Source organism: Arthrobacter sp. NicSoilB4 (genome assembly GCF_019977335.1).
GTDB lineage: Bacteria > Actinomycetota > Actinomycetes > Actinomycetales > Micrococcaceae > Arthrobacter.
In genome coordinates this window covers 1,030,784-1,087,639 of record NZ_AP024653.1, presented here as the reverse complement: position 1 = coordinate 1,087,639, position 56,856 = coordinate 1,030,784, and the positions used below count along the sequence as shown (strand labels likewise).

Below are 56,856 nucleotides of genomic sequence, written 5' to 3'. Positions count from 1 at the left end.
CATGCCGCTCCGGGCCTGGCTGAGGACGGTGACGTTGGCTTTGCCAAAGGCCTGTTCGAGGAGGGCCGCGGAATGGTCGCGGGAACCGGTATCAACCCCGATGCAGGTATCCGCGGGCCGGGTCTGGGCCGCCAGCGCCGCCAGGGTCCTGGGGAGAAAGTCACCGCCGTCGTGGGAAACCACGACGGCGGTGACTCGTACTTCCTGAAGAATTAGATCGCTCGCTTCCTAAGCCGGCGCCGCTCGCGCTCGGAGAGGCCACCCCAGATTCCGAAACGCTCATCGTTGGAGAGGGCGTATTCGAGGCACTGCGAGCGGACGTTGCACGCCCCGCAGACCTTCTTGGCGTCGCGGGTGGAGCCGCCCTTCTCGGGGAAGAACGCCTCCGGGTCGGTCTGTGCGCACAGCGCGTCCGTCTGCCAGCCCAGTTCGCCTTCATCGTCGAAGTCCTGCTGGAAGGGCAATCCGATCCACACCGGCTGCGCGGTGGTGCCGGAGTGAAGGGTCTGGAGCTCCATCGGCGGATCGGAAAGATCGTTGTCCTGGTCCGGACCGGCCACAAGTTCGTCGTGCGCCGCGAGGAAGGCAGTCGCCTGGTCCTGCAGCGAGTCGTTGGTGTGTTCGTTGTAGCGGTCTGCGGCGTCCGGATCGGCCGGGTCTACATACCAGTCACTCGGCACTCCGCGTGAACGGTATTTGGCCGTGGCCTGCCCAGCAACGACGGCCTCTTCATGGATACGCTCTGCTAGCCCCATTGGCGTTCCCTCTCTGATTTTGCAGCCTATGACTGACCCTTGGACACTCGGTTGTGTGCCGGTTCTGCGCATTGGCCTTCGATACCTAATTACACGCGTGTAAGTATCCGGGAGTCAAGCCGCGACGGAGATAATAATCAACTTGAGACCTAAATCCGGGGCACGCCACGCCCGCGTTTTTTCGGGCCAGTCCCCGAGAACCCGCGGAATAATCAGGGTACTGAGCACTTTCGAGGGATTTTGTTGAATTTACGGGAAACTTCCCGGGGCAGTTCAAGCGCGCCTGCCCGCGGCCTCCCGCACGGGTATGACAGAGATCACAGCCGCTTCCATCATGGCAAGATGAAGCCATGAGCATCCCGGCAATCGAACTGATGACAGCCCTGCGTTCCGGCCAGGCCACCTCACCCCGGCTCACCTGGTACGGCCCCGACGCTGAGCGCGTCGAGCTGTCCGGCCGGGTTCTGGACAACTGGGTGGCCAAGACGAGCAACCTGCTGCAGGACGAGCTCGACGCCGAGCCCGGAACGCGGTTGCGACTGGACCTGCCGGCCCACTGGAAGTCCGTCATCCTCGCCCTGGCCGCCTGGCAGCTCGGCATGGAGGTCGTCTTCGGCGATGCCGAGGCCGAACTGCTGGCGACCGCCGACCCGGCCCCCGGCGCCGCGCAGGGGGCATTCGACGCCGTCGTGGCAGTGGCGCTGCCGGCGCTGGCCATGCGGTGGCCCGGTGAGCTGCCCACCGGCGTCGTGGATTATGCCGCCGAGGTGCGCTCCCACGGGGACGTTTTTATGGCACACGTGGATCCGGAAGGAACGCGGCGTGCCGTGCTGGCCGCCGCCGGGATGGCCCACACCCACGCTGACCTGCTGGACGGCTTCGCGGCGGCGCACGACGACGGCGTGCGGCTGCTGGTGGCCGCCGGCGATGGCCTGGAATCCGCCCTCGCCCAGTCCCTGGGCGCGTGGCGCGGCGACGGCTCAGTGGTGCTGGTGCACCCCGACGTCGTAGTGACAGAAAAGCTGCTCGCGGACGAGCGCGTCAACGGCGGCTGAGCGGCCTGCCGCACACGCACCGTCCGCGCCCCGCCTAAATGTGCGGGTCCGGCAGCTCCGGATCTTTGACGGCAGCGCCTTCGACGCGCACTTCCGGTTTGGTGTGGGGGTGCCGTTCGATGATCTCGTGGTCGTGGGAAAACTCCGGCTCTTCGTCGAGTTCCTTGTTGAAGACCAGGAAGCGGTAAGCGAAGAAGCGCACCACGGTGGCCACGAGGATGCCAACGACCCCCGCGGCGAACAGCATGTTCTTGTCAGTAACGCCGAAGGTGTACTTGGCGAGGGCGGTGAATCCGGTGGAGATGCCGATGCCGATGCCGTTGATCAGGATGAACATGAGGAATTCGCGGACCACATTGTCCTGGCGGCGGTGCCGGAAGGTCCAGAAGCGGTTCGCGATCCAGGAGAAGACGGTTGCGATGCTGGCTCCGACGAACCGGGCCTTGGCTTCACTGTCCGTCATCGGGCCATGCATGAGGTAGTAGGTGAGTCCGTTGTCAATGACGAACGCAACACCGCCCACCGCACCGAACTTGGCCACTTCGCGCCAGAAAAGCGACGCGAGCCCATGCAAGCGCTCCGTAAGTGTAGTAATCATGACCCTCCGTGGCCTTCGTGAACTGTCGGCCAAAGGCCCAACGGCCTATTTTAGCGCCGAAAGCCGGGAACCGGCCCCCATGGCGCAGTCCGCGGGCCGGAACTGCCCCGGCGGGAAGCCGCCAGCTGACGGCCCGGAACGGCGGGCCGGCCATCGGCTGCACCGCCGGCACGGCCCTGACCTGTCCCCGCCTGAATGCGGCTGAATCCCCGTCGGCACCCGCACGGGAAATTCAAAAAGCCGGGATATGGCGAGGCTTTCGGTAGGCTGGGACTTGTGACTTTTCCTGTGATCGGTGTGGTTGGCGGCGGCCAGCTCGCCCGAATGATGGCCCCGGCGGCCACAGCCCTGGGCTTCGAGCTCCGCGTCCTTGCCGAAGGCGAGGACGTCTCGGCCGTCTCGGCCGTAGCCAACGCCCCGGTCGGTGATTACACCGACCTGGACCATCTCCTTGAGTTTTCCCGCGGCCTGGACGTCCTGACCTTCGACCATGAGCACGTTCCCACAGAGCACCTGCGTTCCCTGCAGCGCGCCGGCGTCAACGTGCACCCCGGACCGGACGCCCTGGTCAACGCCCAGGACAAGCTCGTGATGCGGGCGGCCATCGACAGGCTGGAGCTGCCCAACCCCACGTGGGCCTCCGTTGCCGACGTCGCCGGGCTGATCGCGTTCGGCGACGACACGGGCTGGCCGGTCGTCCTCAAAACCCCGCGCGGCGGCTACGACGGCAAAGGTGTGCGCATCGTGGACTCCGCGGCGGAAGCAGCCGACACCGCCGACTGGTTCGAGGCCATGTCACCGCTGCTCGCCGAGGCAAAAGTGGAATTCAGCCGCGAACTCTCTGCCCTGGTGGCCCGGACCCCGGACGGTGAGGCGCGGGCCTGGCCGGTTGTGCACACGATCCAGGTCAACGGCGTCTGTGACGAAGTCATCGCCCCGGCCCTGGACATCCCGCTGGAGGTCGCCGCAGCTGCGGAGAACGCCGCCCTCCGGATCGCCAGCGAACTCGGCGTCACCGGTGTTATGGCTGTGGAACTCTTCGAGACGCCCGGTGTGGGAGCGGGCTTCCTGATCAACGAGCTCGCCATGCGCCCGCACAACACCGGCCACTGGACCCAGGACGGCTCCGTGACGAGCCAGTTCGAACAGCACCTCCGGGCGATCCTCAATCTGCCGCTCGGCGCCACGGACCTCCTCGGCCCTGTCGTTGTGATGAAGAATTTCCTGGGCGGCGAGAACCAGAACCTGTTCTCCGCCTACCCCGCGGCCCTGGCCAGCGAACCCGCGGCGAAGGTCCACTGCTATGGCAAGGCCGTCCGGCCCGGCCGCAAGATCGGCCACGTCAACCTCGTCGGCGGCTCCGTGGCCGACGTCGACTCGGTGCGCGAACGCGCCACCACGGTCGCCAACATCATCCGGAACGGAAAGGCGCAGCCCCGCACCGTTGCGGGAGCCCACGAGGAGAACGTATGAGCGCCAGCAACAGCAGCAGCACGGCCCAGTCCCCGGCAACGGCGGACGCCGGGGCCGATGACCCCATCGTCGGGCTCGTCATGGGCTCGGACTCGGACTGGCCCGTGATGGAGGCCGCGGCCGAGGCCCTCGCCGAGTTCGGGATCCCGTTCGAGGCCGATGTGGTCTCCGCACACCGTATGCCGCTCGAAATGATCCGCTACGGCCGGACGGCCCATGAGCGCGGCCTCCGTGTCATCATTGCCGGCGCCGGCGGCGCCGCCCACCTGCCGGGCATGCTCGCCTCGGTCACGCCCTTGCCGGTCATCGGCGTCCCGGTGCCGCTCAAGACCCTCGACGGCATGGACTCCCTGCTATCCATCGTCCAGATGCCCGCCGGGGTTCCCGTCGCGACCGTTTCCATCGGCGGGGCCAGGAACGCCGGCCTGCTGGCGGTGCGCATGCTGGCCTCGGGCACGGATCCCCTGGCCGGACAGCTCCGCGCCGCCTTGGCCGACTTCGCCCAGGAGCTCAATGATGCCGCCACCCGGAAGGGCGCCAACCTGCGGCAGAAGGTGAGCGAAGTGTTCGCCGACGCAAACGTCGTCGCCCGGGGCAGCCGTTAAGGATCACCAGATGACCAACAGTTATGCCCCCTCCCGTCAGCCGGCGCCACGCAACCGTGCGTCTGCCCCGTCCTTTACGGATCCGGTCCGCTATCCCGCCGGAGCCTCCGCGTCGGTCCTGACCAAGCGTGCGTTCCTGCTGATCCTGATGACTCTTCTGGTGCCGGGAAGTGCCCAGACCGTGGCCGGGGACCGGCGGCTGGGACGGATCGCGCTGCGCGTCACCCTCACCGTCTGGGTGCTGGCCGGCCTGGCGGCAGTGCTCCTCGTGGCATCGCGGTCGACGCTGATCAACCTGTTCACGAACTCCATAGCCTCGCTGCTGCTCATCATCGGCCTGGTCGCACTGGCCGTGGGTTGGGCCGCGCTCTTTATCAACACCCTGCGGCTGATCCGTCCCGTGCTGCTGACCCCCAAGGCGCGCCCCGCCGTCGTGGTCGCCCTGGTGCTGGCGATGATCCTCAGCAGCGGATCGCTGGGCTACGCCGCGTACCTGCTCAACGTCAGCCGCGACGCAATCTCCAATATCTTCTCCGCCGGACCGGCCATGGAACCCTCCGAAGGCCGGTACAACTTCCTGATGATGGGCGGTGACGCCGGGTCCGACCGTACCGGCCGCCGGCCCGACAGCCTCTCGGTCATCAGCGTCGATGCCAAGACCGGCGCGACCGCCATCATTTCCGTGCCCCGCAATCTGCAGAATGCGCAGTTCAGCGAGGACTCGCCGATGCGCACGATCTATCCCGACGGCTACGACTGCGGCAACGAATGCCTCATCAACGCCATCAACACCGAGGTCACCAACGAACACAAGGACCTGTACCCCGGGGTGGAGGACCCCGGCGCGCAGGCCACGCTGGAAGCGGTGTCCGGGAGCCTCGGCATCAAGGTCCAGGCCTACGTTCTGGTCGACATGGACGGCTTCGCCCGGCTCATCGATGCCATGGGCGGCATCCGGATCAAGGCAGGCGGCTGGGTCCCGATCAGCGGCGAGACCATTGACGAGGCGAGCGGAATCCACGGCATGCCGCTGGGCTGGATCCCGGCCGGCGACAATACGCTGGATGGCTACCACGCCCTCTGGTACGGCCGGTCGCGCGAATTCGTGGACGACTACTCCCGCATCGCCCGCCAGCAGTGCGTCCAGCAGGCCATGCTCAAGCAGCTGGATCCGGCAACCCTGCTGTCCAAGTTCGAGGACATCGTGAAGGCGGGCACCAAGGTGGTGGACTCCAACATCTCCTCCGGACAGCTCGGGAGTTTCGTGGACCTCGCCATGAAGGCGAAGGGCCAGCAAATGAGCCGGCTGACCATCGGACCGCCCGACTTCGACGCTTCCTTCTCGACCGTCCCCGACTTCGACCAGATCCACCAGAAGGTCGATGCGCTCCTCGCGCCCACTCCGGCGGCGGGCGCCGCGGAAGACGGCATCCGCGGGCAGGACCAGGCGCCCGGGCCGCTGTCGGCAGCCGGGGCGTTGCCCGCTGCACAGCCCGGAACCCAGCCCGCGCCGCCGCCGTCGGACTTCACTCCGGTGACCACGACGCCGGATGGCGAGCCGATCACCGAAGAGATGCTGAACCAGTTCAAGCTCAACGGCGACGAACAGTCGATCCGCAACCTGGTCGCCACGAACGGCCAGTGCGCGCCGCTGTAGTTCCGCGGCCACACCTTCCTTAGCAGCCTTCCGCAACAGATTGGGACACCCAGGCAGTGTATGAACTCGAGAACGTCCTCCGGCCATATGCCTGGGGCTCCACGACGGCCATCGCCGGGCTGCTTGGCCGGCCTGCTTCCGGCGGCCCCGAGGCTGAGCTCTGGATCGGTGCCCACCCGGACTCACCGTCAGTGGCGCTGAGCCCGGCCGGATCCGCCGGAGCCCACGCGGCGGTCGAGGGCCACGGCGGCCGGGCACTGGACACGTTGATCGGGGAAGACCCGGAACACCATCTGGGCAGCGACAGCGTGGCCGAATTCGGCCCCCGGCTTCCGTTCCTGCTCAAGGTCCTGGCCGCCGACAGCCCCCTCTCGCTCCAGGTGCACCCCACTCTCGAGCAGGCCCGGGAGGGATTCGCCCGCGAGGAGGCTGCCGGAGTCGACCGCGCCGCGGCTGAACGCAATTACAAGGACGACAACCACAAGCCGGAGATGATCTTCGCGCTGACCCCGTTCGAGGCGCTGTGCGGCTTCCGGCCGGCCTCGGAAGCGCGTGCCGTCTTCGAATTGCTGGTGGCGGACTTTGAACTCGCCGGCCTCGATCTTCCTCCGCTCGTTCCGCTGCTGCTGGAGGATCTGGCACAGCCCGAGGAGCACACCGCCCTGCGCTCCGCCTTCGAGCGGCTGATCGCCGGCGGCGAGGACGTCGCCGCCGCAACGGCCGCCATCGTGGCGGCTCTGGTCTCCGGCGCCCCGACGGCGCCGCACCAGGCGGAGCTGTCCACCGTCGTCACGCTCAATGCGCAGTACCCGGGCGATCCGGGCGTCCTGATTTCGCTGCTGCTCAACCGGATCTCGCTGGCCCCGGGCGAGGCTGTCTACCTCCCGGCCGGCAACGTCCACGCCTACCTGCACGGCCTCGGCATCGAGGTCATGGCCTCCTCCGACAACGTCCTGCGTGGCGGACTGACGCCTAAGTTCGTGGACGTGCCGGAACTGCTCCGCACCATCGCCTTTGAAGCCGTCGGTGTCCCGATGCTCAGCGCCGAGACCACGATGCTGGGACAGGAGGTCTTCCGGCCGCCGTTCCGTGAATTCCAGCTGCAGCGCATCGAGCTGGCGCCCGGCGCGGAACCGGTCCCGCTGGCGCAGTCGGGGGCCGCGGTCATCATCGTTGTGTCCGGCTCCGTGCTCCTCGACTCCCCCAAGGGCGAGCTGCGGCTGGAACGCGGCGCGAGCGCATTCCTGCCCGCCGCCGAGGCGCCGGTCAATGCACACGCCATGTCCGGTGCCACCGGAACAGCCCTTGCGTTTGCCGTCACGACCGCCCTGAAAGCCTGAGACCGTGGACCACTTCCTGCAGAGCGCCCCGTGGGCCGAATTCCAGCGCGGCCTGGGACGGACCGTGCACCAGCACTCGGGTCCGGGCTGGAGCTTCCTGGCCATCGAGGAGAGCAACCCGGCCGGGAAACTCCTCTACGCACCCTACGGCCCGGTAGCCGCGTCCCTGGCCGCGTTCGACGCCGCCCTGGCGGCGCTGAAGGACCTGGCCCGCAGTTGCGGGGCCGTGTTTGTCCGGATTGAACCGGTGGATGCCGGCTTCACGGCCGCCGACGCCGACGCCGTCCTGCGCAAGCGCGGCCTCCGGCCCGCCCCTGCCAACCAGCAGCCCGAACTGAGCTGGGTTGTGGACCTGGACAGGGACTTCAAGGACGTCCTCGCGGACATGAAGCCGGTGAACCGCAACCTGTACCGGAACATCCACAAGAAGGGCGTGACGTTCCGTTCCAGCCAGGACCCCGACGAGATCTCGGTACTGCTGGCGTTCCTGCACCTGACGGCGGCGCGCAATGGATTCAAGCCGCAGAGCGATGAGTACCTGACCCGGGTCGCGCGCTCCCTGATGCCTGCCGGCGCCGCGACCCTCTTCGTCGCCGAGCTCGAGGGCGAGCCCATCGCCGCCGCCCTTGCCTACGACTCCGCGGATACCCGCACGTATGCCCACGCCGCCCTGGACGATACACACCGGAAGCTCAGCGCCGGGATTCCGCTGCTGGTCACGCTGATGGCAGATGCCAAGGACAAGGGCCTGAAGCATGTGGACCTCTGGGGCGTCGCCCCCGCAGACCAGCCCGACCACAAATGGGCCGGCTTCACGGCCTTCAAGAAGTCGTTCGGCGGGCGCGAGGTCGCGTACCCCGGAACCTGGGACCTGCCGGTGAAGAAAATGCGCTACAGCGGGTACCAGCTGGCCAGGAAGTGCGCGCAGGCCGCCCGCCGCGGCGCCCAGGCGGCCCGGACCGTGCCCGTCCGGCTGCGCGGCGCGCTCCGCCGCTAGCCCGCCGTCGGGCATGCGTCGCGCTGGACATGCCCCGCGGCAGCCGCAGCGGGTGGACATACACCCACTATGTCCATTCCTGAGCGTGAGCACTGGGCATGTCCCCGGGACTCGGGCGTCATCCGGGATGAACACTGGACATGTCCCACCTGAGACAGCACCAACCCGGGCTGCCGCAGGACATGCCCCGCGGCAGCCGCAGCGGGTGGACATACACCCACTATGTCCATTCCTGAGCGTGAGCACTCGGCATGTCCCCCGGACACGACGTCGTCCGGGCTGAAAACTGGACATGCCCCGCCTCGGGTAGGAACAACCCGGGCTGAACACCGGACATGCCCCACCTGAGCCAGCAACAATCTGGCTGCCGCTGGACATGTCCAGCGGCAGTCGCGGTGAGTGGACATGAACCCACTATGTCCACTCCTGAGCGTGACCACTGGGCATGTCCCGGGGACACGGCGTCGTCCGGGCTGAACACTGGACATGTCCCGTGGCCGCAGCACGAACCTGGACCGCGACTCTGGACATGTCCCGCGGCAGCCGCGGCGGGTGGACATAAACCCGCTATGTCCATTCCTGAGGGTGGGCACTGGGCATGTCCGCGCCCGGGCCCTAGTTTCCGGCGGAGGCTGCTTTCTTCTGCGCTTCGTAAGCGCTGGCGACCATGTCCTCGACGGAGTGCCGCATCTTCCAGTCCAGGTCACGTGCGGCCAGGGTGCCGTCGGCCACGATCCGGTCCGGGTCCCCGGCCCGGCGGGGGCCGATCTCCGGCTCGAAGTCGATGCCGGTGACCTTGGCCATCGCCGTCATGATCTGCCGGACGGAGAGTCCGTCGCCGGACCCGAGGTTGTAGACGCGTTCCAGGGGCCTGCCGGCGGCGAGGGCCTGGGCCGCCGCGACGTGCGAGGTGGCCAGGTCGGCGACATGCACGTAGTCCCGCACGCAGGTGCCGTCGTCGGTGTTGTAGTCGGTGCCGTTGATCCGCGGGGTCTTCCCCGCGGTCAGCGCGCGGAGCACGATCGGGAAGAGATTGTGCGGGCTCGTGTCGTACAGATCGGGCGAGCCGGAGCCGACCACGTTGAAGTACCGCAGAGAGGTGTGCTTCAGCCCGCGGGCACGGCCCTGGTCCCGGATCAGCCACTCCCCGATCAGTTTGCTCTCCCCGTAGGGCGACTCGGGGTTCGTCGGGGTGTCTTCAGTGACGATGTCCCCGGTGGGGGTGCCGTACGTTGCGGCGGAGGAGGAAAAGACCAGCTTGTCGACCTCGGCGAGCTCCATCGCTTTCAGGAGTTCAGCCGTGCCGGTGACGTTCTGCTCGTAAGTGAGCAGCGGCTCCTGGACGGAAACGCCGGCGTATTTGAAGCCGGCCAGATGGATCACTCCGGTGACGCCAAGGTCCAGCATGGTGCGCGCCACAAGCTCCGAGTCGAGGATGGTGCCGTGCACGAACGGCACGTCGTCCGGGACGAACTCGCGGTGCCCGCTGGAGAGCGAATCAATCACCGCCGCCTGGATCCCGGCCCCGCGCAAAGCGGAAACCACGTGCGAACCGATATATCCTGCGCCACCTGTTACAAGCCATGTCATGGTTCCACCCTACCTAATCCGGCCGCCCCGCCGGCGCTCCCGGAAACGGCGGATCCCGGGGCGCGAAACGCGCCCCGGGATCCGGGTGTTCTGGCTGTCGCGGCTGGTGCTAGCCCTTGCGCGCGTAGCCTTCCCACTTGCTGGCCTGGTGTTCGCCATCCACGAAGCGGATGGTGCCGGACTTGGAGCGCATCACGATGGACTGGGTAAGGACCTTGTCCTTGGAGTAGCGCACTCCCTTAAGCAGGTCGCCGTCGGTGATGCCCGTTGCGGCGAAGTAGCAGTTGTCGCTGGACACGAGATCGTTGGTGGACAGCACCCGGTCCAGGTCGTGGCCGGCGTCGATTGCCTTCTGCTTCTCGTCGTCGCTGGTGGGCCACAGCCGGCCCTGGATCACGCCGCCCAGGGACTTGATGGCGCAGGCCGCCACGATGCCTTCCGGCGTTCCGCCGATGCCCATCAGGGCGTCCACGCCGGTGCCCGAACGGGCTGCGGCGATGGCGCCGGCGACGTCGCCGTCCATGATGAACTTGGTCCGTGCACCGGCCTCGCGGATCTCCTCCACGAGCGGGCGGTGCCGGTCGCGGTCCAGGATCATCACGTTGAGCTGGTTGACCTTGACGCCCTTGGCCTTGGCGATCAGGTGCAGGTTCTGCTTGACCGGCAGGCGCAGGTCAACCATGTCGGCGGCTTCCGGACCGGTGACGAGCTTCTCCATGTAGAAGACCGCGGAGGGATCGAACATCGAGCCGCGCTCGGCGACGGCGAGGACGGCGAGGGCGTTGTTGATGCCCAGGGCGGTCAGCCGGGTTCCGTCGATCGGGTCGACGGCGACATCGCACTCGGGCCCGGTGCCGTCACCGACGCGCTCTCCGTTGAAGAGCATCGGGGCTTCGTCTTTTTCACCTTCGCCGATAACCACAACACCGTTGAAGTGGACGGTCTGCAGGAACGAGCGCATGGCGTCGACGGCGGCGCCGTCGGCCTTGTTCTTGTCCCCGAACCCGACCCAGTGGCCGCCGGCGATGGCAGCGGCTTCGGTGACGCGGACAAGTTCCAGAGCAAGGTTGCGGTCCGGCTCGTCGATGCCGACGGCGAGAGACGGGGAAAGCGTGGAGTACTTCTGGGTCATTGGCGCTGGTGTCACGTGAACCTCTTCTTCGAGTGGCGATCATTGAAGCCGCACGGACAGGTCGATCCGTCGCGGTGATTCGTTGGTTAGTGATCTCGTCTGTTATCGATCATAGTCGCGGCGAAAAGCTGCGTCTCGGAATGACCATTCCGTGAAACGGCCGGCCCAGCCCCGCCCGGCGCCACCGAATGTGAGATCGGCCCGGAATGGGCGACTATAGAGGGGTGAGTGAATTGCAGGAAACGCCCCCCGCAGCCCCAGCTTCCCCCGCCAGCACGGCCGGCCAGGAAGCGTCCGGCGCAGGCGGCCAGCCGCCCGTCAAGCCCGTCCTGACCGCGGGAGCGGCGAAGCGCGCGAACGCCTCCGTGATCGGCATGATCATCGCGCTGGTCCTGAGCATCGCCACGTTCCTGCCGATCGTCCTGATGAACCCGTCGCCAAAGTCCGACGGCTACCGCCCGGACATCAACGTCAGCGCCGTGGCGCGGAACGCTGCAGATGTGGCGGGATTCACACCCGCGGCCCCGGAAACCGGCGAAACATTCCGCGCAAATTACGCCCGGTGGGAGTCCGGGACGGGCAGCGGCGTCCCCACATGGGAGGTCGGCTACCTCACCCCCAAGGAATCCTTCATCGGCCTGGTGCAGACGCGGCAGTCCAATCCCACCTGGCTGCTCCAGCAGGTCAAGAGCGCCCCGGTCACCGGAACCCGCGCCGCGGGAGGCCGGGACTGGGAGCTGCGCGATACCGGCAAGGGCGAAAAGAGCATGGTGCTCCGCGACGCCGGCGGGACCACGGTCATTCTGGCCGGGTCCGCCCAGCTGGATGAATTCACGGTCCTGGCGGCCGCGGTGGTCAAGGCGCTCGAGGGCAATTCCGCTCCCGCTAGCAGTGCGTCACCCGGCAGCACTGCGACTGCAACAGTTTCGCCCTCCCCGGCCCCTTCGCCGTAAGGTAAGGCCGTGGCCACATATCTCACCCCCGCACTTGCCTGGCGTCGACTCCGCGAAGGCAACGAGCGCTTTGTTTCCGGCGAATCGTCCCATCCCAACCAGGACGCGTCGCGCCGTTCCTCCCTCGTGGAGAACCAGCACCCCTTCGCCGTGATCTTCGGCTGCTCGGATTCCCGCCTGGCCGCCGAAATCATCTTCGATCTCGGCCTCGGGGACGCCTTCGTCGTCCGCACCGCGGGCCAGGTGATCGATGACGCCGTGCTCGGATCCCTCGAGTACAGCGTCAGCGTCCTCGGCGTGCCGCTGATCGTGGTCCTGGGGCACGACAGCTGCGGAGCGGTCACGGCCACCAAGGCCGCGGTGGAAACCGGACAGATGCCCGTGGGCTTCATGCGCAGCCTCGTGGAGCGCATCACGCCGTCGGTGTTGACCTCCCTGCGCAACAACCAGCACGATGTCAACGACATGGTGGTCGAAAACGTGAAACAGACGTCGCAGCGCCTCGTGGACAGCTCGCGGGTGATCTCCGACGCCGTCGAGGGCGGCCGGGCGGCAGTGATCGGCCTCGCCTACAGCCTCGCCGACGGCCGGGCGGACATCGTTTCCGGAATCGGTGAGATCTAAGGTCCCACCGCTGCGGTCCTGCGGCAGCCCGGTAGCAAGCGGTTCATGGTTTTCGGTGGAACGCCTCCGCCCAATAAGCTAGCCCCATGACTTCCACAGCAGATTTGAACACTGAAGAGTTCCGCATTGAACACGACACGATGGGCGAAGTCCGCGTCCCCGTGAACGCGTTGTACCGCGCCCAGACGCAGCGTGCCGTCGAAAACTTCCCGATCTCCGGAAAGACCCTCGAGCGCGCCCACATCGAAGCCCTGGCCCGGGTGAAGAAGGCCGCAGCCCAGGCCAACGCAGAACTGGGAGTGCTCGACGGCGAGCTCGCCCAGGCAATTGCCGACGCCGCTGATGAGGTCGCCACGGGCAAGTACGACGGCGACTTCCCGATCGACGTCTTCCAGACCGGCTCGGGCACCTCGTCGAACATGAACACCAACGAGGTCCTTGCCGAACTGGCCACCCGCGCGCTCAAGGCCGGCGGCAGCGACAAGGTGGTCCACCCGAACGACCACGTCAACGCCTCGCAGTCCTCCAACGACGTCTTCCCCACCTCGGTCCACGTGGCAGCCACCTCCGCCCTGATCAACGACCTGATCCCGGCGCTGGGCTACCTCGCGGAGTCCCTGGAGCGCAAGGCTGTCGAGTTCAAGGACGTCGTGAAATCCGGCCGCACGCACCTCATGGATGCCACCCCGGTGACACTCGGCCAGGAGTTCGGCGGCTACGCCGCGCAGGTCCGCTACGGCATCGAACGCATCAATGCCTCCCTCCCCCGCGTCGCCGAAGTTCCGCTCGGCGGCACCGCCGTCGGCACCGGCATCAACACCCCGGCCGGCTTCCCGGAGCGTGTCATCGAACTGCTCTCCGCCGACACCGGCCTCCCGCTGACCGAGGCCCGCGACCACTTCGAGGCCCAGGCCAACCGGGACGGCCTGATCGAGGCCTCCAGCCAGCTGCGCAACATCGCGATCTCCTTCATGAAGATCAACAACGACCTGCGCTGGATGGGCTCCGGCCCCAACACAGGCCTCGGCGAAATCACGATCCCGGACCTGCAGCCGGGCTCGTCGATCATGCCGGGCAAGGTCAACCCGGTCATCTGCGAAGCCTCCATCATGGTCTGCGCCCAAGTCATCGGCAACGACACCGCCATCGCGTGGTCCGGCACCAACGGCGCGTTCGAGCTCAACGTCGGCATCCCCGTGATGGCCGCCAACCTGCTCGAGTCCGTGCGACTGCTGGCCAACACCAGCCGTGTCATGGCGGACAAGATGATCGACGGCATCACCGCCAACGTCGAGCGCGCCCGCTTCCTCGCCGAGGCGTCACCCTCGATCGTCACCCCGCTGAACAAGTTCATCGGCTACGAGAACGCCGCGAAGATCGCGAAGAAGTCCGTGGCCGAGGGCCTCACCATCCGCGAAACCGTGGTGGCCATGGGCTTCCTGGAGCGCGGCGAACTGACTGAGGAGCAGCTGGACACCGCCCTGGACGTCATGTCCATGACCCGTCCGCCGCACAAGGCCTAGCACCCGCGCGCCCCGCTGCCGCGCCCGTCCGGTGCGGCAGGGCGGGCACGGCAGTGCCAGACACGGCAGCATCCGACGGCGGCCGGCACCTTTCCTGCGAAAGGCGCCGGCCGCCTCCGTGCGTGCTACCGGCGCCCGCCTCCTACGGCAGCGGCGCTCCTCCCCCGGCCGCCTCCCGCTCGTCCGCGGTGTAGGCCGCCGCGGCAGCCGCGTCCGCCAGGCTCGCCCCGCCGATCCGCGCTTCCCTCAGCCGTCGCGTTTTCGCCGACTGGACCGAGAAGGCAGCATCCACGTTCCCCGCGGCGTACGTCAGGGCGTCCTCGGCCCGGATGCCGAGCCCGCGAGCCGTCAACACAGCGTCCTGGTTGGCGCCCAGATAGGTGAACTGCCAGCCCCACTGGGCCTGCTGCCGTTCGACCAGCTCCTTGACCATGGCGCCAGTGGCTTCCCGTGAGGAGTTCTCGTGGCCGTCGGTCAGGACCGCGACAAGCACCGTTCCGGGGCGCCGGTCCTCCGGCAGGGCTGCCAGCTCGGCGCCGGCCTCGCCGATCAGCCGGATCATGGCATCGTGCAGTGCCGTGCTGCCGCGCGGCTGCAGATCCAGCGGTGGCACGTCCCGGATGTCCACAGCGGCATAGACCCGCTCGTAGCTGTCGTCGAACTGGGCCAGCGAGAGCCGGCACCGGCCTGCCACGGACTGCTGGTCACGCACGAAGGCCGCGAACCCGCCCACTGTGTCGTCGGCAATGGCGCTCATGGACCCTGATCGGTCCAGGAGAACGTAAACGTGTGTCAGTGCAGCGTCGGTCATGCTTCCCCATTTCCGGTCCGGGCGAACCCGGGCCAACTCTCCCCAGCGCCTGGCTGGACAAGGGCAGGCTACTGCGGGGCACCGACAGGATGGGCAAACAGCGAATCCGTAAGCCGTCAGCGCCGGAAGTGGGCAGCACCGTCCGGCTGCGCCGCACGGTCGATGCTCTCCAGATGCCCGGGCATCATCGCCGGGAACTCCTCCGGGAAGAACCAGCCCACGGCGAGGGATTCGTCGTCGTTGACCCGCGCCTCCCCGGAGACGTAGCGGCACCGGAACACGAGGGTAAGGAAGTGGCAGACGTCCCCGTTCGGATACGTGGTGGGCCCGACGGCATCCACCGAAACGAGCCGTTCGGCGGCGGCCACAACGCCGGTCTCCTCCAGGACTTCCCGCAACATGCCCGCCGCCGGCTCTTCCCCGGGCTCAAGAATCCCGGTGATGAGCCCCCATTGGCCATTGTCGGCCCGTTGGCCGAGCAGGACCCTGCCGGCGTCGTCGAACACCACGGCCCGGGCGCCGGGAATCCACAGGGTCTCGTGGCCAATCTTGGCGCGCAGTCTGAGAATGAAGTCGGGGGTTGCCATCCCGCCAGCCTAGCCAAAGTCCGTGGGGCGCCGAACCCTGCCTCAGGCCGCCGGCAGCAGGGCCATGGCCGCCGCGGCACCGGCCAGCATAAACGGCCCAAAAGGAATGCTCGACTTCAGGCTGCCGCGCCGCGAGACCAGCAGGGCCAGGCTCCACAGTCCGCCGAAGAGGAACGCGGCGAACGTCCCGGCGAAGACGTGCGGCCACCCAAGGAACCCCAGATACATCCCGAGGACGCCTGCCAGCTTGACGTCGCCAAACCCCATCCCCGGCGGATAGACGGCGCGCAGCAGGAAATAGAACAGCCACAAGGTTGCTCCCCCGGCCACAATGCGGAGCCCGGGCACCCCGAAAAGCCCGGCGCCGCCGTCGGGAACTGCCGCCGAGGCAGCGGCACCCGACGCCGTGTGAACCGCAGCTGCGCCGAGCAAGAGCACCCCGGCGACGGCATAGGCCGGAAAGACGATCCGGTCCGGCAGCAGATGGTGGCGGACATCAATGACCGTGAGCCGGACGGCCGCGACCGCCAGATAGGCGCACGCCAGCAGCACCAGCCAGAAGGCCAGCGGGGTCGCTTCCCCCAGTCCGCCGAGTCGTTGGATCACCCTCGGATGCTACTGGAAATTCCGGCTGACAGGGCCGGGCCCGCGCGTAAACTGTGGATATGGCCGCATGGGACAACTCGAACCGGCGCGAGCCGCGCCCGCCCGGGGACGCCCTGGAGCAGGCGGCCGCCTTCCGGAACCTCTGCCGGTCGTCGCCGTGGAAGTGGCATTCCCTGCGCTTTGAGTACCTGGACCGGCCCCTTGCCCCCGGTGCCGGCACCCCCGAGGCGGCAACGGCTCCGGACCTGGTCCGCGCTTGGCTGCGCCGCCCCGGTGCGCTGCGGCTGGAGACCGCGGACGGGCTGGTCCTGCAAAGCAGCACCGGAATCAATGATTCCCGCGACGTGTTTTACGTCCGGTCCACCCGGAAGACCTGGCTGCTGCCGCCCCACCTCGTCACACCGGTCTACGACGACCGCGGCCTGGTCCGGCGCCGTCCCGAAGCAGCCTACGGCGAGCCCGGCTTCGGCAACGGACGCTTTTCCGCCGCGCTGGACCCCGTGGAATTGGCAGGCAATGCCCCCGTGCCGCTCGAATTCCCCAATTCGAACGCCGTGGAGCTGGGCACCATCACTGAAGTCCTCCACGAGGGCCGCCCCGCGCTGGAAGTCACTGTCACCCCGAACCCCGGGTACCGCCCCAGCGACCCGGCTGCGCCGCTGTGCCGGCCCGGCCGCACGCTGGTGAGGGTCGACGCCGGCACGGGCGTTTGCGTCGCGAGCCGCTGGCTGGAGGGCGGAAAGGGCGGGGACGAACCCGAAGAATACGGGCACTGGCTCCGGATCCTGGGGGTGGACGAATACATGCTCGATGACCTGTTCCTCGCCGAGTCCATGAACCTGACGGATGTCCGCCGGCACATCAGCTGGGAACTCCCGGCGGGCTGAGCGCGCGTGTGACTCGCTGGAAGTTCCGCCCTGGGCTACGCTTCCCGGATGACTGAGCTCGTCCCCTACTGGCCGCCCTTCGGCCTCACCCTGACCACGCCCCGCCTGGTGCTGCGGCCCATCCGCGACGAGGAGATCCCCGCAGCGGCGCAGGCGGCACTGAGCGGGATCCACGAACCCGGCCGCAGCCCCTTCAGCAGACCGTGGGCGGAGGCCCCTACCGGGGAGCTCGGCCCCAACATGGCACAGTGGTATTGGCGGTGCCGCGGGACCATGTCGCCGGAGGAGTGGACGCTGCTGCTGGGCATCTGGCACGACGGCGAGTTCATCGGCTGCCAGGACGTCGCGGCCAAGGACTTTGCCACCCTGAAAACGGTCAGCACGGGCTCCTGGCTCCGGCAGAGCGTGCACGGCCGGGGATTCGGCAAGGAGATGCGCGCCGCCGTCGCCCTCTATGCCTTCGATTGGCTCGGTGCTGAAGTCGCGGAATCCGAGGCGGCAGCCTGGAACCAGCAGTCCCTCGGTGTCTCCCGTTCCCTCGGCTACGAACTGAACGGCGTCACCCGCACGAACTGGGGCGGCAAGCGCCAGGAAGTCCAAAACGTCCGCCTCACCCCCGCGACTTTCAAGCGCCCCGACTGGAACCTGCAGGTCGAAGGCCACGAAGCAACGGCGAAATTCCTGGGCATCCAGGGCTAGCAACATCGCCCCCAAAGCGGGGCGACGGCGCCCCGCGCCGGTGAGTCGAGAACGAGCCGGGTCGCGGCACGTTCGCGTAGGAGCGCATCGCGGCCCATCGGCCCCCAAAGGTCGCCCAGCGACCGTCGGGGCCGCTGGGACGTGTCTAAGCGACGGCGAAGGGGCGGTGGCCCGGCGAACCCGACCACGTCAAAACGGCGAAGGGCCGCGGCCCGGCGAACCCGACCACGGCACAACGGCGAAGGGCCGTGACCCGGCGAACCCGACCAAGGCCCCTCGAAAAGCCGACCGAAATGCAACGCGGCCTTAGATCTCCGCCCCCTCCAGCAGATCCGTGACCAAAGCAGCAATCGGCGAGCGCTCCGACCGGGTGAGGGTCACGTGGCCGAAGAGCGGGTGGCCCTTGAGCGTCTCGACGACGGCGGCAACACCGTCGTGCCGGCCGACCCGGAGGTTGTCGCGCTGGGCGACGTCGTGGGTCAGGACGATCTTGGAGTTCTGCCCGATCCGGCTCATGACCGTGAGCAGGACGTTCTTCTCGAGCGACTGGGCCTCGTCCACGATCACGAAGGCATCATGCAGGGAACGTCCGCGGATGTGGGTCAGGGGCATCACCTCGAGCATGCCGCGGTCCATGACCTCCTCAACAACCTCCTGGCTGACCAGGGCGCCGAGGGTGTCGAAGACGGCCTGCGCCCAGGGGTTCATTTTCTCCGCCTCGGAACCCGGCAGGTAGCCGAGTTCCTGGCCGCCCACGGCGTAGAGCGGCCGGAACACGATCACCTTGCGGTGCTCCCGGCGCTCCAGGACGGCCTCCAGGCCCGCGCAGAGGGCCAGGGCGGACTTGCCCGTGCCCGCACGCCCGCCGAGGGACACGATGCCCACGGATGGGTCCATCAGCAGGTCGATCGCCAGCCGCTGTTCGGCCGAACGCCCGTGCAGCCCGAACACGTCCCGGTCACCCTTGACGAGGCGGACCTGCTTGTCGGCGCCCACCCGGCCCAGGGCGGATCCCCGCTGCGAGAGGATCACCAGTCCGGTGTTCGTCGGCAGCTCGGCAGCCTCGGGGATGAAGACCGGTTCGTGGCCGTAGAGCGTGGCGACTTCCTCCTCGCTCGCGTCGATTTCCGCGACGCCGGTCCAGCCCGAGTCCTTGACGAGTTCGTTGCGGTACTCGTCGGCCTGTAGCCCCATGGCCGAGGCCTTGACGCGCATCGGTAGGTCCTTGGATACCACCGTGACGTCGCGGCCCTCGTTGGCGAGGTTCTTGGCGACGGCGAGGATCCGGCTGTCGTTGTCCCCGCCGCGGAAGCCGGCCGGGAGCACCTCGGCGGAGATGTGGTTCAGCTCCACCCTGAGGGTGCCGCCGTCGTGGCCGAGCGGGATGGGCCGGTCGAGCCCATTGTGCTCGACCCGCAGGTCATCGAGGAGCCGGAGCGCCTTGCGGGCGAAATAGCCCAGCTCGGGGTCGTGCCGCTTGCCTTCGAGTTCGGTGATGACGACGATCGGCAGGATGACTTCATGCTCCGCGAACCGCAGCAGGGCCCGCGGGTCCGAGAGCAGCACCGAGGTGTCGATCACGAAGCTCCGGGCCGGTTCCTTGCTTGCTGTCCCTTCCCCGGAAACAGCAAGACCGGCCGCAGCGTCACTGGACGCTGCACCGGTCTTTGAGGTGGCTCGCTTGGCGCGAGAGGTAGCTTTCTGTCCCTGGTCGGTCACGACGTCGGGCAGTTGTTCAGAAATAGCCACATCGACTCCAGCCCCGGGACGCATGCCCGGAATTGTTATTGGTGAGGCGGCTCGGCCTGGAGGCCGGACGCGGCCTCCCATACACCCGGTGCGAACTTCCGCTCCATGTACTGGCCTCCCCGATCAGCCGGCGGTTTGCCTGCTGATGGGATTAACGTACGTCCGGTGCATGGTGTTTCCGTGCCAATTTTTCGGCGATTCTTGTTGCCATTGCGTGAACACCAAATAACGGTTCAGGAGCCGTAGCGGCGTTGCCTGCCGGCGTAGTCGCGGAGGGCCCGGAGGAAGTCCACTTTCCGGAACGCGGGCCAGAGGGCTTCGCAGAAATAGAACTCGCTGTAAGCGCTTTGCCACATCAGGAAGCCGGAGAGCCGCTGTTCCCCGGAAGTGCGGATCACGAGGTCCGGATCGGGCTGGCCGCGGGTGTAAAGGAAACGTGAGATGTCGTCGACGCTCAGCTCATCGGCCAGTTTCCCGATGTCCGAACCGCGGGCGACGGCGTCGTGCAGCAGTTCGCGGACGGCGTCGACGATCTCACGGCGGCCGCCGTAGCCGACGGCGACGTTGACGTGCAGTTTCTCACGCGCCGGCGTGCGGGCCGTGAGCCGGTTGAGCCGTGCTGCCAGATAGTCCGGCAGCAGTTCCGGGGCGCCCATGGCATGGACCGAGATTTCGGCGTCCTCGTCCAGCCGGTCCAGGGTGTTGGCGATGATGCCCATCAGCAGGTCGAGCTCTTCGCCCGAGCGGTTCATGTTGTCCGTGGACAGCATGTACAGGGTGACCACCTTGACGCCGAGTTCCTGGCACCAGCCAAGGAACTCGTGGATCTTGTCGGCCCCCGCCTGGTGGCCCTGGCTGGTAGGGGCGTTGAACTGCCGGGCCCAGCGGCGGTTGCCGTCCACCATGACACCGATGTGCCGGGGGATGCGCTCGGGGTCCAGGGACCGCTGGAGCTTGCGCTCGTAGAAGCCATAGAGGAACCCGGGCATTTCCATCCGGAGATTCACCTGGCTTCCTTGTACGACAGCAGTGCACATCCTAGGCTACCCGCCGGAGGACGCGGCACGACGCAAGGACGATACGTTTTTGCCCGCCAACCGTTGTTACCAGCGGGTAACTTACTGGACCGTAGGTTATTATTGCGGCATGGAAAGCAACACCCCCGAGCCCCGGCCGGAGCAGCCTGCGGACCGCGTAACCGGCCCGCTCGACGACGCTGCGGTCCGGCTGGCCGAGCTCCTGATGATCAAGCCGAAGTGGCGGGGCTGGATCCACACTGTGACTGCCCCGCTGGCCCTGGCCGCCGGCCTGGTGCTCGTGCTGCTGGCCCCGACGCCGGACCTGAAGATCGCGTGCGCCGTCTATGCTCTCACCGGCGTGCTGCTGTTCGGCATCAGCGCCATCTACCACCGCGGGAACTGGTCCCCGGGCGTCAAGATCGTACTGAAGCGGCTGGACCACACAAACATCATGCTGGTGATCGCGGGAAGCTACACTCCGCTGGCCTGGGCGCTCCTGGACCGGCCAAAGGCCGAGCTGCTGTTGTGGGTGATCTGGTCCGGGGCGATCCTCGGGGTGCTGTTCCGGCTGCTGTGGACCGACGCGCCGCGCTGGCTCTATGTGCCGATCTACATCGCCCTGGGCTGCGGCGCCTTGTTCTACCTGCCGGATTTCTTCGCCGCCAATGTGGCCTCGGCGGTGCTGATCTGCGTCGGCGGCGCCCTTTACATCACCGGCGCGGTCTTCTATGCCCTCAAGAAGCCGAACATCAGCTACTCACACTTCGGTTTCCATGAGCTGTTCCACGCCTTGACGGTCTTCGCGTTCGCCGCGCACTACATCGCGATCTGCATCGCCGTCCTGGGCTGACCCGGCCAAGACCCGGCAATGCGGCACGCCCGCGCGGGTTCTCCCCACTTTTGAGCCAGCTACTGCCGCGGCACACCGGCTCCTGCGCCGGACGCGCCGGGCGCCGACGCCAAAGGTGGGGAACGTCCGGCGTCGGGGCCGGCTTAAGGGAGCGAGGGCCGCCCGGTCCCGATGAGTGCCGGCAGCTGCCGCATGTCGGAGAACACCGTGGTCCCGGGTCCTTCCAGCCGCTCCGCCGGGGTCACCCCGCCGGCGTACGCGAAGACGTGCATCCCGGCCGACCGGGCAGCCTGGACGCCGTGGGCACTGTCCTCGACGACGGCGCACCGCTCCGGCGCGGTGCCGAGCGTCCCGGCGGCGTGCAGGAACAGATCCGGGGCCGGCTTGCCGTTGGCGACTTCCGTCGCACTGAAGATCCGGCCCTCGAAGCGGTGCCACAGCCCGGTCTGACCGAGGGTCCGCCGCATCTTGGCATGGGTCCCGCTGGAGGCCACGCAGTGCGGGAGCCGGAGTTCATCCAGTGCCTCCACAATGCCCTCGACCGCCACGAGCTCGCGCTCAAACGCCGTGCGGTACCAGGACTCGTATTTCCGGTCCCAGTCCTCTCCCAGTTCGAGGCCCAGCTGCTCTTCGACCGTGGCGACGAAGTGGGCCTCGCTCCTGCCGACAAAGCGCTCCACGATTTCGTCCAGCTCCAGTTCCCAGCCGAGGTCGGCGAGCACCAGCTGGTCCACGCGTACTGAGATGACCTCGGAATCGACAAGAACGCCGTCGCAGTCGAAGACCACGAGTTCGAAAGGGTGGGGAGTCATTCCGCCAGTGTAGCCAGCCGCAGTCGTTGACAAAGCTGCGACGCCCGCGGGGGTTGAGGCAGGCGGGCTCCGGGTGTTGAAATGGAGCCACGCCGCACAAAGGAGGCCCACCGTGCCAATGGCCCGGCAGATCCTGTTCATCCAGGGCGGTGGCGCGGGCACGCACGACCATTGGGACAACAAGCTGGTTGAAAGCCTGCTGCGGGCGCTTGGGGACGGGTACGAGCTCCGGTACCCGCGGATGCCCGGCGAAGACGACCCGATCCAGGTTGCGTGGAGCGCTGCCGTCCGGCGCGAACTGGCGGAGTTGCCGGACGGCGCCGTGGTGGTGGGCCATTCGGTGGGGGCGACAATCCTCATCCAGGCTCTAGCGGAGCAGCCCCCAGAGTGCTCGCTGGCGGCGATCGTGCTGATCGCCGCCCCATTCGTCGGCCCGGGCGGCTGGCCCAGCGCCGAGTTCGAGTTGCCACAGAACCTCGGAACGCGGCTTCCGCACGGTGTGGCGGTTCACGTGTTCCACGGCCTCCGGGACGAGACCGTCCCGCCGTCGCACGCGGACCTGTATGCAGAGGCGATCCCGCAGGCGCTGTTGCACCGGCTGCCCGGTCTCGATCACCAACTGAACAACGACCTGAGCGAGGTGGCCAGGGCGATCGGTAGCAGTCCCTGATCCGGGGCCGATGAGTTCGACAGACCGTTCATCCCGCCATGCTGTTGAGGCGCTCGCGCACTGCCCCGGCAGAACCCACAGGAAGGCCGCAGACCATGCCCCGGCACAGGAAGACCAGCGGCGAGCCGTCTTGGGCCGCCTGCCGTCCGCGCAGCAGGGGCGGACCCTGCTCGTCCGCGTCCGGCTGCACGGCGATCACCATCCCGGGGCTCGGGGAGCGCAGCAGCTCGAGGTGCAACGCGGCCCGTTCCGGCGTGTCCGGCCCGACGACGGCGGCCTCCACCGGTCCCGCGAGCGCGGCCTGCGCCGTCGCGAGCAGCCAGCCCGCCGCCCGCGGCACGCGGGTAGCCAAGGGCGGAAGCAGTGCGAGGATGCTGCCGGCGAGGGCGCGGTATTCGGTTGAGCCGGACAGGGCCGAGCAGGACAGCAGTGCTCCGGCGAAGGCGGCGGCTCCGCTCGGGGTGGCATCGTCGAACGGATTCAGCGGCGGCCGTCCGCCCAGGGCGTTGGCGACCTGTTCCGACTCCCCCGCGGTGTCCTGGAGCGTGCCGTCCGCGGCGAACCGCGCGCAGGCCGCCGCCAGGATGTCCTCTGCCAGCCGGTACCATCGGGTACGACCGGAGGCGGCGTAGAGCGCGATCAGGCCCTCGGCACAGAAGGCGTAATCCTCCAGGAGCCCGCCGATTCCCCGGGCCACGCCGTCATGGGAGACCCGCATCAGCGTGCCTGGGCCGTTGGCACCGGGCCTCCAGTGCACCCGCTCCAGGTATTGCGCGATGCGCCCGGCCGCGGCCGCGAGTCGGGGCTGTCCGAGCACGGCCCCGGCCTCGGCCAGGGCGGCGACGGCCAGTCCGTTCCAGCCGGCCACCACCTTGTCGTCCCGGGCAGGCTGCGGCCGGCGCGAGCGCGCGGCGAGCAGCAGCGGCCGGACCCGCTGCCACAGTTCCGCTTCGCCGGCACTGAGCCCCCTGCCGGGGTGCAGCGGGGAGCCGTCGGCGGACACCGTACCGCGGGGGCCAACGTTCATCAGGCGGGCGACGGCGGCGCCGTCGCCCTCGCCGAGGACGTCCGCCAGGGCTGCCGGGGTCCACAGGTAGCTGGCACCCTCGGCGTGGACACCGTCCACGACAGTGTCGGCGTCGAGGGACGAGGCCAGGGCCTCGGGAAGCGGCCCGGAAAGCCCGCCGTCTCCGGCGTCGGCCGAGCCCAGCCCCAGCGATGCGAGCAGCCAGCCGGCAGTGCGGGCGGCGACGTCGGCGGCCTCCGCGGCCGGGTACCCGGGTGTGCCGCCCAGCCGGACCCAGTGGACATAGACCCGGAGCAGCTGGGCGTTGTCGTAGAGCATTTTCTCGAAGTGCGGCACCGACCAGTCGCGGGTCACGGAATAGCGGGCGAAGCCGCCGTCGAGCTGGTCGAACAGGGCCGAGCGGGACATCGCCGCGAGCGTCCGGCCCGCCAGGCTGCGGGCCTGAGCCGGGGTCCCGGCGTCAAACCCCGGCGTGGGGCCCCCGGGCGCGGGAACCGCGGCGTGCCGGATCAGGAATTCCAGGACGGCCGACGGCGGGAATTTCGGCGCGCCGCCGAGGCCGCCATACGCCGCGTCTTCGTCGGCCGACAGCGCGTACACGGCTTCCCCGGGCAGGGCCGGATCGAGCGGTTCCGGCACGCCGTCCAGGTAAACGGCGGCGCCGGGCAGCGAAGCGGCGAGGCCCCGGGCGAGGGTTTCGGCGTTCTCCTCCACGGCGCCGCGGCGTTCGTGCCACGCGTCGGCCACGGCCTCCAGCACCTGGCGGAAGGAAGGCCTGCCCGGCATCGGCCGGGGCGGATAGTAGGTGCCGGCGTAGAAGGCCCGCCCGTCGGGCAGCAGGAAGACTGACATTGGCCAGCCGCCTTCTCCGCTGAGCGCCTGCGTGGCGGCCATGTAGGCGGCGTCGACGTCGGGGCGCTCCTCACGGTCCACCTTCACGGCCACGAAGTTGGCGTTCAGGAAGTCTGCCGTGTCCCGGTCTTCGAAGGATTCATGGGCCATAACGTGGCACCAGTGGCACGCCGCGTAGCCGATCGAGAGGAATACCGGCACGTCGCGGGCCGTGGCGAACGCAAATGCCTCGTCACCGAACGGCCGCCAGTGCACGGGGTTTCCGGCGTGCTGCCGGAGATAGGCAGAGGGCTCTGTGCCCAAGGCATTGGAAGCCTCGGGCACGCGCGGAGAAGAGCCGCCGTCAGCGGCTTCCGGGCCCTGCATCCCCGTTGGCTTCGGGACGGTTGCCGGTCTGGCCGGCGGGGTCGCCGGCACCGGCGGTCCCCTGCCCGGCGCCGGTGGCCTGCGGAGCGCCGTCGTTGACCGGAACTTCGGCGGCGGCCGCGCGTTCCTCCTCCACCTGGGCACGGTAGCGGACCCGTCGGATGCGCCGGACCATATCGACGATCAGGAGGGCCGTCAGCACCACGATGAACGCTGTCAGGAGGAAGCCCAGCAGGCCGGGCGTCACCTGGTCCTGGGACAGTCCCTCGCGCAGCGACGGCGACGGGGCGGGCGCCGGGGTGGTTGCCAGGGCGATAAGCAAGGAATGCACGGTAAGGACCTTCTATGGGGCTGGATGGCGGCCCAGCGGGGGCTGGCCGCGGAGCTGCGCTGAACTGTTTCCACAACGTCTTCTACGCGTCATAGAAATGCCGTTGGATCTATCTTAGCCCGGCGAAGAAGTCCTTTTCAGGCAGCTCCGAAGGAACGCGGGACTGGATCAGCGAGTAGTCTTCCCACGGCCACACGCGGCGCTGCATTGCCGGCGAAACCGCGAAAAAGAAGCCTTCCGGGTCCACCTGGGTGCGGTGTGCCCGCAGCGCGTCATCGCGTGCCTCGAAGAAATCACCGCATTCGATCTGGGTGGTGGTCGGGTGCGTCGGTGCGGGCGGCGTGTGGCCTTCAGCGTCGGCCTCCAGCCAGGCGGCGAGCCGTTCGGCGTAGGGCGACTGCAGGCCCGATTCCTCCAGGGCAAAGTGCAGGGCACGGAACCGTTCGGGGCTGAAGGCGCGGTCGTAGTACAGCTTGCTCGACGCCCAGGCCTCACCGGTTCCCGGGTAGCGGGCCGGGTCCCCGGCGGCTTCGAAGGCCTCCACGGCGACGCGGTGCGCCATGATGTGGTCCGGGTGCGGATAGCCGCCGTTCTCGTCGTAGCTCAGGATGACCTGCGGCTTGAAGCGCCGGACCAGCCGGACCAGCGGGGCGGCCGCCTGTTCCAGCGGCAGCGTGGCGAAAGAGCCCGCCGGCAACGGCGGCAGCGGATCGCCTTCCGGCAGCCCCGAGTCGACAAAGCCCAGCCACTGCTGGCGGACGCCGAGGACCTTGGCGGCGTGCTCCATCTCGAGCCTGCGCGCGCCGGCCATGTCGCGCTTGGGGTGCGGCATGCCTTCCATTGCCGGGTTCTGGATGTCGCCGCGGGAGCCGTCCGTGCACGTGGCGACCAGGACGTCGACGCCGGCAGCGGCGTAGCTGGCCATCGTGGCGGCGCCCTTGCTGGATTCGTCGTCGGGATGAGCATGGACAGCCAACAGTCGAAGCGGCGCTGACGGGCTGGTGGACGCTGTCATCGTGGGACGGCTCCTCTTTCATCTACGGATTTCATTACGGGTACGGGTCTTCAGGCGCGTGTAACGGGGCGGGCGGGCGACGCGGCGGCCACCGCCCCTGATCCACACTAAACTGGACTGGTGACTTCCAAGGATCAGCCTGCCGCCCCCGCCGCGGCATCTCCCAGCCTAGCCAATCGTTACGGCGGCCAAAAGCGATCGCTGAGCGGCAAAGCCAAACGCATCATCCTGGTGGTTGCCATCGCGGCCGGAATGGCCTTTATGGCCTGGATCTCGACGTCGAACGCGACGGAGAGCGTCACCTTCAAAGACATCGGCTACAGCACTCCCGACGCCACCTTGGCCGAAATCGATTTCCAGGTCACGAAGGAACCGGCCACCACGGCCAAATGCTCGGTCAAAGCGCTGGATTCCAAGTTCGCCGTCGTCGGCTGGAAAGTCGTGGAGATCCCCCCGAACGCCGCCGACGCCGGTTCCGACGGGGGGCGCACCACTGCCCACCGGACCACCCTGCGCACGGAGTCCCAGGCCGTCTCCGGCGTCGTCGACAGCTGCTGGATCCCCGACGCCGGCAAATAAGGGTCGCGGCGGCTGGCCGGCCGGGGTTGGCGGGGTGTCCGCCGGGCGGCTGTAACACGGTGTGATCCACACCGCAGGGTTCTTTGGTTTATCCACAGGATTGACTACAATGGACCAATACCTTTCCCCCGCTGAGCTGGTTGCTGAGTTCCAAAAGTGGCCACCGTGGCGGGGTCTTTGCTTGTTTGACCATAAAGGAGAAGTCCGTGTCTACCACGAACAGCGCAACTGCAGCTTGGCTTACCCAGGAAGCTTTTGACCGCCTGAAGGCAGAGCTGGACCACCTCTCCGGCCCCGGCCGGGCGGAAATCGTCCAGAAGATCGAGGCTGCGCGCCAGGAAGGCGACCTCAAGGAGAACGGCGGCTACCACGCGGCCAAGGAGGAGCAGGGCAAGATCGAGGCCCGCATCCGCCAGCTGACTGCGCTGCTCCGGGACGCCCACGTGGGCGAGTCCCCGGCCGACGACGGGATTGTCGAGCCCGGGATGATCGTCGTGGCCAAAATCGCCGGCGACGAGGAAACCTTCCTCCTCGGCTCCCGCGAAATCGCCGGCGACTCGGATCTCGATGTCTTCAGCGAGAAGTCGCCTCTGGGTGCTGCCATCGTCGGCCACAAGGAGGGCGACAAGCTCAGCTACACCGCCCCGAACGGCAAGGACATCACGGTGGAGATCATGTCCGCCAAGCCGTACGCCGGCTGACACCGGCTCACCGTAACTGAACGCAACGCGCGACGCCGGCCCTCCCCTTGCGGGAGGGCCGGCGTCGTTTTTGTGCCGCGGCGCACTACAGGCTGGTGCGTGCATTATTGCCTGGCGCGCATGGCCCCCGCCCGCGGCACGCTCAGGATGAGGGCCGCGATCACTCCGCCGATGGCCCCGCCGAGGTGTGCCTGCCAGGAGACGTAGCCCGCCACCGTGGGCAGGATTCCGAACAGGATCCCGCCGTAGGTCAGGAACAGCACCACGGAGAGCAGGATCTGCCACCAGTTGCGGTTGAAGAAGCCGCGCACCAGCAGGAACGCGAAGAGGCCGAACACCAGTCCGGACGCCCCCACCGTGATGTTGAATCCGCCGATCAGCCACACCACAGCGCCCGAGACCAGCCAGCTCAGGGCCAGGGTGGTGAAGAACACCCGTCGCCCGGACAGCAGCACCAGGAAGCCGAAGATGATCAGCGGCAGGGTGTTGGAGAACAGGTGCGCCAGGTTGGCGTGCAGCAGCGGAAACGTCAGGATGTCCAGGAGCCCGTCGACGCTGCGCGGGCGCAGCCCAAACGTGCCGTTGAGTGAACGCAGCATCAGGGTGTTGATGATCTCAATGACGTACAGCACCAGGACAAACGACCCCACCACCACCAGGCCCTTGCGGGCGCGCACCGCAGTGGTATCGACGGCGCGCGGTTTGCCGTTCCGGGTGGAGTCAAGCATCACGTCCCCCTAATGCACCACAATCGGCTGGAAGCCCTCGGCCCGGAGCGCCGCGAGGACCTTCTCGCAGTGCTCGTGGCCCTTCGTCTCTAGGTTCACCGTAATGGACACGTCCCCCATGCTGATAGAGCCGCCCACCCGCGTGTGGTCCAGGCCTGTCACGTTGGCGTCGTTCTCGGCGATGATCCGGGCGATCGTCGCCAGCGAGCCGGGACGGTCGTCCAGCATCATGCGCACTGTCATGTACCTGCCCGCGGCGGAGAGGCCGCGCTGGATGACCTTGAGCATCAGCATCGGGTCGATGTTGCCGCCGGAGAGCACCACGGCGACGGTGCCCGGGTTCTCGATCTTGCCTTCCATCAGCGCCGCGACACCCACCGCCCCGGCAGGCTCGACAACCATCTTGGCGCGTTCCAGCAGGAAGATCAGCGCCCGCGCCAGGGCGTCCTCGCTGACGGTGACGACGTCGTCGACCAGTTCCCGGATGATGCTGAACGGCAGCTGGCCGGGCCGGCCGACGGCGATGCCGTCCGCCATGGTGGAGACACGCTTGAGCGGGACCAGGGCGTCCGCGGCGAGTGAGGGCGGGTAGGCTGCCGCGTTTTCGGCCTGGACGCCGATGATCCGGATTTCCCGGCCCAGTTCCTTGGCCCGGGCCTTCACGGCCACAGCCACTCCGGCGAGCAGCCCGCCGCCGCCGACGCCCATCAGGATGGTGTCGACGTAGGGGACCTGTTCCAGGATTTCCAGTCCGACGGTGCCCTGGCCGGCGACGACGTCGACGTCGTCGAAGGGGTGGACGAAGACTGCGCCCGTCTCGTCCGCGTAGCGCTTCGCTTCGGCGAGCGCCTCATCGACGTTGTGGCCGTGCAGGACCACTTCGGCCCCGTGGCTGCGGGTGGCGGCGAGTTTGGGCAGGGCGACGCCCAGCGGCATATAGATCCGTGCCTTGATGCCCAGGCTCTTGGCCGCGACGGCCACACCCTGGGCATGGTTGCCGGCGGAGGCCGCCACGACTCCGCGCTTCTTCTCCTCCGGGGACAGCTTGGCCATACGGACGTAGGCGCCGCGGACCTTGAAGGAGCCGGCGCGCTGCAGGTTCTCGCACTTGAGGAAGACTTCGCCACCGACCATGCTGCCCAGGGCACGGGAGGATTCAACCGGCGTCCGCGTAATAATCCCGTCGAGCAGCTTCTGCGCCTCCAGGACATCGTCCAGCGTGACGGGCAGGCTCTCAAAGGTGTTCACGAACTAGTCTCCTTCATCGGATCAGGGTGTGGATCCGGCTCAGGTGCCCCGTCCGGCATCGCTGCCTGGGGAACCGTTGTCGGGTGCGGCACCATCGCTGCGGCCGGAGGTTACGCCCGGCAGGCGGGCCTCCCTCACGGGTTTTCGGCGCCGGACGCAGGGTCCAGGTTCTCCTGGCGGCCCGTGGTTGCCAGCGCACTTTCATGTTCCCACGTTCTGCCGGCAATGTAGCGAATCGACGAGTTTGCTACGGCGAGGATGGGGACCGAGAAAAGTGCGCCGGGAATTCCGGCGAGGTAGGAACCGGCGGCGACGGCCAGGATGACGGCCACCGGGTGCAGGGAGACGGCCTTGCCCATCACCAGAGGCTGGAGGATGTGGCTCTCCAGTTGCTGGACCAGCAGGACGATCCCCAGCATGATCAGCGCGTTGACCCAGCCGTTGGCGACGAGGGCCAACAGGACGGCGACGGCGCCCGTGACGAGGGCGCCGACGATCGGAATGAAGGAACCGAGGAACACCAGCACACCCAGCGGCAGGGCCAGGGGCACCCCGATGATCGCGGCACCGACCCCGATCCCGACGGCGTCCACGAAGGCGACGAACATCTGGATCCGGGCGTAGCTCACCATCGAGGCCCAGCCCACCCGGCCTGCTCCGTCGGTGGCAGCGCGGGCTTTCCGGGGCAAAAGCCGCACGAGGAAGGACCAGATGCGTTCGCCTTCCAGCAGGAAGAAAATGAGGATGAAAAGCGCCAGGATCATTCCGGCGGCGAAGTGCCCTGCGGTGCTGCCGAAGGAGAGTGCTCCGCTGAGGATGCTGCTGCTGTTGTTCTGCAGCGCAGCGGTGCCTTCCTTCAGGTACTGGTCGATCTGGGCCGCCGAGAGGTGCAGGGGTCCGTCCGCGAGCCAGACCTGGATCTTCTGGATGCCGGTCAGCGCTTCGCTCCACAGCTCGGCGAAGCCGGCTACGAGCTGCCGGCCGACGAGAGCCAGCGCGCCGACAATCAGGCCGATGAAGCCCAGGACGGTCATGGCGACCGCGAGCCCGTTCGGGACCCCGTTCCTCCTGAGCCAGTTCTTCACCGGTGCCAGCAGCCCCGCCAGCAGCGCGGCGACCATTACGGGGATCAGCAGGAAGCTGACCCTGCTGAACAGCCAGACAAGGGCGCCCGCCATAAGAATGATGAGCCCAAGACGCCAGGACCAGGACGCGGCGATACGAACGCCGTAAGGGATGTCCTGGTCGATTTCCCGGTCCGTGACGATTCGTGCCCGTGCGGGGACGCTGGCGGCGGCACTGCCAGCGTCGCTGCCTGCGCCGGAGCGGGCGACGTCGGGGTTCTCTCGTGGTGCGGAATCGTCAGCTGGCGTCATAGCCCCATGATTCACCAGCGCCGCCCGGATGGGAAACCGTCCCGCCGGTCACGGTTGAAGGGCCGCGCTGATCCCCCACGTCATGGCGAACCGCTCCCCCGGAGGCAGCCAGCGAAGGCCGTCGCCGCTGTTGAACGCGTTGGCCGGACCGGTCATCGGCTCGATCGCCACGGCTTTGGTCCTGCCCGGGAACTGCGTGGTGACAAACACATGGACGTAGCCGCAGTTCCCGTCCTGCCAGAGGCTCACGCTGCGCCCGTCCGCTGCGCTCAGCGTGTGGCGGGCAATACCGGCGTCGAACTCCAGGTCCGTATAGGCGGAATCGAGGTCCAGTTCACCGACCAGCCGCCCGGCACGGAGGTCAAAGTCGCCACTCACGGGTTCCGTACCGCGCGGGATCAGGCGCTGGTCCGTCACGAGCCTCGTGCCGGCGCGGACCGTGACAGTGAGCTCCTCGCTCGGCAGCTCCCCCAGCCGGAGATAGGGGTGGGCGCCGAGGACAAACGGGGCCGGTTCCTGGGAGTCGTTGATCAGCAGCTGCCGGACCACCAGCCCCAGATCCGCGGCCAGTTCGTAGCGCACGCGATGGCGCAGCAGGAAGGGATAGCCGTGCTGCGGGAACACGGCCGCTTCGAGCGTGACCGAAAATTCGGATTCGTCGACGAGTTCATAGGAGGCGTTGCGCAGCAGCCCGTGGCTGGCGTTGTTGCGGGACACCTCGGTGATGTCCAGCTGCTGCTTCTTGCCGTTCAGGTACCAGACGCCGTCCTCCACGCGGTTCGCCCACGGCGCCAGCGTAATTCCGGCGGCGCCCGGCGAAATCACCCCGTCCCCGTAGCTTTCCGTCAGAGCCGTGCCTCCGCGGCTGTACAGCCGCAGCCCGGCGGCCAGTTCGGTGACGACGGCGAGCGCGTCCCCCCGCCGCAGCTCGTACTGCCGGCCCGTGGCGTAGCGCCGGGCCGAAGAGTCCGGGCCGGTGCCATCGGCGGGTTTGTCGCTGTGGGGGGAGCCCGGGAAAGCGGGGGTCTGCACGTCCATGGTCACCACCGTACCCAGCCTCACGCCGCGGCGTATACCGTGGACCCATGACGCGCTTTTCCAGGGCCGCCCCCGCAGACGGCGCCGCATGACGCTCCGCCTCGATGCCACGCGCCTGGCCGGAAGGTTCGAGTCAGTCTTCGGCGCGGCGGCGGACGGCGTGTGGCAGGCGCCGGGCCGCGTCAACCTGATCGGCGAACATACGGACTACAACGAGGGGTTCGTGCTTCCCTTTGCCATCGACAGGACAGCCCGGGTGGCGGTCCGGCTGCGTTCGGACTCCACGATCCGGCTGCTGTCCACCTTCGGCAACCAGGGGCTGACCACGGTGGACGCCCGCTCCCTGAGCCGCGAAACGGCGCGCGGATGGACCAAGTATCCGCTGGGTGTCGTATGGGCGCTGCAGCAGCGCGGACTCGACGTCGGCGGCCTGGACCTGCTGCTGGACTCCGATGTTCCCCGCGGCGCCGGGCTGTCCTCGTCGCACGCAATTGAATGCGCCGTCATCACGGCACTCAATGAGCTCGCCGGGGCGGACCTCGGCGCCGGGGACATGGTCCTGGCCACCCAGCGCGCCGAGAACGACTTCGTCGGTGCCCCCACCGGCATCATGGACCAGTCGGCGTCCCTGCGCGGGGCGGCCGGGCATGCTCTCTTCCTCGACTGCCGCGACCAGGGGATCCGGCTGGTGCCGTTCGACGCCGAAAGCGCCGGGCTGGTCACGCTGGTGATCGACACGAGGGTGTCGCATTCCCACGCCGGCGGCGGCTACGCCGACCGGCGGGCCTCCTGCGAACTGGGTGCCGAAGTCCTCGGCGTGCGTGCCCTGCGCGACGTCGGGCTGGAGGACCTGGGCGAGGCGGGCGGCCTGTTGGACCCCGTCACGTTCCGCAGGGTCCGGCATGTGGTGACGGAGAATGAGCGGGTCCTGCAGACGGTCAAGGTCCTGGAAGGCACCGGGCCGGAGGCGATCGGTCCCCTGCTGGATGCGTCCCACGCATCGATGCGGGACGACTTCGAGATTTCCTGCCCCGAACTGGACCTCGCGGTGGAGGCCGCCCGTGCCGCCGGTGCGATCGGGGCCCGGATGACCGGGGGCGGTTTCGGCGGCTCCGCGATCGCGCTCACCCCGGCGGCAGCCGAGCAGCAGGTGCGCGACGCCGTCGGACGGGCGTTCGCTGAGGCCGGGTATACCGCGCCGGACATCTTCAGCGTCCGGCCCGCGGCCGGGGCGATGCGCCTGGCATAGCCGGAGCGTAGGCTGGGCGCATGTCAGAAGCGGTCATTGTTTCCACTGCCAGAAGCCCGATCGGGCGGGCCTTCAAAGGCTCGCTGAAGGATGAACGGCCCGACGATCTGGCTGCCGCCATGGTGGCCGCCGCCCTCGCCCGGATTCCGTCCTTCGACGCGGCCGACGGCGCCGGACGGGGCCTGGACGACCTCTACCTGGGCTGCGCCGAGCCCAGCGGCGAAGCCGGTTCCAACATGGCCCGCGTGGTCACCATCCTCGCCGGGCTGGACGATGTCCCGGGCGCCACGATCAACCGTTTCTGCGCCTCGAGCCTGCAGACCCTCCGGATGGCCTTCCACGCCATCAAAGCCGGCGAAGGGCACGCGTTCGTCGCGGCCGGGGTGGAGGCCGTGTCCCGCTACCGGGACTGGGCCGGCGCGGGAGAGACGGACGCCAGCACACACAATCCGCTCTTTGACGCCGCCCGCCAGCGAACTACCGCCAGGGCCGGGTCCAATACTCCGTGGACGGATCCGCGGCTGGGCGGCCGCATGCCGGACATCTACATAGCGATGGGCCAGACCGCGGAAAACGTCGCCACCAGCTTCGGCATCAGCCGGGCGGACCAGGACGCCTGGGCGGTGCTGAGCCAGAACCGAGCCGAAGCGGCTGCCGCGTCCGGATTCTTTGCCCGCGAGATCACGCCCTACACGCGCAAGGACGGCACGGTGGTCAGCCGGGACGACTCCCCGCGGGCCGGCGTCACGCTGGAGGCGGTCAGCGCCCTGCAGCCTGTCTTCCGCGCCGGGGGCACCGTTACCGCCGGCAACGCCTGCCCGCTGAACGACGGGGCGGCCGCCGTCGTCGTGATGAGCGATGACCGGGCCCGTGAACTGGGGCTGGAACCGCTCGCCCGGATTGTCTCCACCGGCGTCAGCGCCCTCTCCCCCGAACTCATGGGCATGGGCCCGGTGGAGTCGAGCCGCCGGGCACTGGAGCTTGCGGGGCTGGGGATCAAGGACATCGATCTTGTGGAACTCAACGAGGCCTTCGCGGTGCAGGTGGTCGCCAGCGCCAGGGAACTCGGGATCGACCATGACAAGCTCAACGTCCACGGCGGCGCCATCGCGCTGGGGCACCCGTTCGGCATGACCGGCGCCCGGATGACCACCACTCTCCTCAACGGCCTCCGCGAACGCGATGCGACCCTTGGGCTGGCGACTTTGTGCGTCGGCGGCGGCCAGGGCATGGCCGTGGTGCTGGAGCGGCTGCGCTGAGCCCGCCTCGCAGCCGGTGCATAGGCCGGGCAGACGCAAGGGGAGCCCCGCCTCGCGGCGGGGCTCCTCTGGGTCAGGCTTCAGCTACAGGCTGTGGTTACTCGTCGCCGCGGAGGATGGCCAGCAGGCGGATGATTTCGACGTACAGCCACACCAGCGTCACCGTGAGGCCAAAGGCCGCGGTCCACGAGAAGCGCTGCGGGGCGCCGTTGCGGACGCCGGCTTCGATGCTGGTGAAGTCCATGATCAGGGAGAACGCGGCGAGGCCGATCGCCAGCAGGCCGATGAAGACACCCAGCGGGATCCCGAAGATTTCCACCTCGGTGCGCAGTCCGAACGGGGAATCGACGGCGCCGGTCCACATCATCACCATGTTGATGAGCGCGAACACGGCGTAGCCGATCATGGCGATCATAAAGAAGCGCATGGCCTTCGGCGTGGCCCGGACCTTGCCGCTGCGGAACAGCACCAGCGTCACGGCGAACACGGAGAGCGTCCCGATCACGGCCTGCAGCCCGACGCCCGGGAACATGCCGTCGAGGATCCGCGTCAGCCCGCCGAGGAAAAGGCCCTCGAGCGCCGCGTAGGCCAGGATCAGCGCCGGGGAGGGCTGCTTCTTGAAGGTGTTGACGAGCGCCAGGACGAAACCGCCCAGCGCGCCGACAATCATCAGCATGTAGGCCAGGCCTTCGGCCACCAAGAGCGTGACGGCGGCGCCGGCAACGACTGCGCCGAGGCAGGCCGCTGTCTTCATGATGACATCGTCATAGGTCATGCGGCCCGTATCGGCGGGGCCGGCGGCAGGCTGGTTGTACATGTCCTGGAGCTGGTCCTGGGTCATGCCCTGCTGGGCCGGGTTCCAACCGGTCTGGGTCTGGCCGTACTGGGCCTGGCCGTAGGTGTTCTGGCCGAACTGGCCCTGGCCGTAAGTGTTCTGGCCGTAGGGGCCCTGTCCGAAAGCCTGCGGGGCAGGCGGTGCCTGGGTTGCTCCACGGAAGTTCTTTCCGTTGAAGACTGGGTTTCCGCCAAGTGCCATTGCGGGTGTCCTCCAAATAGGGGGTAAGTGATGATCCGGTGGTGCGCGGTGACAACACGCTACCAATTCCAACAGCCGGCGTGCAGTGTTAGTTCCCGGGACGCCCCTGCCGCAACCCAACCGTGACCTGCGGGCCGCTTTCCCGCACCCCTTACCCGCACGGCGGGGATCGACTGTTAAGGCATACTCCTGAACAACAAAAGTTTACTTTAGGGCGGGTAAACCACCCTGCCCCCCGGGCTTCACGGTTGTTACCCGATCGCGACGTTCTGCCTGCTCGCGACGGCATTCTTTGCCCCGAACGGGCTGTAACATGGGCCAAATAGGGTGACGGATATCACAAGCCCTTCCGCTCCACCGCATCGCACCACGCACCACTCCGTCACCCTGACTGTTCGCAGCGGTTGCAATGGCGCAACCCACACCACCCCCATGTGGAGGTTTTCATTTTGAGAAGCACACCGAGAGGCCTGTCGCAGAGACGGCGCGGCAGACTGCTGAAAGCTGTGGGGGCTGTTTTTGCCGCCGTGGCCGCGCTACTGCTGATCGTCGCGCCCGCATCCCAGGCCACGACCCCCTCTCCGACACCATCCCCGTCGGCAACCACGTTCACGAACAGCATCAGCGGCTTCCTGCGCGGCGACGACCGCGCGCCCATCGCTGACGTCACCATTACCGCCAAGAGCGGCGACTTCACCGGAACGGCCAAGTCGAGTGCCAACGGCTCCTGGTCCATCGGCGTGCCCACCCAGGGAACCTACGAAGTCGAACTGGATGAATCCACCCTCCCGGAAGGCATCAAGCTCGCCGACGGCCAGGAAAACCCCCGCAAAGTCACCTTCAGCCAGACCTCCAACCTCTCCGTGATCTTCGCCTTCGGTGAAGGCATCGTGGTGCAGCAGCAGGACTTCGGCCAGAACCTGATCAACCGCCTCGTGGCCGGCCTGAGCTTCGGACTTCTCCTGGCCCTCGCCTCCGTGGGGCTCTCGCTGATCTTCGGAACCACCGGGTTGACCAACTTCGCCCACGGTGAAATGGTCACCCTCGGCGCCGTCCTCGTCTTCGCGTTCAACGCCATGAACCTCCCGTTCTGGCTGGCCATCCTGCTGGCCCTGCTCGGCGGCGGTCTATTCGGCTACGTCCAGGACGCTGGCCTGTGGAAGCCGCTGCGGCGCCGCGGCACCGGCCTGGTCCCGATGATGATCGTCAGCATCGGCCTTGCCCTGGCGGTCCGGTACGTGATCCAGTTCTTCTTCGGCGGCGCCACCCAGCAGCTGCCGTTCGCCCAGAGCGCGGAGATCCAGCTCGGCCTGATCTCGATCTCCCCCAACAACCTTTGGTCCCTCGTGATCAGCGCCGTGGTCATTGCCCTCCTCGGCATCATCCTGCTCAAGACGCGGCTCGGTAAGGCCACCCGCGCGGTGGCCGACAACCCGGCACTGGCGGCGGCCTCGGGCATCGACGTCGACTCCGTCATCCGGATTGTCTGGGTCACCGGCGGCATGCTCGCCTCCCTCGGCGGCATCCTGTGGGCGTACTACCGGCCCGGTGTCACGTTCGACATGGGTTCGCAGATCCTGCTGCTCATCTTCGCGGGCGTCACCCTGGGCGGCCTCGGCACGGTGTGGGGTGCCCTGATCGGATCCATCATCGTCGGTATCTTCGTGGAGCTGACCACCGTGTTCGGCCTCGCCGCCGACCTCAAATACGTGGGAGCACTGTTCATCATGATTATTGTCCTTCTGATCCGGCCCCAAGGCATCTTGGGCCGGCGCGAGCGCGTGGGTTAGGAGACAGCCATGGACTTCGGATTCATATTTTCCAGCGCTGCCGGCGAACTGTTCAGCCCGACGACGGCGGCATACGCCCTTGCCACCCTCGGCCTTGCGGTTCACTTCGGCTACTCGGGCCTGCTGAACTTCGGCCAGGCCGGCTTCATGGCGGTGGGGGCCTACGGCTTCGCCATCTCCACCCTGACGTTCGGTGTTCCGTTCTTCGTCGGCCTGCTGATCGCGGTTGTCTGCTCGGCCATTTTCGCCCTGCTGCTGGGTATTCCAACCCTCCGGCTGCGGGCCGATTACCTCGCCATCGTCACGATCGCGGCGGCGGAAATCGTCCGCTACATCGTTACCACCAACCAGCTGACCGCCATCACCGGTTCGGCCAACGGCCTCGCCGCGTTCGAAGGTGACTTCTACGCCATGAACCCGTTCCCTCCGGGTTCCTACATGGGCATGAACAACCGTGACTTCTTCATCCGGGTAGTCGCCTGGGCCGTTGTGGCCCTGTTTTGCACCCTGGTGTGGCTGCTGATGCGCAGCCCCTGGGGACGCGTCCTCAAGGGCATCCGCGAGGACGAAAACGCCGTCCGCTCGCTCGGCAAGAACGTGTACGCCTACAAGATGCAGGCGCTGATCATCGGTGGCGTCCTCGGCGCCCTCGCCGGCATGATCTTCACGCTCCCCCGCGGCGCAGTCCAGCCGGCCAACTACGGCACCGAGCTGACGTTCTTCCTCTACACCTGCCTGCTGCTCGGCGGCCTCGGCACGGTGCTGGGGCCGGTCGTCGGCGCCATGATCTTCTGGGTGGTGCTGTCCCTCACTCAAGGCATCCTGTACGGCCTGATCGAATCCGGCGCCATCACCTGGCTGAACACCGTCCAGGCGGGCCAGCTGCGCTACATCCTGGTGGGTGTCGCGCTGATGCTGCTGATGATTTTCAGGCCGCAGGGTGTCCTCGGCAATAAGAAGGAGCTGGCGTTCGCATGAGCACGCAGAGCCAAGAACCCCGACAGCCGGAAAACCCGGGAACGTCGGAAAATTCAGAAAATATCGACTACATGACGGACACGCGCCCGATCGCCGCGGGCGAGGCCGCCCCCGGCTGCAAGAAGCGCGATCCGATCGTGGTGGCGGAGAACGTCACCCGCAGCTTCGGCGGCATCAACGCCGTCGACGTCGAGTACCTCGAAATCCCGCGGCACAAGATCACCGCACTGATCGGACCGAACGGCGCGGGCAAGACCACCCTGTTCAACCTGCTGACCGGCTTCGACACTCCGAACTCGGGCAAGTGGCAGTTCGAGGGCAACAGCCTGGCCGGGGTCTCCTCCTACAAGGTGGCCCGGATGGGCATGGTCCGCACGTTCCAGCTGACCAAGGTCATGGGCAAGCTCACCGTTATGGAGAACATGCGGCTCGGCGCCTCCCACCAGTCCGGCGAACGGCTCTCCAAGGCCCTGTTCAAGGGCATCTGGGGCGGTCAGGAAAAAAAGATCACCGAAGAAGCCAACGTCCTGCTGGAGAAGTTCAAGCTGGACGCCAAGAAGGACGACTATGCGGCGTCCCTCTCCGGCGGCCAGCGCAAGCTCCTGGAAATGGCACGCTCCCTTATGGTCCGGCCCAAGCTCGTTATGCTCGACGAGCCGATGGCTGGTGTGAACCCGGCCCTGACGCAGTCCTTGCTGGATCACATCAAGAACCTCAAGGCCGAGGGCATGACCGTGCTGTTCGTCGAGCACGACATGCACATGGTCCGGCACATCGCGGACTGGGTCGTCGTTATGGCCGAGGGCAAGATTGTGGCCGAAGGCCCGCCCGGCGAAGTCATGAAGAACCCGGCCGTGATCGACGCCTACCTGGGCGCCCACCACGACGTGGATCTCGGCGACTCGGAAGGGATCAAGGAGCTCGCCGCCGAACTGGTTGCTGACGAGGAATCGATCGTCGGCACCGAAAACGCCGGCATCATCTCGCTCGATGTCGTCGCCAGTGAAACGGATTCGCCCGCGACGCCGGACACCAGCGGTCCGGCGCGTGGCCGGCGCAGCGCCGAGGAGCCGACCCGCACAGAGAAGGACACAGAATGAGCGCCACCAGCGCGGCAGCCGCCGCAAAGCCCGTCCAGGACGAGGATTCGGTCGTCAAGGTCACCGACCTGGTGGCCGGCTACATCCCGGGCGTCAACATCCTCAACGGCTGCAGCATCGAGGCCCGCAAGGGTGAGCTGATCGGCATCATCGGCCCTAACGGCGCCGGTAAGTCGACGCTGCTGAAGGCGATGTTCGGTCTGGTCAAGGTCCACTCGGGTTCCGTTGTGGTCCGCGGCCAGGACATCACCGGGCTCAAGGCCAACAAGCTGGTCAGCCGGGGCATCGGTTTCGTGCCGCAGAACAACAACGTGTTCGCGGCGCTGACCATCGAGGAGAACCTCCAGATGGGCATGTTCCAGCGGCCCAAGGACTTTGCGGAGCGCTTCGACTTCGTCACGGGCCTGTTTCCGGAGCTCGGCAAGCGGCGTGCCCAGCGCGCGGGCTCGCTCTCGGGCGGCGAACGCCAGATGGTTGCTATGGGACGCGCCCTCATGATGGACCCGGCCGTGCTGTTGCTCGACGAGCCCTCCGCGGGTCTCTCCCCCGTCAAGCAGGATGAGACGTTCCTCCGGGTTCACGAGATCAACCGCGCAGGGGTCTCGGTCATCATGGTAGAGCAGAATGCGCGGCGCTGCCTGCAGATCTGTGACCGCGGCTATGTCCTGGACCAGGGCAAGGACGCGTACACAGGCACGGGCAGGGAGCTCATGAAGGACCCGAAGGTCATCCAGCTGTACCTGGGCACCCTCGCCGACACCGTCGACTAGTCACCCGGCAACACCGCACAAGCAGAGGGGCCGTCACCAGCCGGTGGCGGCCCTTCTGCGTGCCCGGCGGGCATGGTTCCGTCCTGGCACCCTCACGATACGTTTCCGCACCGGTTCCGGACCAGCGCCCCTCGGATCCGCGCTGCCCTCGTCCGATTCCGTCGCACTTATCCGTTTCTGCAGCCCTCAGGAGGCCCACCAAGCGCCAGCCCCGCAGCCACCTGCCAGGCGGCTGCGCCCTTCGATCGTTTCCGCACCGGTTCCGGACCAGCGCCCCTCGGATCCGCGCAGCCCTCGTCCGATTCCGTCGCGCGCCCGACCCCGCCGCCCTCCGTTTGGTGGTCCAAGGTACGCGTCCGGTCGGCCCTGGAGCTCCTGCTGCCGTCGGCGGCCCGGCGGTGGCGTCACGGGGCGCGGAGTATTGGACCTGTGCCCGGCGCGATGGGCCGGTTTACCGGCGTCGGGCGACCCGGCAGCGGCCAAAAGCCTGCCCTGCGTGGCGCAGCACCTCCCCCCGCTTCACACCTGCCCCGCACGCAGAAGACCCCCGTCCGGTGGACGGGGGTCTTCTGTGGCTAGGGAAGGGCGGGCTTAGAGCTTGCCGAACTCTTCCTTGGATGCCTTGTAGGTGTTGTCATCCTGGAACTCGTAGATGCCGATGTAGGCTTCCGTCGGGTCACCGGCGTCGGAGAACGTTACGGGGCCGGACTGGCCGTCGTAGTCGATGTCCTTGCCATTGCGGAGCAGGGTGACGCAGGACGGGAAATCGCTGCACTTTTCGCCGGATTCGGAGACGGCCTTGAGCTGCTTGGCGATATCCGTGCCCTTGGTGCTCTTGGCGGCCTCGGAGGCCAGTGCGATCAGGTTCACGGCGTCGTAGGACTCGCCTGCGTAGCTGTAGTCCTTCAGTGCGGGATCGATGGCGAGGAGCTTCTTCTTGAAGTCATCCTTGGCGAAGGTGCCCGGGATGGTGCCCTGGGCGCCCTTCAGGGTGCCTGCCTGGAAGTCCTTGCTGTAGTCGGACATGTTGCCGTCAACGAGGAAGAGCTGGGTGGGCTTGATACCCTTGCCCGTCATCAGCGGAACGATGCTCTTGGCCTGGTCGAAGGTGATCAGGGCGATGGCATCCGGCTTCGCGGCGATGACCTTGTCAACCTGGCTGCTGAACTGGGAATCGCCCTCGTTGAAGAGTTCCTCTGCAACGACCTTGCCGCCTGCTGCCTCAAATGCCGACTTCACGTTCTTTGCAAGGCCGGTTCCGTAAGCGTCGTTCAGTACGATCATGCCAACGGTCTGGGCGCCACAGGTGGCCATGTAGTTGCCGAGGACCTTGCCCTGAAGCACGTCCGAGGGGGCGGTGCGCCAGTAGAGGCCCTTGTCGTCCCAGGCGGTGAAGTCCGGCGAGGTGTTGGCCGGTGAGAACTGGATGACGCCCGCGCCGGTGATCTGGTTGATCACGGTCTTGGAAACGCCGGAGGATGCGGCACCGACGATGGCACCCACGCCCTGGCCCAGCAGGGCCGTGGTGGACTGCGTGGCGATATCGGTCTTGGTGTCACCGGAGTCGCGGTGGATGACCTCTACAGGCTTGCCCAGCACGCCGCCGGCATCGTTGATTTCTTTGATGCCCAGGTTGACACCCGCGATTTCGGGCGGGCCGAGGAAGGCCAGCGACCCGGTGGTCGGCAGGAGCGAGCCGATCTTCAGGGCGGTGTCGGTGGTGGTGGCTGAGGCGGGAACGGGTTCGGTGTTCGTCGCGGCCGTCGTGCCGGCTCCAGCACCTGCGCTGGGTGCCGGGCAGGCGATGCCCGCGGCGTTGGCGGTAGAGGTTCCGGTTCCGGTCGACGACGGGGTGGACGTGCCACCACAGGCCGTAGCCAGAAGGGCGACGCCGATGCTAAGCGCGGTGAGCTTAGCGATGCGCGGCGCCACCTGGGGGAGTGAAGTCATTTACAATCTCCTCGATCTAAAGGTGCGAACGGCCTTTGATGCGAAAGATCAGGTGTTCCTGATTTAACTTCAAGCTAGTGCAATTCCGGGCGGAACCAAAGTGACTAGGGTCACATCCTTATAACACTCGTTGCATAGAGGAAATCTGGCGGCCGGGCCGAGGCCCGGAAAGTGTGCCCCAGGTGGGACTCGAACCCACAACACGCGGATTTTAAGTCCGCTGCCTCTGCCAATTGGGCTACTGGGGCGCCCGGTCAATGGTATCCCGTCGGGCCGCCGGCTAGGCGATGCCGAACGGCCCGGCATAGCGGAATGTTCCGCTCACGCCGCCGGGCCAGACGGCCAGCGGCAGCAGCTGGAAGTGCGCACCCCAGGCCGGATCGGGGGCCTCCACGCCGAGGGAGGTCGACGTCACGAAGCCGAAGCGCGAGTAGTACTCCGGGTCGCCCAGCAGCGCTATGCCGCGCTCCCCCGCGGTGTTGGCCCGGGCAATCGTTTCCTTCATGAGGGCACTGCCGATGCCATGGCGCTGCAGGCGAGGCACGACGCCGATCGGGCCCAGGCCCAGGAGCGGCAGTTCCCCAGCCCAGCCACGGGTGCTGATCACATGCCCGACGACCTCGCCGCCCTGCACGGCCACGATGCTGAAGTCCGGCAGGTATTCCTCACAGTCGAAAAGCGCACGCAGGAGTTCCACCTCTTCGGGTTCCCCCTCGACCGGCAGCCCGGTCACCGGGGAGACGGCAAAGGCCGCTGCTGTGAGCGCGAGGATGGCGGGCCGGTCCGCGGGCTCCTCGCCGCGCAGCACCAGTTCGGGCGCCGGCTTTTGTTCGCCGCTGGCTGCGACCAGTTCGTGCAGCACCTCGAGAGCCCGGTCGGCGTCGGCCACCGGGACGAGGATGTGGTCGTGGTGGAAGCCGGCCAGGACGTTGCAGCTGATCTTGGCCTCGGTCAGCGCGGCGCTGACGGCTGCCGTCAGGCCGATGGCTTCGAGCGAGGAGTGCACCTGGAGGGTGATCCAGGCTCCGACGAAGTCGTAGGGCAGTCCGAGGCTGTCGGCTTCGGCCCGCGGCAGCACGACCGTCAGGCCTTCCGCCTCCCTTACGGCGGCAGCAACAGCACCGGCCAGCGGCCTGCCGTGCGGCCAGAGGACGTAGACGAACTCACCCTCGCGGAGTTCCGGGTGCATGGTTGCCAGCAGGGTGTGGAGGTCCTTTTCAGCGGTCATGGAGCAAGTCTAGGCTCGGCGAGGCCGGGTCCCAGGCGGCCGATGACGGCTTAACGGCGACGGCGGCCGCTCCCCCGCAAGGGAACGGCCGCCGTCGAAGGCTGCTGCAGGCTACTTGGAGTCGGCCGAAACCGCTTCCTTGTTGGCAGGCTTGCCGGCGTCCGCCGCCGGCTTCTCAGCGGAAGGCGCAGCCGGAGCCGGAGCCTCAGCCGGCTTGGGGGCCGGCGTCGCCGCGGCCACAAAAGCGCCGCGCGGGTTGTCCAGGTCGATCAGCTGGGTGGTGTCGCGGCCCACGAAGAACGCCAGGATCCAGCCGAAGATCACGCGGAGCTTGCGCTCCACAGTCGGCATGGCCAGGCCGTGGTAGCCGCGGTGTGCCAGCCAGGCGAGGGGGCCCTTGAGGCCGATGCGGCCGACGATGTTGAGGTTGGCCACACCCTTCCATTCGCCGAAGCCGGCGACAGCGCCCAGGTTCTTGTGCTTGTAGTCCTTGAGCTGCTTGTCCCAGCGGGAGGCCCACAGGTTCTTGGCGAGGCGCTTGGCCTGGCGCAGCGCGTGCTGGGCGTTCGGGACGCAGGTGCCGTCCGGCAGACCGCTGCCCGTGAGGTCCGGCACGGCCGCAATGTCGCCGGCTGCCCAGGCGTTGTCGATGATGCCTTCGTCGCCTGCAATGCGCAGGTCCGGGAGGACGCGGACGCGGCCGCGGGGCTCCAGCGGGAAGTCGGTGGAGCGGATCATCGGGTTGGCCTGCACACCGGCAGTCCAGACCAGGGTGTCCGACTCGAATTCCTGCGCCGGCGTCTTGTCCGGGAGGTTGATGAGCTTCAGGGAGCCCTCGGCGTTGTCCAGGGAGGTGTTGAGCAGGACCTCGATGCCGCGGCTGCGGAGGTGCTCCACGACCCATTCGGCCTGGCTGGCCGTGACCTCGGGCATGATGCGTCCCATGGCCTCAACCAGGACGAAGCGGACTTCCTCCTGCTTGATGCGCGGGTTGTTCTTGACCGCGGCGCGGGCCAGGTCTTCCATCTCGGTGATGCATTCGATGCCGGCGAAGCCGCCGCCGACCACGACGAAGGTCAGTGCGCGTGCACGCTCCACCGGGTCGGTCATCAGCGAGCCGGCTTCGATCCGCTCAAGCACACCATTGCGCAGGGCAACGGCTTCCTCGATGGTCTTCAGGCCGATGCCCTTCTCCGCGAGTCCCTTGATCGGGAACGTGCGGGTGATCGCGCCTGCGGCCACCACGACGTCGAAGTAGGGAACCTCGAAGGTCGCGCCGCCGTCGGCCGGGGCAACCACGGCGGTGCGGTTGGCGTGGTCGATCGACGTGACGCGGCCCTGGATGAGCTCGGTCTGCTTGAGGTGCTTGCGGTGCGAGACGACGGCGTGGCGTGCCTCGATGTTGCCGCCGGCAACTTCGGGGAGGAAGGGCTGGTAAGTCATGTAGGGCAGGGGATCAACGAGGGTGACGATGCCACCGGCATTCGCGATCTTCTTCTGCAGTTTGAGGGCTACGTACAGGCCGACGTACCCGCCGCCGACGACGAGTACCCTGGGACGGTCCTGGAGCTGAGGGGAGGATGCCATTACCCAAGAATACCGCACTTTGTGAAAAACTTCACTAACTACGGTTTCCCGGTGGAATCCACGGAATCCGTCACTCCGGTCTCCGGGTTTTCGGGACCATCGGGGCCTCCCTTGGCGTCCGTCCGTACCGCCCGGCGGAGCTGGAAGACGGCGGCTCCCACGATGCACAGGAACAGTCCGCCGAAGCCGAGCACCACCATGGCCGGAACGGCGCTGTCCAGCCCGGACGGGGGTTCCGCGACCGGGACGGTGGCCTCCGGCAGGGTGGGCGCCGCGCTGGAGGGGGCCGCGGCGGAGGCGGCCGGTGCCGTGGCAAGGTTGCCCCGCCGGTGTACCCGAATCCAGTCCGAAATCGACCCCAGCGGATTGATCCGGGTTTCGGGGACGTCGGCCTTGAGCGCCGCCTCGGCGTTGAGGATCCCGAAACCGTACAACGGGTCCTTCCCCGGAGCGCCGGCGTCCTTCGCGGTGCTGACGATTCTGTTGATGACCTGGCTGGCCGTCATTTCGGGCCATTTGGAGCGGATCAGGGCGGCAACGCCAGCGACGATGGGGGTGGCGCCCGAGGTGCCGGCCCATTCCGCGTAGCCGCCTCCGGGCATGCCACCGATCAGGTTTTCGGCCGGGGCCGCGACGCCGATGCTGATGCCCTGGGATGAGGAATCGATACTGGCGGTTCCCTTGCGATCCAGCCCGGCGACGGTCAGCACGCCGGGAATGGTGGCCGGCGCCCCGACCTGGACGTTGCCTCCCCCGCGGTTGCCCGCGGCGGCGACGATCACAACGTCGTTCTGCTCGGCGTACAGGAACGCCGCGTCCCAGCTCTGCGGCCATTCCGGTGAGGTGCTGCCGAGCGAGATGTTGATGACGCGGGCGCCGTTGTCGACCGCCCAGCGGACGGCCTGGGGTATCTGGTCCTGGTCGCTTTTGCCGCCGGGGTTCGGTGACCCGAGCCAGGTGGAGACGGACAGCAGCTGCGCCTCGGGGGCGACGCCGACAATTCCGTCCGGCCCGACGGTTGGGCCGGCACTGGGGCTGGGCTTTGCGGTCGACCCCTCTGGCTGGTGCCCGCGGCCTGCCAGCATGGTGGCGACGAGGGTTCCGTGTTCGGGCTTTGCCCCGATGCTCTTCTGCCCGTCAGCGCTTCCGGCGCCGGAGACGTCGACACCGCCGGCCAGCACGCCGGCCAGGTCAGGGTGCTTGCCGTCCACGCCGCTGTCGATCACAGCGACCTTGACGTTGGCGCCCTTGGAGACTTCCCAGGCCTTGGTGATGCCGGACTCGGCAAGCCAGTATTCCTTGTCGCGCCAGTCGTCGGCGTGCGCCGCGGGTGCCGCGGTCAAAGCGGCCGTCAGCGTGCCGCCCGCAAGGGCCAAGGCCATCAACGCGGAGGCGGTCCGGCGGCGCCGGTCTGTTGCTCTGGTCATTCGGGTCCTATCGGCCTGACAGCTGGTGGCGCTGCGATTAAAGTGGCGCTGCGGTGACGGTGGCGCTGGGAACGCGGGGGGATCCGGGCGGGTGAGGGGAACGGGTGCCTGCTGGCCGTCCGCCGGACACGCAGCCCGGCCGCCCATCTGCTGCCCTGCGGCCTAGCTGATACTCAGGGCAATTCCGTCAAGAATATCGTGTTCGCTGGTGACCGCCGTGACGACCCTGCGGTCCGTGACGTCGGCCAGCCGTTCCAGGACGCGCCGCCAGACGAGAGCACCTGCCCCGATCACGTCCACCCGGCCGGGGTGCATGTACGGCAGCGCGGCACGTTCGGCGTGGGACATCGCGAGCAGCTCGGAGCAGGCCCGGCGCACATCGTCCAGCGAAAGTTCAGTGCCGTGGATGGCCGCGGCGGAATATTCCGGCAGCCGAAGCGCGTGGGCCGTAATGGTGGTGATGGAGCCGGCCACCCCGACGACGGCGGCGCTGCGGTCCAGCGGGACGGTCCGGGCCGCCTCGTCGAGGGCGGCGTCGACGTCTGCCTCCGCTGCGGCGATCTGCTCCGCCGTGGGCGGGTCGCTGCGCAGATGGCGCTCGGTCATCCGGACGCAGCCAATGTCGACGCTCCTGGCGGCAATGACGCCGTCGGCATTGCCCAGCACGAACTCTGTGCTGCCGCCGCCGAGATCGACCACGAGGACGGGATCCTCGCCCCGGGAGGGCAGGACGCTGCTGGCGCCGGCGAAGGAAAGCCCGGCTTCCTCGTCCCCGGTGATGACTTCGGGTTCGACGCCGAGGAGTTCGCGGATGCCGTCAACGAAGACCTGCCGGTTGCGGGCGTCCCGGGTGGCGGAGGTCGCGACGAAGCGCACTTCGGTGGCCCCGTGCTGGCGGATCTGTCCGGCGTAGTCCGCGGCGGCCGCGAAGGTCCGGTCCAGGGCTTCCTGGGCGAGTTCGCCGGTGGCGTCCACGCCCTGGCCAAGCCGGACGACGCGCATTTCACGCACGACGTCGGCCAACCGGGGCGTAGCGCCGTCCGGTTCCACATCGGCTATGAGCAGGCGGATCGAGTTGGTGCCGCAGTCGACGGCGGCCACGCGCGTCACTGGCGGGCCCCGGCGTCAGGGCCGGTTCCGGCGTCCGCGGTGCCGCCATGGCCTTCGGTGCGCGGCTTCCGCACCGGGGCCGGGCGGCCCACGATCTCCGGAAGACCCTGCGGGCCGTGCCTGCTGAGGTCCTGCGAGGGGGCTTCGCCGCCGGTGTCCCAGGCGCCGTCGCAATAGCACCGGTCCTGGGTCCACCACTCGCTGATGGCCGCGATGGCCTCGTCGCCGAGCGGATTCACACCCGGTCCGGCGGCGAGTGAATGGCCCACCAGGACGTGCAGGCATTTGACGCGCGTGGGCATTCCGCCGGCGGAGATGCCGTCGATTTCGGGCACGGCCCCGATCCCGGATCGGGCGCCGATCTCGGCGCGGGACGCCAGGTAGGCCTCGTGGGCGGCGCGGTAGTCCGCTGCCAGGTCCCCGTCTGCCCCGAGCCGGTCGTTCATTTCGTTCATCAGCCCCGCTGCCTCCAGCCGCGACACAGCCGAGGTAATGACCGGGTGCGTGAGGTAGAACGTCGTGGGAAAGGGTGTGCCGTTGCTTAGCCGCGGGGAGGTGGCCGCCACCAGGGGGTTGCCGCAGACGCAGCGGGCCGGGATTTCGACGACGTCGCGCACCGGGCGCCCCAGCTGCCGGCTCAGGACATCGAGGTCGCGGGGCGAGGGCCGTCGGGATTCCGCCAGGGATCGGGCTGGATCCGGGGCGCCCGGAGTTACTGCGCTCCCGTTCACTGACGTGAGGGTCTCGTCCGCTCGGTTCTCGTCCACGGGGGCGGCACCTTCCTGCCCTGTCTGGTCTGTCCGGCGGACAATCCTGCGGCGGGCACCGCTTCTTAGTCTGTTGCCGAGCGCCGGATGGAGTCCCAGAGGGAGTCCACCCAAGGCAGCTTGGCCGGGTCTTGTGCTGATCCTGCACCGGCCGCGCCACCGGGCGATCCGGCAGGAAGATCGCTGCCGAAGACCCAGTAGCCCGTTTCGCCGGGCATAACCATGTTAATGCGGTCGCGGGCCTGTTGCTTCACGTAGTTCGGATCCTGCCACCGTGAGACCTGGCGCCTGAGATCATCCTGCTGGGACTGTTTGGCGGCGATATCCGCCTGCAGCGCGGCGATTTCGGCACGCTTTTCGAAGAAAATCTTGACTGTGGGCGCCAGCATGATGGTGATGGCAATCATGACGACGAGCAGCGCCAGCATCCGGCCCGAGAAGGCCTTGGCGGGGACCGGGTGCTCTTCTGCCGGTGCGGCGCTGTCCCCGGACGTTGGGGCGGACGTTGGGGCCGTGCCGTTTTTGGCCCGGTTCGGCGCTGCTTTTTTCTGGCCTGCTGCTGACGCAGAGCCCGCCGGAGCTGCAGCGGACTGGGCGGCCGCCGGACTGGCGTTGCCGGCTTGCTGGCCGGGCGTCCGGGCGTCCGGGGCGGCCTTGCCGGCTTGGTCCTGCTGGGCACCGCGGGAACTGCCGAAATCAGCCTGGATGACGTCGCCGCCGTCGCCGGTGTCCGGTGACTTCGGGGCCGCAGGCGTGGCCCGGGGAACCTTGGGTCGGCGGGTAGCCATGTCACTCCTGTAATGCCCGGTTCCCACCGGGCCGGCTCGCGGCTTGCTGGTTCAGTGCTGCTCAGTGCTGCTCAGTGCTGGTCGCCGTGGCCCGGGCCGGCATCGGCACGGTTCCGGCTGTGCGGCACCGGCACGCGCCACAAGGACGTGCCGAAAAGGTCCGTGTCAGCAATAGCCGTGCCAAAAAGGAACCGGTGGCCATGGTCTTTCAACCATAGCCACCGGTTCCCTGTTCGTGCGGTTACTAGCCGTTGAAACGCGGGAAAGCGCTCCGGCCGGCGTAGCGTGCGGCGTCGTCGAGTTCCTCTTCGATGCGCAGCAGCTGGTTGTACTTGGCCACGCGCTCGGAGCGGGCCGGGGCGCCGGTCTTGATCTGACCCGCATTGGTGGCAACGGAGATGTCGGCGATCGTGGTGTCCTCGGTCTCGCCGGAGCGGTGCGAGGTGATGGTGGTGTAACCGGCGCGCTGGGCGAGGGAGACGGCATCCAGGGTTTCGGTCAGGGAACCGATCTGGTTGACCTTGACCAGCAGCGAATTGGCGGTCTTCGAATCAATGCCGGTCTGCAGGCGTTCCGGGTTCGTGACGAACAGGTCGTCACCCACGATCTGGACTTTGTCACCGATGGCGTCGGTGAGGGTCTTCCAGCCTTCCCAGTCGTTTTCGTCCAGCGGATCCTCGATGGAAACCAGCGGGTAGTCGGCAACGAGCTCGGCGTAGTAGGCGCTCATCTCGGAGGAGCTGAGGGACTTGCCTTCGAACTGGTAGGCGCCGTCCTTGAAGAACTCGGAGGAGGCCACGTCCAGGGCGAGCGCGATGTCCTGGCCCGGGGTGTAGCCGGCGTTCCGGATGGCTTCCTGGATAAGGTCCAGTGCTGCGCGGTTGGACGGCAGGTTCGGCGCGAAGCCGCCCTCGTCGCCGAGGCCGGTGGACAGGCCCTTCGCCTGCAGGACCGCCTTGAGGGCGTGGTAAACCTCGACACCCCAGCGCAGGCCTTCGGAGAAGGTCTCGGCGCCGAGCGGCACAACCATGAATTCCTGGATGTCGACGTCGGAGTCGGCGTGCGAGCCGCCGTTGAGGATGTTCATCAGCGGCACCGGCAGGACGTGCGCGTTCGGTCCGCCGAGGTACTTGTAGAGCGGCAGGTCGGCGGAGGCCGCGGCGGCGTTGGCGACGGCCAGGGAGACACCCAGGATGGCGTTGGCGCCGAGCTTGCTCTTGTTGGCGGTGCCGTCCAGGTCGATCATCGACTGGTCGATGCTGCGCTGGTCGGTGGCGTCAAAACCGATGAGGGCCGGGGCGATCTGGTCGATAACGGCGTCGACGGCCTTCTGGACGCCCTTGCCGAGGTAGCGGCCCTTGTCGCCGTCGCGGAGTTCCACGGCCTCGTGCTCGCCAGTGGAGGCTCCGGAGGGGACTGCTGCGCGGCCGATCTGGCCGTCAGAGAGCAGGACTTCAACTTCTACGGTGGGGTTGCCACGGGAATCGAGAATCTCGCGGGCGTGGATGGCATCGATAAGCGCCATGGGTAGGCTCCTTTGGGTGAAGCGATCTGCTGGGGTTCTGTTTGGAATCAAGCTGGGAAACAAGCTGAAAAACCGACGTCCTCGTCGCCTCCCAGCCTAGTCGAGAGTGGGATAAGTTACAGAAACCTATCCACAACCCGGACGTCATTTTGGCGGATCACGGGGACGGTTCCTGCGGCGGTGCCGCTGGCCGGCCCGCCTGGAAGCGGCGGTTGGCACCCCGGAGGGCGCGTTCGGCGTCGAGCCCCCGGGCACGGGCGGCTGCCGCGATGGCGAAAAGCAGGTCCCCCAGATCGTCTTCCGACGCCGGTACCTCAGCCGTCCCCGCGGACAGCGTGACGAAGAAGCCGGCGCGTTCGGCGCGGTCCAGGAGTTTCTGCGCCCGGGCCAACGCGGGAAGGGCATCGGGAACGCCGTCGAGGGCTCCCTGCCGGGAGGTTCCGGCGCTGGAGTGCGCGGACCCGGAGTGCAACAGCTGCTCCGAGCGCTTGACGGCGTCCCACGTCTGGACGATTTCCTCCACCGTCGCCGGGAAGGAGTCCTGCAGTGAGCCGTCCGGACGAAACACATGCGGGTTGCGCCGGATCATTTTGGCGGTGAGGCCGCGGGCGACGTCGTCAAGGTCGAAGGAGCCGCGCTCCTGGGCGAGCCGGGCGTGCAGGACCACCTGGAGCAGGACGTCGCCCAGTTCAGCCTTCAGCTCGGCGTCGCCGCCGTCCGTCTCGATGGTTTCCGCCACCTCAAAGGCTTCCTCGAGGAGGTACTCCACGAGGGATTCATGGGTGAGGGCGCCCATCCAGGGGCAGTGGGCGCGCAGCTCGGCTATGCAGCCGACCAGCGCGCCCACCGCGTTGGAGTCCTCGTTAGCCAAGGTCGGCGTAGGCCTCGTTGATGTATTCGACGAGGGCTTCCTTCTCTTCGAGCGGAAGGAAGGCGGCCTCGGCGGCGTTCAGCGTCAGCTCCAGCAGGTCGTCGAGGTCGTAGTCGAACGTCTCGACCAGCAGTTCGAACTCGTCCGTGAGGGTCACGCCGCTCATGAGCCGGTTGTCCGTGTTGATCGTGACGTTGAAGCCGAGCTGGTAGAGCATGTCCAGCGGGTGGCTTTCGATTCCCTCGCCGAAGCCGGCGATGGCGCCGGTCTGCAGGTTGGAGGAGGGGCAGATCTCCAGTGCGATGCCGCGGTCGCGGACCCAGCTGGCGAGCTCACCGAGGGTGACCATACCGATGTTGTCGTCGAGCTCGCTGCTGTCGGCGTCCTCATCCGCTTCGAATTCCACGGTGACGTCCTCGGCGATGCGGACGCCGTGGCCCAGGCGCAGGGCGCGTCCGTCGACCAGGGCGGACTGGATGCTCTCGAGTCCGGCAGCTTCACCGGCGTGGACCGTGGCCGGGAAGTTGTGCTGGGCCAGGTACGTGAAGGCGTCCTTGAAGCGGGACGGCAGGAAGCCGTCCTCGGCGCCGGCAATGTCGAAGCCCACGGCGCCGTTGTTGCGGTGCCGGACGGCGAGCTCGGCGATTTCCTGGCCTCGGTCGGCGTGGCGCATGGCGGTGATCAGCTGGCCCACCTGGATATCGCGGCCGGTCTCGGCGACGGCGTCGACACCGGCGTCGAGGCCCGCCTGGACAGCCTCGACGACCTCGTCCAGGCTCAGGCCCTTGGCCAGGTGCTGCTCGGGGGCCCAGCGCACTTCACCGTAGACCACCCCGTCGTCGGCGAGGTCCTCGACGAATTCCTTGGCGACGCGGAAGAGGCCGTCCTTCGTCTGCATCACGGCAACGGTGTGGTCGAAGGTCTCGAGGTAGCGGACCAGCGAGCCGGAGTTGGCGGATTCGCGGAACCACTCCCCCAGGGCGACGGGGTCGGTGGAGGGCAGCGTGTGTCCGACGGCTTCGGCAAGTTCAATGATGGTGGCCGGACGGAGTCCGCCGTCCAGGTGGTCGTGAAGGGAAACCTTGGGGAGGCCCTTCAGGTCGAATTCGAGGTCAGGGGCAGCGTCAAGAATTATCTCAGTCACGTTCCAACCATAGGGTCGGAGGCCGGGCAACACCAGCCGGTGGGCCTGTGCGCGCGGCGACCCGGCGGACTCAGGCCTCGACGTCGGCCGGCGCCGCCAACGGCGCGGCCGCAGCGGGCGCGGTGTGAACTGCGTTGCCTTGCCCGGCCTTGCCGTGCCCTGCGTTGTCCTGCGCCGCCTTGGCGTGCGCGGCCTTGGCCTCGGCTGCGAGGCCGGCGGCCCGGCTGGCCGCGGCGGCGGCACCCCGGGTGTCGCGCCAGCGGTGCAGCCAGGTCAGCAGGTGGTCGATCACGATGCCCAGCACGATGGCGAAGGCGATGGCGATCCCGACCCCGAGCAGCGGGTGTTCGTGCACCCAGTTGCCCGCGATGATGCCGACGCCCGCGGAGTAGGCCACCCACGTGACGGAGGCAAAGATGTCGAGGATGACGAAGCGGCGGCGGGGGTAGGCCGTGGTGCCGGCGATCCAGTTGACGGCCACGCGTCCCACCGGGATGTAGCGGGCGGTGAAGATCAACATGGCGCCACGCTTGTCGAGTTCATATCGCGCCCAGGCCAGGGCGCGCTGGACCTTGGGTTTGCGCATCCACCGGAAGCGTTCGACGCCGACGTGCCGGCCGAGCAGATAGGCCATGTTGTCCCCGGCAATAGCCCCGAGGGCGGCCGCGGCCATAACCCACCACATGTTCGGCTGGCCGGACGTGACAGAGAGGGCACCCAAGGCGACGATCAGGGTTTCACTAGGCAGAATCGGAACGAAACCGTCGATGAAGCAGAAGATCGTAAGAATCGGATAAATCCACCACTGTCCCGCGGCATGGAGAATAGCCTCATTGATAAATTCCACGCGGGCGTTGCTCCTAGGAAGTGACGAAAAGCGCTCTTCAGTGTCCCATGGCCGGCAAGGATGCGCTACGTTTCGGCCGGGACAAATCTTCACAGTTTTGGGCTTAGCGCCTTTAGGGCTCCGCCGGAGGGACCGGCTGCTCAGCGTCTTCGGGAAGCGTCCCTCGCAGCCTGCTGATGACCAGGTCCACCAGGATCCCCAGGCCGATCGCACAGATCACGGCGACGATGACCCCAAGCAAGTGGTTTTCTTCAAACCACTGGCCGAAGAACAGGCCGATGGCGACGGAATACGAGGCCCAGAGCACCGCGGAGAGCACCGTGAGCCCGACGAAGCGTGACCGGGGGAAGTGGGTGGCGCCGGCCGTCAGGTTGACGGCGACGCGGCCGATCGGCACGAAGCGTGCCACGAGGATCAGGGAGGCTGGGCGTTTGCGCAGCTCCGTGCCGGCCCACCGGAATGCCCTCTGCATACGGGGGCCGCGCATCCAGGCCCAGCGCTGCGTCCCCGTGCGGCGGCCGATCAGGTAGGCGATGTTGTCGCCAAGAAAGGCGCCGGCGGCGGCTGTCGCGGCCAGGAACGCCGGGTTGGGGACATCGGCGGTGGCTGCCACTGCGGCGAGTCCCACGACGACGGATTCGCTTGGAATGGGCGGGAAGAAGCCGTCAATCACACAGCACGCGAACACGAGGACGAGCACCCAGGGTTGCCCCGCGGCGGCCAGGATGAAGTCGTTGATTGCCTGCACAGTTTCCTTACAAACAACGGGCGGACGGCTGTCGTGCCAGTGTACTGCGGGGCCGGCACGCCCGTTGCCCTATCACTTGTGGCGGCCAAATTTGGGGTTTGGGGACCACAGGTGACAGGGCAACGGTGTCCGGCGGTGCTAGGCGATGCGGTCGATGATCAGCTTCTGCGCCGGGCGGGAGCCTTCCGGGGCAACCACGACGGCGTGTTCGAGGGCTTCCTTGGCCCGCTCGAACTTCTCCGGGGTGTCCGTCAGGAGCGTCATCAGCGGCTCGCCGGCCTTGACCATGGCGCCCGGTTTCGCGTGCATACGCACGCCGGCGCCGGCCTGGACCTGGTCCTCCTTGCGGGCGCGTCCTGCGCCGAGGCGCCAGGCTGCGACGCCGACGGCCAGAGCGTCGAGTTCCACGAGCACGCCGTCGGCCGGTGCGTAGATGACCTCGGACTCCCGGGCGACCGGAAGCTTGGCACGCGGGTCGCCGCCCTGCGCCTCGATCATCCGGTTCCAGACGTCCATAGCCCGGCCGTCCCGGAGCGCGGCGCGGGGGTCGGCGTCGCGGACGCCGGCGCAGGCCAGCATCTCCTCCGCGAGCCGGACGGTCAGTTCGACGACGTCTTCCGGGCCCCCGCCGGCAAGCACCTCGACCGATTCCTCGACCTCAATCGCGTTGCCGGCGGTGAGGCCCAGTGGCGTGTTCATGTTGGTCAGGAGCGCGACGGTGTTGACGCCGGCGTCCTTGCCCAGGGCCACCATGGTCTCGGCGAGTTCGCGGGCGCGCGCCTCGTCCTTCATAAAGGCGCCGCTGCCGACCTTGACGTCGAGCACCAGCGAGCCGGTGCCTTCGGCGATCTTTTTGCTCATGATCGAGGAAGCGATCAGCGGGATCGCCTCGACGGTGCCGGTGACGTCCCGCAGGGCGTAGAGCTTCTTGTCGGCCGGGGCCAGTCCGGCGCCCGCGGCGCAGATGACCGCGCCGACGTCCTGGAGCTGGGCCAGCATTTCCTCGTTGCTCATGTCCGCGCGCCAGCCCGGGATGGATTCGAGCTTGTCCAGGGTGCCGCCGGTGTGGCCGAGCCCGCGGCCGGAGAGCTGCGGCACGGCGACGCCGAAGACCGCCACCAGCGGTGCGAGCGGCAGGGTGATCTTGTCCCCGACTCCGCCGGTGGAGTGCTTGTCGGAGGTGGGCTTCACGCTGCCGTCCGCGCGGCGCAGGCTGGAGAAGTCCATCCGTTCGCCGGAAGCGATCATCGCCGCGGTCCAGCGCGAAATCTCGGCCCGGTCCATGCCGTTGAGCAGGATGGCCATGTTCAGGGCCGCCATCTGCTCGTCGGCGATGGCACCGCGCGTGTACGCGTCGATGGTCCAGTCGATCTGGGCGGGGCTGAGCACACCCTTGTCGCGCTTGATGCGGATGATGTCGACGGCGTCAAACGCGTTCGCGTTATCGGCAGGCATGTTGGGAGTTGGTGTCACCGGGGTTCCTCCAGGTGTTGGGGGCCAAAGGCATCGGGAAGGACCTGGTCCATGGTCTTGATTCCCTGGGTGGTCATGAGCTCCATGTCGGGAGCCCTGAATTCGTAGAGCAGCTGCCGGCAGCGTCCGCAGGGCATAAGGACGTTGCCGCCGGCATCCACGCAGTAGAAGGCGCGGAGCAGGCCGCCTCCGGTCATGTGCAGATTGCCCACGAGGGCGCACTCGGCGCACAAGGTCAGCCCGTAGCTGGCGTTTTCGACATTGCAGCCGCTGACGATCCGGCCGTCCGCGGTGAGGGCAGCTGCCCCCACCGCGAACTTCGAATACGGCGCATAGGCGTTTTCCATGGCGGCGACCGCGGCGGCCTCGAGGGCCGCCCAGTCGACGTCGGCGCTGTCCATGGTCAACCCTTGACGTACGGTATGCCGCTGGCGGCCGGTGGCCGGGAGCGGCCAACGAGTCCGGCGACGGCGAACACGGTCACGAGGTACGGCAGCATGGCCATGAACTGGCTCGGCACGGGGGTGCCGATGATCGTCACAATGCTCTGCAGGTTGTCGGCGAAGCCGAACAGCAGTGCGGCGAAGAACGCCCCGATCGGGTTCCAGCGGCCCAGGATCATCGCGGCGAGGGCGATGAAGCCGCGGCCACCCGAAATCTCCTTCGTGAAGCTGTCAATCGCCACGAGGGTGAAGAACGATCCGCCGATTCCGGCGACGGCTCCGCCGAGCGTGACGTTCCAGAAACGGGTCGCGTTGACCTTGATGCCCAGCGTGTCGGCGGCCTGCGGGTGTTCGCCGACGGAGCGGACCCGGAGGCCCCACTTGGTCTTGAACAGGCCGATCCACACCACAATCACGGCCACGTACATCAGGTAGCCCACGACGGACTGCTTGAAGAGGATGGGGCCGAGGACCGGGATGCTGGACAGGACCGGGATCTCGATGATGGGAAGC

General features: G+C 67.7%; 55 protein-coding genes and 1 tRNA gene (2 of these 56 only partly in view). 21 read left to right on the top strand and 35 right to left on the bottom strand.

Annotated features, from left to right (window positions below):
- Both LDO13_RS04945 and LDO13_RS18580 read right to left on the bottom strand, forming a co-directional pair.
- Positions 1–183 carry the start of a glycosyltransferase family 2 protein gene (locus LDO13_RS04945; RefSeq protein WP_224048938.1) on the bottom strand. It extends 3,147 nt beyond the left edge of the window, so the window shows 183 of its 3,330 coding nt (coding positions 1–183); it begins with the start codon at positions 181–183; its stop codon lies off the left edge, out of view.
- Positions 184–212: 29 nt separating this feature from the next.
- Positions 213–755 (bottom strand): WhiB family transcriptional regulator, encoded by a 543-nt coding sequence (locus tag LDO13_RS18580; protein WP_263422144.1) that lies wholly within the window; start codon positions 753–755, stop codon positions 213–215.
- Between the two features lie 350 nt (positions 756–1,105).
- Here LDO13_RS18580 and LDO13_RS04935 point away from each other — a divergent pair, with 350 nt between their 5' ends.
- On the top strand, positions 1,106–1,810 hold the full coding sequence (locus tag LDO13_RS04935) for a TIGR03089 family protein (RefSeq protein ID WP_224048937.1): 705 nt from the start codon (positions 1,106–1,108) through the stop codon (positions 1,808–1,810).
- A 34-nt stretch (positions 1,811–1,844) separates the two neighbouring features.
- Here the strand turns inward: LDO13_RS04935 and LDO13_RS04930 are convergent, their stop codons facing one another.
- Entirely contained in the window at positions 1,845–2,408 is a 564-nt protein-coding gene (locus LDO13_RS04930) for a GtrA family protein (protein WP_224048936.1), read from the bottom strand.
- A gap of 324 nt (positions 2,409–2,732) precedes the next feature.
- Here LDO13_RS04930 and LDO13_RS04925 point away from each other — a divergent pair, with 324 nt between their 5' ends.
- From LDO13_RS04925 to LDO13_RS04905, 5 genes are all read left to right on the top strand, one after another.
- Positions 2,733–3,881, top strand: coding sequence for a 5-(carboxyamino)imidazole ribonucleotide synthase (locus LDO13_RS04925; RefSeq protein WP_263422155.1), 1,149 nt, complete (start codon positions 2,733–2,735; stop codon positions 3,879–3,881).
- An 80-nt stretch (positions 3,882–3,961) separates the two neighbouring features.
- Positions 3,962–4,486, top strand: coding sequence for a 5-(carboxyamino)imidazole ribonucleotide mutase (gene purE / locus LDO13_RS04920; RefSeq protein ID WP_224049670.1), 525 nt, complete (start codon positions 3,962–3,964; stop codon positions 4,484–4,486).
- A 10-nt stretch (positions 4,487–4,496) separates the two neighbouring features.
- Positions 4,497–6,143, top strand: a complete 1,647-nt coding sequence (locus tag LDO13_RS04915; protein ID WP_224048934.1) for an LCP family protein — start codon at positions 4,497–4,499, stop codon at positions 6,141–6,143.
- 56 nt (positions 6,144–6,199) lie between these two features.
- On the top strand, positions 6,200–7,483 hold the full coding sequence (gene manA, locus LDO13_RS04910; RefSeq protein ID WP_224048933.1) for a mannose-6-phosphate isomerase, class I: 1,284 nt from the start codon (positions 6,200–6,202) through the stop codon (positions 7,481–7,483).
- A 4-nt stretch (positions 7,484–7,487) separates the two neighbouring features.
- The gene (locus LDO13_RS04905; RefSeq protein ID WP_224048932.1) at positions 7,488–8,480 is read left to right on the top strand and encodes a peptidoglycan bridge formation glycyltransferase FemA/FemB family protein; all 993 of its coding nucleotides are present in this window, start codon (positions 7,488–7,490) and stop codon (positions 8,478–8,480) included.
- 615 nt (positions 8,481–9,095) lie between these two features.
- On the opposite strand, the gene galE is transcribed toward LDO13_RS04905, so the two are convergent.
- Positions 9,096–10,070 (bottom strand): UDP-glucose 4-epimerase GalE, encoded by a 975-nt coding sequence (gene galE / locus LDO13_RS04900; protein ID WP_224048931.1) that lies wholly within the window; start codon positions 10,068–10,070, stop codon positions 9,096–9,098.
- Between the two features lie 109 nt (positions 10,071–10,179).
- A complete protein-coding gene (glpX, locus tag LDO13_RS04895; RefSeq protein ID WP_186329239.1) occupies positions 10,180–11,202 on the bottom strand; it encodes a class II fructose-bisphosphatase in 1,023 nt (340 codons plus the stop codon).
- A 224-nt stretch (positions 11,203–11,426) separates the two neighbouring features.
- Between glpX and LDO13_RS04890 the strand changes: the two genes are divergently transcribed.
- The 3 genes from LDO13_RS04890 (at position 11,427) to LDO13_RS04880 (ending at position 14,302) form a co-directional block, all read left to right on the top strand.
- Positions 11,427–12,155: a DUF4245 domain-containing protein gene (locus LDO13_RS04890; RefSeq protein ID WP_224048930.1), complete on the top strand. Its 729-nt coding sequence runs from the start codon at positions 11,427–11,429 to the stop codon at positions 12,153–12,155.
- A gap of 9 nt (positions 12,156–12,164) precedes the next feature.
- Positions 12,165–12,779, top strand: a complete 615-nt coding sequence (locus LDO13_RS04885; protein ID WP_224048929.1) for a carbonic anhydrase — start codon at positions 12,165–12,167, stop codon at positions 12,777–12,779.
- Between the two features lie 86 nt (positions 12,780–12,865).
- A complete protein-coding gene (locus LDO13_RS04880; RefSeq protein WP_224048928.1) occupies positions 12,866–14,302 on the top strand; it encodes a class II fumarate hydratase in 1,437 nt (478 codons plus the stop codon).
- A gap of 142 nt (positions 14,303–14,444) precedes the next feature.
- Here the strand turns inward: LDO13_RS04880 and LDO13_RS04875 are convergent, their stop codons facing one another.
- The 3 genes from LDO13_RS04875 to LDO13_RS04865 form a co-directional block, all read right to left on the bottom strand.
- On the bottom strand, positions 14,445–15,113 hold the full coding sequence (locus LDO13_RS04875) for a vWA domain-containing protein (RefSeq protein WP_224048927.1): 669 nt from the start codon (positions 15,111–15,113) through the stop codon (positions 14,445–14,447).
- Between the two features lie 116 nt (positions 15,114–15,229).
- Positions 15,230–15,700 carry an NUDIX domain-containing protein gene (locus LDO13_RS04870; RefSeq protein WP_224048926.1) on the bottom strand — a complete coding sequence of 157 codons (471 nt, stop codon included), beginning with the start codon at positions 15,698–15,700 and terminating at the stop codon, positions 15,230–15,232.
- Between the two features lie 42 nt (positions 15,701–15,742).
- A complete protein-coding gene (locus LDO13_RS04865; protein ID WP_224048925.1) occupies positions 15,743–16,306 on the bottom strand; it encodes an A24 family peptidase in 564 nt (187 codons plus the stop codon).
- A 59-nt stretch (positions 16,307–16,365) separates the two neighbouring features.
- Between LDO13_RS04865 and LDO13_RS04860 the strand changes: the two genes are divergently transcribed.
- Together LDO13_RS04860 and LDO13_RS04855 are read left to right on the top strand one after the other, a co-directional pair.
- Positions 16,366–17,193, top strand: a complete 828-nt coding sequence (locus LDO13_RS04860) for a hypothetical protein (protein ID WP_224048924.1) — start codon at positions 16,366–16,368, stop codon at positions 17,191–17,193.
- 48 nt (positions 17,194–17,241) lie between these two features.
- Positions 17,242–17,892: a GNAT family protein gene (locus tag LDO13_RS04855; RefSeq protein WP_224048923.1), complete on the top strand. Its 651-nt coding sequence runs from the start codon at positions 17,242–17,244 to the stop codon at positions 17,890–17,892.
- A gap of 306 nt (positions 17,893–18,198) precedes the next feature.
- Here LDO13_RS04855 and LDO13_RS04850 read toward each other — a convergent pair whose 3' ends face one another.
- Entirely contained in the window at positions 18,199–19,641 is a 1,443-nt protein-coding gene (locus tag LDO13_RS04850) for a PhoH family protein (protein ID WP_224048922.1), read from the bottom strand.
- Positions 19,642–19,874: 233 nt separating this feature from the next.
- On the bottom strand, positions 19,875–20,636 hold the full coding sequence (locus LDO13_RS04845; protein WP_224049669.1) for an isoprenyl transferase: 762 nt from the start codon (positions 20,634–20,636) through the stop codon (positions 19,875–19,877).
- 151 nt (positions 20,637–20,787) lie between these two features.
- On the opposite strand from LDO13_RS04845, the gene LDO13_RS04840 reads away from it, so the two are divergent.
- On the top strand, positions 20,788–21,510 hold the full coding sequence (locus LDO13_RS04840) for a hemolysin III family protein (protein WP_224048921.1): 723 nt from the start codon (positions 20,788–20,790) through the stop codon (positions 21,508–21,510).
- Positions 21,511–21,653: 143 nt separating this feature from the next.
- Here LDO13_RS04840 and LDO13_RS04835 read toward each other — a convergent pair whose 3' ends face one another.
- Positions 21,654–22,322: an HAD family hydrolase gene (locus LDO13_RS04835; RefSeq protein WP_224048920.1), complete on the bottom strand. Its 669-nt coding sequence runs from the start codon at positions 22,320–22,322 to the stop codon at positions 21,654–21,656.
- 118 nt (positions 22,323–22,440) lie between these two features.
- Here LDO13_RS04835 and LDO13_RS04830 point away from each other — a divergent pair, with 118 nt between their 5' ends.
- A complete protein-coding gene (locus LDO13_RS04830) occupies positions 22,441–22,992 on the top strand; it encodes an alpha/beta fold hydrolase (protein WP_224049668.1) in 552 nt (183 codons plus the stop codon).
- Positions 22,993–23,020: 28 nt separating this feature from the next.
- On the opposite strand, the gene LDO13_RS04825 is transcribed toward LDO13_RS04830, so the two are convergent.
- From LDO13_RS04825 to mca, 3 genes are all read right to left on the bottom strand, one after another.
- Positions 23,021–25,237, bottom strand: a complete 2,217-nt coding sequence (locus tag LDO13_RS04825) for a thioredoxin domain-containing protein (protein ID WP_224048919.1) — start codon at positions 25,235–25,237, stop codon at positions 23,021–23,023.
- Positions 25,215–25,568: a hypothetical protein gene (locus LDO13_RS04820; protein WP_224048918.1), complete on the bottom strand. Its 354-nt coding sequence runs from the start codon at positions 25,566–25,568 to the stop codon at positions 25,215–25,217. Before LDO13_RS04820 ends, LDO13_RS04825 begins: the two co-directional genes overlap by 23 nt.
- A gap of 109 nt (positions 25,569–25,677) precedes the next feature.
- Positions 25,678–26,583 (bottom strand): mycothiol conjugate amidase Mca, encoded by a 906-nt coding sequence (gene mca, locus LDO13_RS04815; RefSeq protein ID WP_224048917.1) that lies wholly within the window; start codon positions 26,581–26,583, stop codon positions 25,678–25,680.
- A gap of 120 nt (positions 26,584–26,703) precedes the next feature.
- Here mca and LDO13_RS04810 point away from each other — a divergent pair, with 120 nt between their 5' ends.
- On the top strand, positions 26,704–27,162 hold the full coding sequence (locus LDO13_RS04810; RefSeq protein WP_224048916.1) for a DUF4307 domain-containing protein: 459 nt from the start codon (positions 26,704–26,706) through the stop codon (positions 27,160–27,162).
- Between the two features lie 206 nt (positions 27,163–27,368).
- The gene (greA, locus tag LDO13_RS04805; protein WP_224048915.1) at positions 27,369–27,863 is read left to right on the top strand and encodes a transcription elongation factor GreA; all 495 of its coding nucleotides are present in this window, start codon (positions 27,369–27,371) and stop codon (positions 27,861–27,863) included.
- Positions 27,864–27,967: 104 nt separating this feature from the next.
- Here greA and LDO13_RS04800 read toward each other — a convergent pair whose 3' ends face one another.
- The 4 genes from LDO13_RS04800 to LDO13_RS04785 all read right to left on the bottom strand — a co-directional run bounded on the left by LDO13_RS04800 (position 27,968) and on the right by LDO13_RS04785 (position 32,277).
- Positions 27,968–28,591, bottom strand: coding sequence for a rhomboid family intramembrane serine protease (locus LDO13_RS04800; protein ID WP_224048914.1), 624 nt, complete (start codon positions 28,589–28,591; stop codon positions 27,968–27,970).
- 9 nt (positions 28,592–28,600) lie between these two features.
- Positions 28,601–29,839, bottom strand: coding sequence for a threonine ammonia-lyase (ilvA, locus tag LDO13_RS04795; RefSeq protein WP_224048913.1), 1,239 nt, complete (start codon positions 29,837–29,839; stop codon positions 28,601–28,603).
- Between the two features lie 134 nt (positions 29,840–29,973).
- Complete coding sequence (locus LDO13_RS04790; RefSeq protein ID WP_224048912.1) at positions 29,974–31,215, bottom strand: AI-2E family transporter; 1,242 nt, start codon at positions 31,213–31,215, stop codon at positions 29,974–29,976.
- A gap of 48 nt (positions 31,216–31,263) precedes the next feature.
- A complete protein-coding gene (locus LDO13_RS04785; protein WP_224048911.1) occupies positions 31,264–32,277 on the bottom strand; it encodes an aldose 1-epimerase family protein in 1,014 nt (337 codons plus the stop codon).
- Positions 32,278–32,341: 64 nt separating this feature from the next.
- Here LDO13_RS04785 and galK point away from each other — a divergent pair, with 64 nt between their 5' ends.
- On the top strand, positions 32,342–33,502 hold the full coding sequence (galK, locus tag LDO13_RS04780) for a galactokinase (protein WP_224048910.1): 1,161 nt from the start codon (positions 32,342–32,344) through the stop codon (positions 33,500–33,502).
- A 20-nt stretch (positions 33,503–33,522) separates the two neighbouring features.
- Entirely contained in the window at positions 33,523–34,761 is a 1,239-nt protein-coding gene (locus LDO13_RS04775; protein ID WP_224048909.1) for an acetyl-CoA C-acetyltransferase, read from the top strand.
- A 97-nt stretch (positions 34,762–34,858) separates the two neighbouring features.
- Here LDO13_RS04775 and LDO13_RS04770 read toward each other — a convergent pair whose 3' ends face one another.
- Positions 34,859–35,797, bottom strand: a complete 939-nt coding sequence (locus tag LDO13_RS04770) for a Bax inhibitor-1/YccA family protein (protein WP_224048908.1) — start codon at positions 35,795–35,797, stop codon at positions 34,859–34,861.
- A gap of 506 nt (positions 35,798–36,303) precedes the next feature.
- On the opposite strand from LDO13_RS04770, the gene LDO13_RS04765 reads away from it, so the two are divergent.
- From LDO13_RS04765 to LDO13_RS04750, 4 genes are all read left to right on the top strand, one after another.
- Positions 36,304–37,587, top strand: a complete 1,284-nt coding sequence (locus LDO13_RS04765) for a branched-chain amino acid ABC transporter permease (RefSeq protein ID WP_224048907.1) — start codon at positions 36,304–36,306, stop codon at positions 37,585–37,587.
- Between the two features lie 9 nt (positions 37,588–37,596).
- Complete coding sequence (locus LDO13_RS04760) at positions 37,597–38,565, top strand: branched-chain amino acid ABC transporter permease (RefSeq protein ID WP_224048906.1); 969 nt, start codon at positions 37,597–37,599, stop codon at positions 38,563–38,565.
- A gap of 71 nt (positions 38,566–38,636) precedes the next feature.
- Positions 38,637–39,665: an ABC transporter ATP-binding protein gene (locus LDO13_RS04755; RefSeq protein ID WP_224049667.1), complete on the top strand. Its 1,029-nt coding sequence runs from the start codon at positions 38,637–38,639 to the stop codon at positions 39,663–39,665.
- Positions 39,662–40,435 (top strand): ABC transporter ATP-binding protein, encoded by a 774-nt coding sequence (locus LDO13_RS04750; RefSeq protein ID WP_224048905.1) that lies wholly within the window; start codon positions 39,662–39,664, stop codon positions 40,433–40,435. Before LDO13_RS04755 ends, LDO13_RS04750 begins: the two co-directional genes overlap by 4 nt.
- 591 nt (positions 40,436–41,026) lie before the next feature.
- Here the strand turns inward: LDO13_RS04750 and LDO13_RS04745 are convergent.
- The 16 genes from LDO13_RS04745 to LDO13_RS04670 all read right to left on the bottom strand — a co-directional run.
- Positions 41,027–42,385 (bottom strand): ABC transporter substrate-binding protein, encoded by a 1,359-nt coding sequence (locus LDO13_RS04745; RefSeq protein WP_224048904.1) that lies wholly within the window; start codon positions 42,383–42,385, stop codon positions 41,027–41,029.
- 174 nt (positions 42,386–42,559) lie between these two features.
- Positions 42,560–42,633: transfer RNA gene (locus tag LDO13_RS04740), tRNA-Leu, on the bottom strand.
- Between the two features lie 32 nt (positions 42,634–42,665).
- Entirely contained in the window at positions 42,666–43,613 is a 948-nt protein-coding gene (locus tag LDO13_RS04735; RefSeq protein ID WP_224048903.1) for an ACT domain-containing protein, read from the bottom strand.
- Between the two features lie 111 nt (positions 43,614–43,724).
- A complete protein-coding gene (locus LDO13_RS04730; protein ID WP_224048902.1) occupies positions 43,725–45,200 on the bottom strand; it encodes an FAD-dependent oxidoreductase in 1,476 nt (491 codons plus the stop codon).
- Positions 45,201–45,238: 38 nt separating this feature from the next.
- Positions 45,239–46,627: a S8 family serine peptidase gene (locus tag LDO13_RS04725; RefSeq protein WP_224048901.1), complete on the bottom strand. Its 1,389-nt coding sequence runs from the start codon at positions 46,625–46,627 to the stop codon at positions 45,239–45,241.
- A 162-nt stretch (positions 46,628–46,789) separates the two neighbouring features.
- The gene (locus tag LDO13_RS04720; protein ID WP_224048900.1) at positions 46,790–47,737 is read right to left on the bottom strand and encodes a Ppx/GppA phosphatase family protein; all 948 of its coding nucleotides are present in this window, start codon (positions 47,735–47,737) and stop codon (positions 46,790–46,792) included.
- On the bottom strand, positions 47,734–48,420 hold the full coding sequence (locus LDO13_RS04715) for a DUF501 domain-containing protein (protein WP_224049666.1): 687 nt from the start codon (positions 48,418–48,420) through the stop codon (positions 47,734–47,736). Before LDO13_RS04715 ends, LDO13_RS04720 begins: the two co-directional genes overlap by 4 nt.
- Positions 48,421–48,569: 149 nt before the next feature.
- The gene (locus tag LDO13_RS04710) at positions 48,570–49,292 is read right to left on the bottom strand and encodes a septum formation initiator family protein (RefSeq protein ID WP_224048899.1); all 723 of its coding nucleotides are present in this window, start codon (positions 49,290–49,292) and stop codon (positions 48,570–48,572) included.
- Between the two features lie 244 nt (positions 49,293–49,536).
- The gene (gene eno, locus LDO13_RS04705) at positions 49,537–50,817 is read right to left on the bottom strand and encodes a phosphopyruvate hydratase (protein WP_224048898.1); all 1,281 of its coding nucleotides are present in this window, start codon (positions 50,815–50,817) and stop codon (positions 49,537–49,539) included.
- A 157-nt stretch (positions 50,818–50,974) separates the two neighbouring features.
- On the bottom strand, positions 50,975–51,613 hold the full coding sequence (locus LDO13_RS04700) for a MazG nucleotide pyrophosphohydrolase domain-containing protein (RefSeq protein ID WP_224049665.1): 639 nt from the start codon (positions 51,611–51,613) through the stop codon (positions 50,975–50,977).
- Between the two features lie 67 nt (positions 51,614–51,680).
- Complete coding sequence (locus tag LDO13_RS04695) at positions 51,681–52,832, bottom strand: adenosine deaminase (RefSeq protein WP_224048897.1); 1,152 nt, start codon at positions 52,830–52,832, stop codon at positions 51,681–51,683.
- A 70-nt stretch (positions 52,833–52,902) separates the two neighbouring features.
- Positions 52,903–53,679, bottom strand: coding sequence for a DedA family protein (locus tag LDO13_RS04690; RefSeq protein ID WP_224048896.1), 777 nt, complete (start codon positions 53,677–53,679; stop codon positions 52,903–52,905).
- 112 nt (positions 53,680–53,791) lie between these two features.
- Positions 53,792–54,427, bottom strand: a complete 636-nt coding sequence (locus tag LDO13_RS04685) for a VTT domain-containing protein (protein ID WP_224048895.1) — start codon at positions 54,425–54,427, stop codon at positions 53,792–53,794.
- Between the two features lie 138 nt (positions 54,428–54,565).
- Complete coding sequence (locus LDO13_RS04680) at positions 54,566–55,882, bottom strand: thymidine phosphorylase (protein ID WP_224048894.1); 1,317 nt, start codon at positions 55,880–55,882, stop codon at positions 54,566–54,568.
- A 14-nt stretch (positions 55,883–55,896) separates the two neighbouring features.
- Positions 55,897–56,301, bottom strand: coding sequence for a cytidine deaminase (locus tag LDO13_RS04675; protein WP_056433046.1), 405 nt, complete (start codon positions 56,299–56,301; stop codon positions 55,897–55,899).
- Between the two features lie 2 nt (positions 56,302–56,303).
- Positions 56,304–56,856 carry the end of an ABC transporter permease gene (locus LDO13_RS04670; RefSeq protein WP_224048893.1) on the bottom strand. It continues 776 nt past the right edge of the window, so 553 of the gene's 1,329 nt are visible here — the last part of the coding sequence; the start codon falls outside the window, past its right edge; its stop codon occupies positions 56,304–56,306.

Coding starts and splice junctions, on each gene's coding strand:
- LDO13_RS18580 (WP_263422144.1), bottom strand. CDS start 755: ATGGGGCTAGCAGAGCGTATCCATGAAGAGGCCGTCGTTGCTGGGCAG.
- LDO13_RS04935 (WP_224048937.1), top strand. CDS start 1,106: ATGAGCATCCCGGCAATCGAACTGATGACAGCCCTGCGTTCCGGCCAG.
- LDO13_RS04930 (WP_224048936.1), bottom strand. CDS start 2,408: ATGATTACTACACTTACGGAGCGCTTGCATGGGCTCGCGTCGCTTTTC.
- LDO13_RS04925 (WP_263422155.1), top strand. CDS start 2,733: ATGATGGCCCCGGCGGCCACAGCCCTGGGCTTCGAGCTCCGCGTCCTT.
- purE (WP_224049670.1), top strand. CDS start 3,962: ATGGGCTCGGACTCGGACTGGCCCGTGATGGAGGCCGCGGCCGAGGCC.
- LDO13_RS04915 (WP_224048934.1), top strand. CDS start 4,497: ATGACCAACAGTTATGCCCCCTCCCGTCAGCCGGCGCCACGCAACCGT.
- galE (WP_224048931.1), bottom strand. CDS start 10,070: ATGACATGGCTTGTAACAGGTGGCGCAGGATATATCGGTTCGCACGTG.
- glpX (WP_186329239.1), bottom strand. CDS start 11,202: ATGACCCAGAAGTACTCCACGCTTTCCCCGTCTCTCGCCGTCGGCATC.
- LDO13_RS04880 (WP_224048928.1), top strand. CDS start 12,866: ATGACTTCCACAGCAGATTTGAACACTGAAGAGTTCCGCATTGAACAC.
- LDO13_RS04875 (WP_224048927.1), bottom strand. CDS start 15,113: ATGACCGACGCTGCACTGACACACGTTTACGTTCTCCTGGACCGATCA.
- LDO13_RS04870 (WP_224048926.1), bottom strand. CDS start 15,700: ATGGCAACCCCCGACTTCATTCTCAGACTGCGCGCCAAGATTGGCCAC.
- LDO13_RS04860 (WP_224048924.1), top strand. CDS start 16,366: ATGGCCGCATGGGACAACTCGAACCGGCGCGAGCCGCGCCCGCCCGGG.
- LDO13_RS04855 (WP_224048923.1), top strand. CDS start 17,242: ATGACTGAGCTCGTCCCCTACTGGCCGCCCTTCGGCCTCACCCTGACC.
- LDO13_RS04845 (WP_224049669.1), bottom strand. CDS start 20,636: ATGGAAATGCCCGGGTTCCTCTATGGCTTCTACGAGCGCAAGCTCCAG.
- LDO13_RS04840 (WP_224048921.1), top strand. CDS start 20,788: ATGGAAAGCAACACCCCCGAGCCCCGGCCGGAGCAGCCTGCGGACCGC.
- LDO13_RS04835 (WP_224048920.1), bottom strand. CDS start 22,322: ATGACTCCCCACCCTTTCGAACTCGTGGTCTTCGACTGCGACGGCGTT.
- LDO13_RS04830 (WP_224049668.1), top strand. CDS start 22,441: ATGGCCCGGCAGATCCTGTTCATCCAGGGCGGTGGCGCGGGCACGCAC.
- LDO13_RS04825 (WP_224048919.1), bottom strand. CDS start 25,237: ATGCAGGGCCCGGAAGCCGCTGACGGCGGCTCTTCTCCGCGCGTGCCC.
- mca (WP_224048917.1), bottom strand. CDS start 26,583: ATGACAGCGTCCACCAGCCCGTCAGCGCCGCTTCGACTGTTGGCTGTC.
- LDO13_RS04800 (WP_224048914.1), bottom strand. CDS start 28,591: ATGCTTGACTCCACCCGGAACGGCAAACCGCGCGCCGTCGATACCACT.
- LDO13_RS04790 (WP_224048912.1), bottom strand. CDS start 31,215: ATGACGCCAGCTGACGATTCCGCACCACGAGAGAACCCCGACGTCGCC.
- galK (WP_224048910.1), top strand. CDS start 32,342: ATGACGCTCCGCCTCGATGCCACGCGCCTGGCCGGAAGGTTCGAGTCA.
- LDO13_RS04775 (WP_224048909.1), top strand. CDS start 33,523: ATGTCAGAAGCGGTCATTGTTTCCACTGCCAGAAGCCCGATCGGGCGG.
- LDO13_RS04770 (WP_224048908.1), bottom strand. CDS start 35,797: ATGGCACTTGGCGGAAACCCAGTCTTCAACGGAAAGAACTTCCGTGGA.
- LDO13_RS04760 (WP_224048906.1), top strand. CDS start 37,597: ATGGACTTCGGATTCATATTTTCCAGCGCTGCCGGCGAACTGTTCAGC.
- LDO13_RS04755 (WP_224049667.1), top strand. CDS start 38,637: ATGACGGACACGCGCCCGATCGCCGCGGGCGAGGCCGCCCCCGGCTGC.
- LDO13_RS04750 (WP_224048905.1), top strand. CDS start 39,662: ATGAGCGCCACCAGCGCGGCAGCCGCCGCAAAGCCCGTCCAGGACGAG.
- LDO13_RS04745 (WP_224048904.1), bottom strand. CDS start 42,385: ATGACTTCACTCCCCCAGGTGGCGCCGCGCATCGCTAAGCTCACCGCG.
- LDO13_RS04735 (WP_224048903.1), bottom strand. CDS start 43,613: ATGACCGCTGAAAAGGACCTCCACACCCTGCTGGCAACCATGCACCCG.
- LDO13_RS04730 (WP_224048902.1), bottom strand. CDS start 45,200: ATGGCATCCTCCCCTCAGCTCCAGGACCGTCCCAGGGTACTCGTCGTC.
- LDO13_RS04725 (WP_224048901.1), bottom strand. CDS start 46,627: ATGACCAGAGCAACAGACCGGCGCCGCCGGACCGCCTCCGCGTTGATG.
- LDO13_RS04710 (WP_224048899.1), bottom strand. CDS start 49,292: ATGGCTACCCGCCGACCCAAGGTTCCCCGGGCCACGCCTGCGGCCCCG.
- eno (WP_224048898.1), bottom strand. CDS start 50,817: ATGGCGCTTATCGATGCCATCCACGCCCGCGAGATTCTCGATTCCCGT.
- LDO13_RS04700 (WP_224049665.1), bottom strand. CDS start 51,613: ATGGGCGCCCTCACCCATGAATCCCTCGTGGAGTACCTCCTCGAGGAA.
- LDO13_RS04680 (WP_224048894.1), bottom strand. CDS start 55,882: ATGCCTGCCGATAACGCGAACGCGTTTGACGCCGTCGACATCATCCGC.
- LDO13_RS04675 (WP_056433046.1), bottom strand. CDS start 56,301: ATGGACAGCGCCGACGTCGACTGGGCGGCCCTCGAGGCCGCCGCGGTC.